The 57,354-nt window shown below is 70.5% G+C and carries 53 protein-coding genes and 1 pseudogene (1 of these 54 only partly in view); 39 read left to right on the top strand and 15 right to left on the bottom strand.

The window, feature by feature from the left end; genetic code table 11:
* From rho to E1292_RS13680, 20 genes are all read left to right on the top strand, one after another.
* Window positions 1-734 carry the 3' portion of a transcription termination factor Rho gene (rho, locus tag E1292_RS13775; RefSeq protein WP_132595531.1) on the top strand. Its footprint begins 1,294 nt before the window's first position, so the window shows 734 of its 2,028 coding nt (coding positions 1,295-2,028); its start codon lies off the left edge, out of view; the stop codon is at window positions 732-734.
* Window positions 735-1,028: 294 nt separating this feature from the next.
* A complete protein-coding gene (gene rpmE / locus E1292_RS13770; protein ID WP_132518486.1) occupies window positions 1,029-1,247 on the top strand; it encodes a 50S ribosomal protein L31 in 219 nt (72 codons plus the stop codon).
* Window positions 1,248-1,334: 87 nt separating this feature from the next.
* A complete protein-coding gene (prfA, locus tag E1292_RS13765) occupies window positions 1,335-2,387 on the top strand; it encodes a peptide chain release factor 1 (protein ID WP_132595530.1) in 1,053 nt (350 codons plus the stop codon).
* Window positions 2,384-3,238 (top strand): peptide chain release factor N(5)-glutamine methyltransferase, encoded by an 855-nt coding sequence (gene prmC / locus E1292_RS13760; protein ID WP_132595529.1) that lies wholly within the window; start codon window positions 2,384-2,386, stop codon window positions 3,236-3,238. The genes prfA and prmC overlap by 4 nt, the downstream gene beginning before the upstream one ends.
* A 122-nt stretch (window positions 3,239-3,360) precedes the next feature.
* On the top strand, window positions 3,361-4,008 hold the full coding sequence (locus E1292_RS13755) for an L-threonylcarbamoyladenylate synthase (RefSeq protein WP_132595528.1): 648 nt from the start codon (window positions 3,361-3,363) through the stop codon (window positions 4,006-4,008).
* A 174-nt stretch (window positions 4,009-4,182) separates the two neighbouring features.
* Complete coding sequence (locus E1292_RS51035; protein WP_165974520.1) at window positions 4,183-6,792, top strand: hypothetical protein; 2,610 nt, start codon at window positions 4,183-4,185, stop codon at window positions 6,790-6,792.
* The gene (locus E1292_RS13745) at window positions 6,792-7,166 is read left to right on the top strand and encodes a hypothetical protein (RefSeq protein WP_132595527.1); all 375 of its coding nucleotides are present in this window, start codon (window positions 6,792-6,794) and stop codon (window positions 7,164-7,166) included. The genes E1292_RS51035 and E1292_RS13745 overlap by 1 nt, the downstream gene beginning before the upstream one ends.
* Before the next feature lie 316 nt (window positions 7,167-7,482).
* Window positions 7,483-8,748: a serine hydroxymethyltransferase gene (gene glyA / locus E1292_RS13740; protein WP_132595526.1), complete on the top strand. Its 1,266-nt coding sequence runs from the start codon at window positions 7,483-7,485 to the stop codon at window positions 8,746-8,748.
* A 57-nt stretch (window positions 8,749-8,805) separates the two neighbouring features.
* Complete coding sequence (locus tag E1292_RS13735) at window positions 8,806-10,092, top strand: glycosyltransferase family 4 protein (RefSeq protein WP_181958229.1); 1,287 nt, start codon at window positions 8,806-8,808, stop codon at window positions 10,090-10,092.
* 130 nt (window positions 10,093-10,222) lie between these two features.
* Window positions 10,223-10,645, top strand: coding sequence for a Cg1360 family ATP-synthase-associated protein (locus E1292_RS13730; RefSeq protein WP_132595525.1), 423 nt, complete (start codon window positions 10,223-10,225; stop codon window positions 10,643-10,645).
* A 65-nt stretch (window positions 10,646-10,710) separates the two neighbouring features.
* Entirely contained in the window at window positions 10,711-10,926 is a 216-nt protein-coding gene (locus tag E1292_RS13725) for an AtpZ/AtpI family protein (protein ID WP_246090098.1), read from the top strand.
* A gap of 67 nt (window positions 10,927-10,993) precedes the next feature.
* Window positions 10,994-11,791 carry a F0F1 ATP synthase subunit A gene (atpB, locus tag E1292_RS13720; protein ID WP_132595524.1) on the top strand — a complete coding sequence of 266 codons (798 nt, stop codon included), beginning with the start codon at window positions 10,994-10,996 and terminating at the stop codon, window positions 11,789-11,791.
* A 71-nt stretch (window positions 11,792-11,862) separates the two neighbouring features.
* Window positions 11,863-12,093, top strand: a complete 231-nt coding sequence (gene atpE / locus E1292_RS13715; protein WP_132595523.1) for an ATP synthase F0 subunit C — start codon at window positions 11,863-11,865, stop codon at window positions 12,091-12,093.
* 29 nt (window positions 12,094-12,122) lie between these two features.
* Entirely contained in the window at window positions 12,123-12,674 is a 552-nt protein-coding gene (locus tag E1292_RS13710) for a F0F1 ATP synthase subunit B (RefSeq protein ID WP_132331965.1), read from the top strand.
* A complete protein-coding gene (locus tag E1292_RS13705; RefSeq protein ID WP_132595522.1) occupies window positions 12,674-13,483 on the top strand; it encodes a F0F1 ATP synthase subunit delta in 810 nt (269 codons plus the stop codon). Before E1292_RS13710 ends, E1292_RS13705 begins: the two co-directional genes overlap by 1 nt.
* Window positions 13,484-13,507: 24 nt before the next feature.
* Window positions 13,508-15,154: a F0F1 ATP synthase subunit alpha gene (atpA, locus tag E1292_RS13700; RefSeq protein WP_132595521.1), complete on the top strand. Its 1,647-nt coding sequence runs from the start codon at window positions 13,508-13,510 to the stop codon at window positions 15,152-15,154.
* A 3-nt stretch (window positions 15,155-15,157) separates the two neighbouring features.
* A complete protein-coding gene (locus E1292_RS13695; protein WP_132595520.1) occupies window positions 15,158-16,060 on the top strand; it encodes a F0F1 ATP synthase subunit gamma in 903 nt (300 codons plus the stop codon).
* A 1-nt stretch (window position 16,061) separates the two neighbouring features.
* Entirely contained in the window at window positions 16,062-17,510 is a 1,449-nt protein-coding gene (gene atpD, locus E1292_RS13690; protein ID WP_132331958.1) for a F0F1 ATP synthase subunit beta, read from the top strand.
* Window positions 17,511-17,641: 131 nt separating this feature from the next.
* Window positions 17,642-18,043, top strand: coding sequence for a F0F1 ATP synthase subunit epsilon (locus tag E1292_RS13685; RefSeq protein WP_132331956.1), 402 nt, complete (start codon window positions 17,642-17,644; stop codon window positions 18,041-18,043).
* Between the two features lie 27 nt (window positions 18,044-18,070).
* A complete protein-coding gene (locus E1292_RS13680; protein WP_132595519.1) occupies window positions 18,071-18,451 on the top strand; it encodes a DUF2550 domain-containing protein in 381 nt (126 codons plus the stop codon).
* A 70-nt stretch (window positions 18,452-18,521) separates the two neighbouring features.
* On the opposite strand, the gene E1292_RS13675 is transcribed toward E1292_RS13680, so the two are convergent.
* Window positions 18,522-19,112: a cob(I)yrinic acid a,c-diamide adenosyltransferase gene (locus E1292_RS13675; RefSeq protein ID WP_132595518.1), complete on the bottom strand. Its 591-nt coding sequence runs from the start codon at window positions 19,110-19,112 to the stop codon at window positions 18,522-18,524.
* A gap of 130 nt (window positions 19,113-19,242) precedes the next feature.
* Here E1292_RS13675 and E1292_RS13670 point away from each other — a divergent pair, with 130 nt between their 5' ends.
* From E1292_RS13670 to E1292_RS13655, 4 genes are all read left to right on the top strand, one after another.
* Window positions 19,243-20,139, top strand: a complete 897-nt coding sequence (locus tag E1292_RS13670) for an ABC transporter ATP-binding protein (protein ID WP_132595517.1) — start codon at window positions 19,243-19,245, stop codon at window positions 20,137-20,139.
* Window positions 20,136-21,245, top strand: a complete 1,110-nt coding sequence (locus tag E1292_RS13665) for an ABC transporter permease (RefSeq protein ID WP_132595516.1) — start codon at window positions 20,136-20,138, stop codon at window positions 21,243-21,245. The genes E1292_RS13670 and E1292_RS13665 overlap by 4 nt, the downstream gene beginning before the upstream one ends.
* Window positions 21,246-22,394, top strand: coding sequence for a sensor histidine kinase (locus tag E1292_RS13660; protein ID WP_132595515.1), 1,149 nt, complete (start codon window positions 21,246-21,248; stop codon window positions 22,392-22,394). It abuts the gene before it with no gap.
* A gap of 80 nt (window positions 22,395-22,474) precedes the next feature.
* Window positions 22,475-22,792 carry an STAS domain-containing protein gene (locus E1292_RS13655; protein ID WP_132595514.1) on the top strand — a complete coding sequence of 106 codons (318 nt, stop codon included), beginning with the start codon at window positions 22,475-22,477 and terminating at the stop codon, window positions 22,790-22,792.
* A gap of 125 nt (window positions 22,793-22,917) precedes the next feature.
* Here E1292_RS13655 and E1292_RS13650 read toward each other — a convergent pair whose 3' ends face one another.
* The 3 genes from E1292_RS13650 to nucS form a co-directional block, all read right to left on the bottom strand.
* Window positions 22,918-23,460 (bottom strand): TetR/AcrR family transcriptional regulator, encoded by a 543-nt coding sequence (locus E1292_RS13650; protein ID WP_246090097.1) that lies wholly within the window; start codon window positions 23,458-23,460, stop codon window positions 22,918-22,920.
* Between the two features lie 144 nt (window positions 23,461-23,604).
* Window positions 23,605-25,077, bottom strand: coding sequence for an aldehyde dehydrogenase family protein (locus E1292_RS13645; protein WP_132595513.1), 1,473 nt, complete (start codon window positions 25,075-25,077; stop codon window positions 23,605-23,607).
* A 219-nt stretch (window positions 25,078-25,296) separates the two neighbouring features.
* A complete protein-coding gene (nucS, locus tag E1292_RS13640; RefSeq protein WP_132595512.1) occupies window positions 25,297-25,959 on the bottom strand; it encodes an endonuclease NucS in 663 nt (220 codons plus the stop codon).
* Window positions 25,960-26,084: 125 nt separating this feature from the next.
* On the opposite strand from nucS, the gene E1292_RS13635 reads away from it, so the two are divergent.
* From E1292_RS13635 to E1292_RS13610, 6 genes are all read left to right on the top strand, one after another.
* Window positions 26,085-26,375 carry an Rv1322 family protein gene (locus tag E1292_RS13635; protein ID WP_132595511.1) on the top strand — a complete coding sequence of 97 codons (291 nt, stop codon included), beginning with the start codon at window positions 26,085-26,087 and terminating at the stop codon, window positions 26,373-26,375.
* 11 nt (window positions 26,376-26,386) lie between these two features.
* A complete protein-coding gene (locus tag E1292_RS13630) occupies window positions 26,387-27,091 on the top strand; it encodes an alpha/beta hydrolase (RefSeq protein WP_132595510.1) in 705 nt (234 codons plus the stop codon).
* Window positions 27,092-27,366: 275 nt separating this feature from the next.
* Window positions 27,367-30,537 carry a LamG-like jellyroll fold domain-containing protein gene (locus E1292_RS13625; protein WP_246090096.1) on the top strand — a complete coding sequence of 1,057 codons (3,171 nt, stop codon included), beginning with the start codon at window positions 27,367-27,369 and terminating at the stop codon, window positions 30,535-30,537.
* Window positions 30,538-30,601: 64 nt separating this feature from the next.
* On the top strand, window positions 30,602-36,865 hold the full coding sequence (locus E1292_RS13620) for an RHS repeat-associated core domain-containing protein (RefSeq protein WP_132595508.1): 6,264 nt from the start codon (window positions 30,602-30,604) through the stop codon (window positions 36,863-36,865).
* Window positions 36,866-36,997: 132 nt separating this feature from the next.
* Complete coding sequence (locus E1292_RS13615) at window positions 36,998-37,762, top strand: SDR family NAD(P)-dependent oxidoreductase (protein ID WP_132595507.1); 765 nt, start codon at window positions 36,998-37,000, stop codon at window positions 37,760-37,762.
* Window positions 37,763-37,899: 137 nt separating this feature from the next.
* Window positions 37,900-38,682, top strand: coding sequence for an alpha/beta fold hydrolase (locus E1292_RS13610; protein ID WP_132595506.1), 783 nt, complete (start codon window positions 37,900-37,902; stop codon window positions 38,680-38,682).
* 123 nt (window positions 38,683-38,805) lie between these two features.
* Here the strand turns inward: E1292_RS13610 and E1292_RS13605 are convergent, their stop codons facing one another.
* The 3 genes from E1292_RS13605 to mce form a co-directional block, all read right to left on the bottom strand.
* On the bottom strand, window positions 38,806-40,026 hold the full coding sequence (locus E1292_RS13605) for an AI-2E family transporter (protein WP_132595505.1): 1,221 nt from the start codon (window positions 40,024-40,026) through the stop codon (window positions 38,806-38,808).
* 138 nt (window positions 40,027-40,164) lie between these two features.
* Window positions 40,165-41,457, bottom strand: a complete 1,293-nt coding sequence (locus E1292_RS13600) for a DivIVA domain-containing protein (protein WP_132595504.1) — start codon at window positions 41,455-41,457, stop codon at window positions 40,165-40,167.
* Between the two features lie 194 nt (window positions 41,458-41,651).
* Window positions 41,652-42,074: a methylmalonyl-CoA epimerase gene (gene mce / locus E1292_RS13595; RefSeq protein WP_132595503.1), complete on the bottom strand. Its 423-nt coding sequence runs from the start codon at window positions 42,072-42,074 to the stop codon at window positions 41,652-41,654.
* A gap of 86 nt (window positions 42,075-42,160) precedes the next feature.
* Between mce and E1292_RS13590 the strand changes: the two genes are divergently transcribed.
* The 4 genes from E1292_RS13590 to E1292_RS13580 all read left to right on the top strand — a co-directional run bounded on the left by E1292_RS13590 (window position 42,161) and on the right by E1292_RS13580 (window position 44,858).
* Window positions 42,161-43,342, top strand: coding sequence for an acetyl-CoA C-acetyltransferase (locus E1292_RS13590; protein WP_132595502.1), 1,182 nt, complete (start codon window positions 42,161-42,163; stop codon window positions 43,340-43,342).
* Between the two features lie 168 nt (window positions 43,343-43,510).
* Entirely contained in the window at window positions 43,511-43,726 is a 216-nt protein-coding gene (locus tag E1292_RS13585; RefSeq protein WP_132595501.1) for a hypothetical protein, read from the top strand.
* Window positions 43,711-43,881 carry a hypothetical protein gene (locus E1292_RS51030; protein WP_165974519.1) on the top strand — a complete coding sequence of 57 codons (171 nt, stop codon included), beginning with the start codon at window positions 43,711-43,713 and terminating at the stop codon, window positions 43,879-43,881. The genes E1292_RS13585 and E1292_RS51030 overlap by 16 nt, the downstream gene beginning before the upstream one ends.
* Window positions 43,878-44,858: a DUF2332 domain-containing protein gene (locus tag E1292_RS13580; protein ID WP_132595500.1), complete on the top strand. Its 981-nt coding sequence runs from the start codon at window positions 43,878-43,880 to the stop codon at window positions 44,856-44,858. The genes E1292_RS51030 and E1292_RS13580 overlap by 4 nt, the downstream gene beginning before the upstream one ends.
* A 164-nt stretch (window positions 44,859-45,022) precedes the next feature.
* Here the strand turns inward: E1292_RS13580 and E1292_RS51025 are convergent, their stop codons facing one another.
* The 3 genes from E1292_RS51025 to E1292_RS13570 all read right to left on the bottom strand — a co-directional run bounded on the left by E1292_RS51025 (window position 45,023) and on the right by E1292_RS13570 (window position 47,504).
* Entirely contained in the window at window positions 45,023-45,175 is a 153-nt protein-coding gene (locus E1292_RS51025) for a hypothetical protein (RefSeq protein WP_165974518.1), read from the bottom strand.
* A 141-nt stretch (window positions 45,176-45,316) separates the two neighbouring features.
* On the bottom strand, window positions 45,317-45,988 hold the full coding sequence (locus tag E1292_RS13575; protein ID WP_132595499.1) for a DUF4230 domain-containing protein: 672 nt from the start codon (window positions 45,986-45,988) through the stop codon (window positions 45,317-45,319).
* A gap of 28 nt (window positions 45,989-46,016) precedes the next feature.
* The gene (locus E1292_RS13570; protein ID WP_181958228.1) at window positions 46,017-47,504 is read right to left on the bottom strand and encodes a hypothetical protein; all 1,488 of its coding nucleotides are present in this window, start codon (window positions 47,502-47,504) and stop codon (window positions 46,017-46,019) included.
* A 228-nt stretch (window positions 47,505-47,732) separates the two neighbouring features.
* Here E1292_RS13570 and E1292_RS13565 point away from each other — a divergent pair, with 228 nt between their 5' ends.
* From E1292_RS13565 to E1292_RS13550, 4 genes are read left to right on the top strand one after another with little or no spacing between them, the layout of a single operon-like run.
* A complete protein-coding gene (locus E1292_RS13565) occupies window positions 47,733-48,284 on the top strand; it encodes a MarR family winged helix-turn-helix transcriptional regulator (RefSeq protein ID WP_132595498.1) in 552 nt (183 codons plus the stop codon).
* Window positions 48,268-49,209 carry a tetratricopeptide repeat protein gene (locus E1292_RS13560; RefSeq protein WP_132595497.1) on the top strand — a complete coding sequence of 314 codons (942 nt, stop codon included), beginning with the start codon at window positions 48,268-48,270 and terminating at the stop codon, window positions 49,207-49,209. Before E1292_RS13565 ends, E1292_RS13560 begins: the two co-directional genes overlap by 17 nt.
* A gap of 9 nt (window positions 49,210-49,218) precedes the next feature.
* Window positions 49,219-49,848 carry a cytidylate kinase-like family protein gene (locus E1292_RS13555; RefSeq protein WP_132595496.1) on the top strand — a complete coding sequence of 210 codons (630 nt, stop codon included), beginning with the start codon at window positions 49,219-49,221 and terminating at the stop codon, window positions 49,846-49,848.
* 55 nt (window positions 49,849-49,903) lie between these two features.
* Window positions 49,904-51,313, top strand: a complete 1,410-nt coding sequence (locus E1292_RS13550) for an NAD-dependent malic enzyme (RefSeq protein WP_132595495.1) — start codon at window positions 49,904-49,906, stop codon at window positions 51,311-51,313.
* Between the two features lie 121 nt (window positions 51,314-51,434).
* Here E1292_RS13550 and E1292_RS13545 read toward each other — a convergent pair whose 3' ends face one another.
* The 4 genes from E1292_RS13545 to E1292_RS13530 form a co-directional block, all read right to left on the bottom strand.
* The gene (locus tag E1292_RS13545) at window positions 51,435-51,971 is read right to left on the bottom strand and encodes a hypothetical protein (protein WP_132595494.1); all 537 of its coding nucleotides are present in this window, start codon (window positions 51,969-51,971) and stop codon (window positions 51,435-51,437) included.
* A 271-nt stretch (window positions 51,972-52,242) separates the two neighbouring features.
* Window positions 52,243-53,793, bottom strand: coding sequence for a glycerol-3-phosphate dehydrogenase/oxidase (locus E1292_RS13540; protein WP_132595493.1), 1,551 nt, complete (start codon window positions 53,791-53,793; stop codon window positions 52,243-52,245).
* Complete coding sequence (gene glpK / locus E1292_RS13535; RefSeq protein WP_132595492.1) at window positions 53,790-55,283, bottom strand: glycerol kinase GlpK; 1,494 nt, start codon at window positions 55,281-55,283, stop codon at window positions 53,790-53,792. The genes E1292_RS13540 and glpK overlap by 4 nt, the downstream gene beginning before the upstream one ends.
* Before the next feature lie 80 nt (window positions 55,284-55,363).
* Window positions 55,364-56,113: an IclR family transcriptional regulator gene (locus E1292_RS13530; RefSeq protein ID WP_132595491.1), complete on the bottom strand. Its 750-nt coding sequence runs from the start codon at window positions 56,111-56,113 to the stop codon at window positions 55,364-55,366.
* Between the two features lie 500 nt (window positions 56,114-56,613).
* On the opposite strand from E1292_RS13530, the gene E1292_RS13525 reads away from it, so the two are divergent.
* Window positions 56,614-57,231, top strand: a complete 618-nt coding sequence (locus E1292_RS13525) for a TetR/AcrR family transcriptional regulator (protein ID WP_132595490.1) — start codon at window positions 56,614-56,616, stop codon at window positions 57,229-57,231.
* 20 nt (window positions 57,232-57,251) lie between these two features.
* Here the strand turns inward: E1292_RS13525 and E1292_RS56095 are convergent.
* Window positions 57,252-57,354: pseudogene (locus tag E1292_RS56095) on the bottom strand (IS982 family transposase); the annotation flags it as partial.

Raw genomic sequence — 57,354 nt, 5'->3', positions numbered from 1 at the left:
GTAAGACGATGGTGCTGCAGGCGATCGCCAACGCGATCACCCGCAACAATCCCGAGTGCCACCTGATGGTGGTGCTCGTGGACGAGCGGCCAGAAGAGGTCACCGACATGCAGCGGTCGGTCAAGGGCGAGGTCATCCACTCCACCTTCGACCGTCCCGCGGAAGACCACACCACGGTCGCCGAGCTCGCCATCGAGCGGGCCAAGCGCCTGGTGGAGCTGGGCCACGACGTGGTCGTCCTGCTCGACTCGATCACCCGCCTCGGCCGCGCCTACAACCTGGCGGCCCCGGCCTCCGGTCGCATCCTGTCGGGCGGTGTCGACTCCACCGCCCTCTACCCGCCCAAGCGCTTCTTCGGCGCCGCCCGCAACATCGAGAACGGCGGCTCGCTGACGATCCTCGCCACGGCCCTGGTCGAGACCGGGTCCAAGATGGACGAGGTCATCTTCGAGGAGTTCAAGGGCACCGGCAACGCCGAGCTCAAGCTCAACCGCTCGCTGGCCGACAAGCGCATCTTCCCCGCGGTCGACGTCGACGCGTCCGGCACCCGTAAGGAAGAGATCCTCATGGGCAAGGACGAGCTCCAGATCGTCTGGAAGCTGCGCCGGGTGCTCCACGCGCTCGACATGCAGCAGGCGCTCGAGCTGCTCCTGGAGAAGATGAAGGAGACCAAGTCCAACGCGGAGTTCCTCCTGCAGGTCCAGAAGACCACGGTGAGCAACGACCGCGACTGACGGCCTCCTGGCAGCGGTGCGTCACGAGAGGCGGCCGGGGTATCCCGCCGCCTCTCTTGGCGTTCCGCGGAGCCTACGATGGCCTTGCGAGAGGGCCGTACGACGGCGTTCCGAGGGCATGAGCGCGAGGGCCCCGGCTGACGGTCACCTGCCGCGCCCGCCGAGCCTGATCGGGAATGCCCGATGGCCTGGGATGGTTGCACGATCTGGCACACTGGTAGCTGACCATTTTGCGGTTCCGGTTCACGCCATGCGATCAGGGCGACCCGGCGGCCGCAGCCCGAAAGGACAGCGATGAAGCGCGACATCCACCCCGAATACCACGTGACGCAGGTGACCTGTTCCTGCGGTAACACGTTCACCACGCGGAGCACCGCGAAGAACGGCGTGATCCACGCCGACGTGTGCTCGGCCTGCCACCCGTTCTACACGGGCAAGCAGAAGATCCTCGACACCGGCGGCCGAGTGGCTCGCTTCGAGAAGCGCTTCGGCAAGAAGCCCGCGGGCAAATAGCTCCACCGACGCCGGCCCGGACGCACCCCGGTGCGCCGGGTCGGCGTTGTCGGTTGCGACGCCCCACCCCACGACGAAGGACGCACGGTGAATCTCGACGAGTTGCTCAAGGAGTATTCCGAGCTGGAGCTGCAGCTCGGAGATCCCGCCGTGCACGCCGACCAGCACAGGGCCCGCACCCTCGGCAGGCGCTACGCCCAGCTCACGCCGATCGTCGGCACCTATCGCGAGCTCGAGTCGGTCCGCGAGGACCTGACGGCCGCCAAAGAGCTGGCCGGCGAGGACGAAGCGTTCGCCTCCGAGGCGGCCGAGCTCGAAGGGCGCGTCCCCCAGCTGGAGGAGCGGCTCAGGCACCTGCTCATCCCGCGCGATCCCAACGATGACAAGGACATCATCATGGAGATCAAGGCGGGCGAGGGCGGCGAGGAGTCCGCGCTGTTCGCGGGCGACCTGCTGCGCATGTATCTGCGCTACGCCGAGCGGCTCGGCTGGAAGACCGAGATCATCGACAGCCAGCCCTCCGACCTGGGGGGCTACAAAGACGTCACGGTCGGCATCAGGGCCAAGGGCGACGAGGGCGTGTGGTCCAGGCTCAAATACGAGGGCGGCGTGCACCGCGTGCAGCGGGTGCCCGTCACCGAGTCCCAGGGCCGCATCCACACCAGCGCCGCGGGCGTGCTCGTCTACCCCGAGGCGGAGGAGGTCGACGTCCAGATCGACCCCAACGACCTGCGCGTCGACGTCTATCGCTCCAGCGGCCCTGGCGGCCAGAGCGTCAACACCACCGACTCCGCGGTCCGCATCACCCACCTGCCCACCGGCGTCGTCGTCTCGTGCCAGAACGAGAAGAGCCAGCTCCAGAACAAGGAGTCGGCTCTGCGCATCCTGCGCGCGCGGCTGCTGGCCATCGCGCAGGAGGAGGCCGACGCCGCCGCTCAGGCCGAGCGCAAGTCGCAGGTCCGCACCGTCGACCGCTCCGAGCGCGTACGCACCTACAACTTTCCGGAAAACCGCATCTCCGACCACCGGGTCGGCTTCAAGGCGTATAACCTCGACCAGGTTCTCGACGGCGAGCTCACCGCCGTCACCCAGGCCCTCATCGACGCCGAAATGGCGGAGAAGCTCGCACAACACTCATGACATTCCTGCTGGACGAAATCGCCCTGGCCACTGCCCGGCTGGCCGAGGCAGGTGTCCCCTCACCGCGCACCGACGCTGAGGAGATCGCGGCGTTCGTCCACGGCGTGCGCAGAAGCGAGCTCCACACGGTCAGGGACGCCGACTTCGACGCGCTGTTCTGGGAGGGCGTCGCGAGACGCGAGGCCCGCGAGCCGCTGCAGCACATCACCGGCCACGCCTACTTCCGCTACCTCGAGCTGGCGGTCGGGCCCGGCGTGTTCGTGCCGCGGCCGGAGACCGAGGTGATGGCCGGCTGGGCCATCGAGACGCTGCGCGCGATGGACGTCACCGCCCCCCTGGTCGTCGACCTCGGCACCGGCTCGGGCGCGATCGCGCTCTCCATCGCCCAGGAGGTGGCGCTGGCCGAGGTCCACGCCGTCGAGGTCGACCCCGGGGCGTACACGTGGGCCAAGCGCAACATCTCCGAGCACGGCCAGGGCCGCACCCACCTGCACCCGGAAGACCTCGCGGAGGCGCTGCCCGAGCTCAACGGCAAGGTCGACCTGGTCATCTCCAACCCTCCCTACATCCCGCCCGGCGCGATCCCGCGCGACCCCGAGGTGCGCGACTACGACCCCACCCGGGCCCTCTTCGGCTCCGGCGACGACGGTCTCGGCGAGGTGCGCGCGGTGGAGCGTACGGCCCGCCGCCTGCTGCGCCCCGGTGGCTGGGTGGCCGTCGAGCACGCCGACGAACAGGGCAGGGCCGTCTACCTGACGTTCCCCGAGGACAACGGCTGGCGTGACGTACGCCTGCGCCAGGATCTCACCAGACGAGACCGCTTCGTCACGGCCCGCCTGGGCCAGGATTAAGTTGCACGCCAGCGGCCCGGCCTTCTCCCGTACGACGAGAGAGAGCGAAGCCACCGAACGAGTTGAGGGGAGGAGGCCTCGAGAGCGCCGCTCGTAGCCGAGCGGAGCGAGGCAACAGAACCGTGGGAAGACGCTTTGACTGCTCCGACCTCGAGCAGCGGACCGAAGGACTGACGGAGGCGGCGGCCGCCGTACGCCGCGGTGAGCTCGTGGTGCTGCCGACCGACACCGTCTACGGCCTCGGCGCCGACGCATTCACCCCGTCGGCGGTCACCGAGCTGCTCGACGCCAAGGGGAGGGGCCGTGACATGCCACCGCCGGTGCTCGTGGGCACCGTCAGGGCCGCCACAGCGCTCATAGACGACCTGGGGCCCTATGGGCAGGACCTGATAGACGCCTTCTGGCCGGGGCCGCTCACGCTCGTCTGCAAGGCCAACAGGGCCCTTTCCTGGGACCTGGGCGACACCAAGGGCACGGTGGCCGTCCGCATGCCACTCCACCCGGTCGCCCTCGACCTGCTCAAGGAGACCGGGCCGATGGCCGTCTCCAGCGCCAACCGCTCCGGCGCGCCCGCCGCCACCACGGCCGAGGAGGCGGAGGAGCAGCTCGGAGAGTCGGTCGCCGTCTATCTCGACGCCGGCAAGACCACCGACCACACGCCCTCCACCATCCTCGACCTCACCACGGCCGTGCCCAGGATGTTGCGGCGAGGGGCGATCCCCGTGGAGAAGCTGCGCGGCATCATCGGCTACGTCGCCACCGACGACTGACGTATACCGGCTGCTTATTCCGGCTGCGGTCGCGCTCGCGCCAAATTACGGTGAGGCGCGGAGCGGCTGCCATCGAGAAACCTGCTCACCAGACTGCCGCCCCGCTGTCGTTCCTGGCCACCGCCGTGGCGGCAGTCCACGTGGCGGGTTTCTCATCGGACGTCGGGAGTGGCCATGGGCAAGTTCGACGGCATGGATCCCAAGCTGGTGCGCGACCTGCTGGCCGAGGCGAAACACGCGGCCGCGGAGATGCGCAAGGTCGAGGACCAGGTCCGGCTCACCATGAACCGAGCCGGGCTCCCCACCCAGACCACCCACCGTCCCGCCCAGATCGCCGACGCGGTCGACACCATGATCAAAGACGTCAACGTCCGGCTCGGGGTGCTGGAGAAGCGGGCCGATCCGCCCGGGATGGGGGCGGGCGCCTCCGACGATCCCAAGGGGGTTCGCGGGGATCGGGAGCGGTACGAGAATCCGCGCGCCGGCGACAAGACCGACGAGGTCCCCCCGAAGACGGCCGACGATCCACCGAAAACCGGTGACGCTCCCCCGAAGACCGGTGACACTCCTCCGAAGTCTTCGGATGACCCGCCGAAGACCGGTGATGCTCCTCCGAAGTCCGCGGACGATCCGCCGAAGAGGGGCGACGCCCCTCCCAAGACGGGCGACGAGCCGAAGACGGGTGATGCCCCGAAGACCGACCATGACACGGGCGCCGGCAAGGGTGACACCGACGTTCCGAAGGGCGAGGAAGCCCCGAAGAGCGACGACGTTCCCCAGGGCGATGACGGGAGGACCTGCGAGGAGCCCCGCGCCGGCGACCAGCCCAGGACAGGCGACAGCGCGAGAACCGGTGATGACCCCCGGACGGGTGACCAGCCGAGGACCGGTGACGACTCCCGGACGGGTGACCAGCCCAGGGCGGATGACCGGTCCGGTACCGATCCCGGCGGGAACGCCTGCGACGACGACAGGGGCACCGGCACCGGCACGGGCCAGGACACCGGCACGGGCCAGGACACCGGCACGGGCCAGGACACCGGCACGGGCCAGGACACCGGTACGGGCCAGGACACCGGTACGGGCCAGGACACCGGTACAGGTCAGGACACCGGTACAGGTCAGGACACCGGGACCGATCAGGATGCCCGGACCGATGATCAGCCTGTCGGCATGCCCAAGGACGACGACCTGGACAGCAGGCGCGACCGCGGTGCCGAGGCCGATACCGGCACGAGGGACGACCCGTCCGACACCCCGGCCCAGGACGGGCGGGACGTGAACCAACCGCAGGTCGTGGTGGTGGACGGGGTCAAGGTGTTGCAGGTGCCGCTCGACCCGCCCACCGCCGAGCAACTCGAAGACCTGCTGGAGAACACCGACCAGGTGGCCCCGGCCGAGATGCCCCAACTGCCGGCCGACAACATCACCACCGCCTCCGACGTCAGCGCCTGGGCGAACGACGGCAGCGACGTGGTCTCCGCCGGCACGGCCCCACCCGGCCAGGACGCCCTGAAGACCGTGGTGGAGCACCACCGCGACATCCGGCCGCTGGACATGCCGGGGGTAGAGGTTCCGGCGGGCGAATACGGCAAGGGCGAGTGGACTGAACGCGACATCCGCCCTGACGGCCCCGCGGGCTCCATCGACCCCAGCCGTCCGAGCACCGGCGAAGCGACGACTCCCCCGGCGACCGAGGCCGCGGGGACGATCCCGCCGGCAGTCGGGGACGCGGGGGCCGCTCAGCCGGTGACCAGGGATGCGGGGACGATCCCGCCGGCCGCCGGCGATGCCACCCCGCCGTCGAGCGACTCCATAGGGGGCAAGGACGGCACCTGCACCCCCGGCACCGACGAGCAGCCGGGCGGCACGGGCAGGACACCAGGCGACACAACCCCTGGCGACGGTGGGGCGACGCCCAGCAGACCGGCGGGGGACGAACCAGGCCAAGGTACGCGTGACGGTCAGGACACGGATGATCGTGCAACCGGAAACCAGGGTGACCGAGGCGCCGGTGATCGTGAGGCCGGTGATCGAGGAACTGGTGATCGTGAGGCCGGTGATCGGGGAACTGGTGATCGTGAGGCCGGCGACCGTGAGGCCAGTGACCGTAGGGTCGGCGACCGTGAGGCCGGTGACCGAGGAACAGGTGACCAGGAGACGGGAGGCCAAGGAACTGGCAGGAGGGGTGAGCAGGGCGAACCCGTCAGGATCCCGCCGACGAATCCCTCGGTCGACCTGCCCGATGGCAACTCCACCGGCACCCCGGCCACGACGGCCGTCGCCGACTCCGACTCCGGCCGCGCAACGGGACGGGGTGACGGGACGGCGACCGTGTACGGCGCGGAACCACGTCAAGCGGGTGGTACGGGCCCGGCGTACACGGTGCAGATCGCCTACGGCACCGAGCCTGCCTACGGCACCGAGCCTTCCCGACCCGATCCTGCATACGGCACCGAGCCTTCCCGGGCGGAGCCTGCCTATGGCAGTGAGGCATCCCGGACCGATCCGGCCGACGGATTCGCGCCCGGGCAGCGGGACGAGGTTGACGGCAGCGCGGGGGCGGGCGACGGCGGCGATGTGGTCTCCGTCAATGTCACCCCGCCCGACCTGGACGCCCTCAGGACGGTCATCGAGCACCACAGGGACATCCAGCCCGTCGACATGCCCTCCGTCGAGGTTCCGCCGGGCGAGTACGGCGAGGGCCGATGGGCGCCCGAGGACATCAGGCCGGACGGCCCGAGCGGGTCGGTCGATCCCGGTACGCCGGAGAGGAGCGCGTGATGTACGTGGACCCGCCCGCCCCCAAGGCCAGGCAGCGCGACGAGACCCCGCCCATCAGCTCCACGGGCCCCTTGGACAACCCGCAGCGGGCCTGGGAGTTCAATCCCGACTACCAGCGCCTGGTCGTCGCATGGAACACCGTCCTGCCCCAGCTGGAGGCGCTCAGAACGGTCCTGGACAAGGCGTACGCCCTGGCCAAGAGCCCGCAGACGTGGGACGCCCCGGTGGGCGAGCGCTACGTCAAGGACATCCGCGAGTGGCGTACCAGGCTGTCGGTCTACCGGCATGCCGTGCTGACCGCGATCAGCGACGAGGCCGCCGACACGCCGAGGTGGATCCAGACGACGGCCAACGCGCCGCACGCGTTCCAGTGACGGGGTGCACTCGCAGTCAGCCGCCCGTCTGTCACGACATGCGGCCAACGCGAGGAAGGGCGCGGTTCGTGCAGGCCTACCTGCCCCGAACCGGGCGCCCGCAGCCCGGACCGGATGGGGGGCTTACGCCCGGACCGGACGGGCCGCCCGGACCGGACGGGGGCTTTCGCCCTGGCCGGACGGGGACCTCTGCCCGGACCGGACGAGGCTTCCGACCGGACCGGGCGCATCACTGAGTAGCCCTGAAACGTGGTGAACGGATTCCGGGCATCACCTCTCTATGGGAGAACCGGACACCAGGTCGTACAGTGGGGAAATGGGTGCGGAACCCTACTACGGTCCCGACTTCGGGCTGCTGCGCCGGCAGGATCCCGAGCTCGCGCAGGTCCTGCTCGACGAGCTCGAACGCGTGCGCGGCGGGATCCAGCTGATCGCGAGCGAGAACTTCACCTCGCCCGCCGTCCTGGCCGCGCTGGGCTCCACGCTGACGAACAAGTACGCCGAGGGCTACCCGGGCAGGCGTTACTACGGCGGTTGCGAGGTCGTCGACCGGGCCGAGCGGCTGGCGATCGAGCGGGCGTGCCGGTTGTTCGGGGCGGAGCACGCCAATGTCCAGCCCCACTCGGGCGCCTCGGCGAATCTGGCCGCCTACGCGGCGCTCCTCCAGCCGGGCGACACCATGCTGGCCATGGCCCTGCCGCACGGCGGCCATCTCACGCATGGCTCCAAGGTGAACTTCTCGGGAAGATGGTTCGACGTCGTGCCGTACGGGGTGCGTCGTGACAGTGAACTCATCGACTACGACGAGGTGCGGGATCTGGCGCTGCGGCACCAGCCGAAGCTCATCGTGTGCGGCGCCACGGCGTACCCGAGGCTGATCGACTTCGCGGCTTTCCGCGGCATCGCGGACGATGTGGGGGCGTGGTTGCTGGCGGACGTGGCGCACCCGATCGGGCTGATGGCGGGCGGTGCGATCCCGTCGGCGGTGCCGTACGCGGACGTCGTGACCTTCACCACGCACAAGGCGCTGCGCGGGCCGCGCGGCGGCGCCATCCTGTGCACGCGGGAGCTGGCCGCCAGGATCGACCGGGCGGTGTTCCCGTTCGTCCAGGGCGGGCCGCTCATGCACGTGGTGGCGGCGAAGGCGGTGGCGTTCGGGGAGGCGATGCGGCCGGAGTTCGCGGGCTACACCAGGAAGGTGATCGCGAACGCGCAGGCGCTGGCGGAGGCGCTGGACGCGGAGGGCATGCGGGCCGTCAGCGGGGGCACCGACACGCACCTGGCGCTGATCGACCTGCGCGGGGTGGGGGTGCCGGGTGTCGAGGCGGAGCGGAGGTGCGCGGCCGCGGGCATCACGCTCAACCGCAACGTGATCCCGTACGATCCCGAGCCGGCGGCCGTGACCTCGGGGATCCGGGTCGGTACGCCGTGCGTGACGACGCAGGGCATGGGGCCCGAGGATCTGAAGGAGCTCGGGTCCCTGGTCGCCAGGGCCGTGCGCGATCCGGGCGGCGCGGAGGAGGTCAGGGCAAGGGTGACGGCCCTTCTCGCCATCCATCAGCCATATCTCAGCGAATTTTGAGCCGGTCTGTGTCGGTTTCCGGTCACAGCGGGCCGGAGCATCCGGGAAACTAGGTTCGTGCGCGAATACCTCTTCATGGCGCTCATCTCGGCAGCGGTGACCTACCTGCTGGTGCCTCTGGTGCGCCGCTTCGCCATCAGCATCGGCGCCATGCCCGAGGTTCGCGAGCGCGACGTGCACACCACGCCGACGCCCAGGCTGGGCGGCCTGGCGATGTACGGCGGCCTGGTCGTCGGACTGCTGGTGGCCAGCAGGCTCACCCACACGGGCGCGGCCCTGGCGGAGTCCGACGGCGACGCCGTCATCGCGCTGATCGTCGCCGGCGGGCTCATCACGGTCACCGGGTTCCTCGACGACTGGTGGGGCATGGACGCCTTCGTCAAGCTCGCCGGGCAGATCGCGGCGGCCGGCGTGCTGGTCTTCTTCGACCTGCGGCTCCTCTACATCCCGCTGCCGGAGGCCTGGGGCGGCTCCACCAGCCTCGACTACACGCTCAGCACGGTCATCACGATCATGGTTGTGGTCGTGACCATCAACGCGGTCAACTTCGTCGACGGGCTCGACGGCCTGGCGGCGGGGGTCGTGTGCATCGCGGGCATGGCCACCTGGGCCTATTCGATCTTCCTGGCCGAGGAGATCAGCGGGGGCCGCATCACGACGACGGCCGCCATCGCCGCCGTGCTCATCGGCGCGTGCCTGGGCTTCCTGCCGCACAACTTCCATCCGGCGAAGATCTTCATGGGCGACACGGGGGCCATGCTCATCGGGCTCGTGCTCGCCTCGTCGATCGTCACCGTGACGCCGCTCGACCCGGCGATCATCGAGGGCATAAACCGGTTCGGCGTGCTGCTGCCGCTGCTCGTCCCGGCGGGGGTGCTGGTGTTGCCGCTGGTCGACCTGGTCACCGCGGTGGTGCGGCGCACCTCGCGCGGCCTGTCGCCGTTCGCGCCCGACCGCGGCCACCTGCACCACCGGCTGATGGACATCGGCCACTCCCACCGCAGGTCCGTGCTGATCATGTACGCGTGGGCGTTCCTGTTCGCCTTCGGCATCGTGGGCATGTCCACGATCGGCGTGCCGGTCCTGCTGTTCCCCGTGGTCATCGTGCTCGCGCTGGCCGTGCTGGTGCTGATGGCCCTGCCGCGCTGGCGGGGCAGGGGCGGGGCGCACACGGCGTCGCGCGACGACCCCGACGACGACGGGCCGCCCACGGGCCCGATGCCGCCCATCCCGCCGGAGCCTGAGGTCAGACGGCGGATGCCGCCTCGGGGAGACGTCTCGCCGCAGGACCGCTCGACCGCCGAGGGCAATCCGGTCATTCCTGCCCATCCGGGGCGTTCTTGATCGCGAACTAGAAACGGCAGGTAAAAGCGGTCTTCCGTGAGCTTGTGATATCTTTCACGAGCAGGGACTCCAGACGCACTGGTTCTGGAGGTAGCAAACGCTCGCTTGACAACAGGCTGATGGAGCACCGATGCAGGCCAATGACGTGCGCGTACTCAAAAGCGCCGCGATTCCGACCTCTGCGGTTGGGGTGGTCACCGTCCTGGTCGCTTTCCTGGCGGCGGGAGGCAAGGGTGCGCTCGGCGCGGCCATGGGTGCCCTGCTCGTCGGGATCTTCTTCAGCATCAGCGTCGCGGTGGTGTCCTACGCCGCCAGGGTCTCCCCGCAGATGATGGCGATCGCCGCGATGGTCAGCTATCTCGTCAAGGTCCTGGCCATCATGGCCGTGCTGTCCGCCTTCCGTGACACCACGGCCTGGAACACGCAAGCTTTCGCCTGGTCTGTCGTGGTCTGCACCCTCGTGTGGACGGGCTTCGAGGTCCGTGCCTTCGTGAAGACCAAGATGCTTTACGTCGACCCCGACGCCGGAGTTCCGGGAAAGGGCGACGCATGACGCGCTCGCCCGGACGGGGTCCGATATGACTAGTCCTCTGTTCGCCTGCTATCGTCGGCCCCGCGATGAGCGCACAGGAACGCCGACCCGAAGAAGACGGTCGCGACTTCGCCGACGCCATGTGGTCAGTCCCCAGCTATCTACTCGCCGGGATGGCTATCTACGGCGGCCTCGGATGGTTGCTGGACCGGTGGTTGGACATGTCCGCGTTCTTCCCCATAGGCGTTGTCCTGGGGGTTGTGCTCGGCGGCTACCTGGTCTACCGGAAGTTCGGTCGCTAGCCCGGAGCAGCAACCGCTTCGCTGAGGAAACTCTTGTGATCCACTACGACGTTGAAGGGAACGCCGCGTGAATGCGCTGACGGTCCTCGCTCCCCCTGGCGACCAATTCGGGGCGCCTACGCCAGACGAGCTGTTCAACCTGCCCCCCATCATCCCCGGGGTCGACTGGTTCACCAAGCCGGTGCTGCTGGCCGTTCTCAGCGCCGTTCTCGTGATCGGGGTGTGCTGGGCGGCCTTCGCCAAGCCCAAGCTCGTGCCGAGGGGCGCCCAGAACGCCGTCGAGCTCGGCTACATGTTCGTCCGCGACCAGGTCGCGCGGCCCTTCCTGGGCAAGGACGCCGACCGGTGGATGGGCCTGCTGGTCAGCGTGTTCTTCCTGGTGCTGGTCTGGAACCTCATGGGCGTCGTCCCGGTGCTCCAGTTCCCCGTCGCCTCGCACATCGCCTTCCCGGCCGTGCTCGCGCTCCTGATCTACGGCCTCAAGGTCTACCTGGGCATCAAGCACCAGGGCGGCATCGGTTACTTCAAGAACATGATGTTCCCCCCGGGGCTGCCGAAGCCGATCTACTTGCTGCTGGCCCCGATCGAGTTCCTCTCGAACATGATCATCGCGCCCTTCACGCACGCGGTGCGACTGTTCGCGAACATGTTCGCCGGCCACATGCTGCTGGCCTTCTTCAGCATGGTGGGCTTCTGGTTCCTGTTCGGGAATCTGACCCCGCTCGGCGCGCCCGTCGGCGTCGTGGGTGTGGTGATGACCATTCTGCTCACGGGCCTGGAGATCTTCATCCAGTATCTGCAGGCGTTCCTCTTCGCGATGCTGGCCGCGATGTACATCGGCGGCTCGTTGCACCCGGATCACTGAGAAGCACAGACCGGCACAAGCCAGACCGGTGAGACTCCGCTTCACCGGCCGTCCAGTAAAGGAAAACAGTAATGAGCGTTCTCGCTGAGGTCTCCGGCAACGTCACCGCCATCGGTTACGGTCTCGCCGCCATCGGCCCCGGCATCGGCGTCGGCATCATCTTCGGTCAGGGCGTGCAGGCCATCGCGCGTCAGCCCGAGGCCTACGGCCTGATCCGCCAGAACATGCTCCTCGGGTTCGTCCTCACCGAGGCCCTCGCCCTGATCGGTCTGGTCGCCCCGTTCATCTTCCAGGCCATCTGACGGTCCCCACCTGACGAAAGGCTGCATCCATGACTATGGCAGCTACGCTCCTCGCGCAGGAGGAGGGCGCCAACCCCCTCATCCCGCACACGTACGAGCTCGTCGTCGGCATCTTCTCCTTCCTCGTCGTCCTCTTCGTCGTCGGCAGAATCCTCGTCCCGCGCATCCAGAAGACGCTGGCCGAGCGTACGGACGCGATCGAGGGCGGCATCAAGAGGGCGGAAGAAGCGCAGGCCCAGGCGCAGGTCCTGCAGCAGGAATACCGCGACCAGCTGGCCGAGGCCAGGCAGGAGGCGGCCAGGCTGCGCGAGGAGGCTCGCGAGCAGGCCGCGCAGATCAAGGCGGAGCTCCGCGAGGAGGCCCAGGCCGAGGCCCGGCGTCTCGTCGAGGCCGCGCACGCGCAGATCGAGGCGGACCGCCAGGCGGCCTTCGCCCAGCTCCGCGCGGAGATCGGCCGCCTGTCGACCGACCTGGCCGGCCGCATCGTCGGCGAGTCCCTCGAGGACGAAGCGCGGCAGAGCCGCATCGTCGACCGGTTCCTCGACGAGCTGGAAAGCTCCAACGCGCAGGCGGTGCGTTAATGAGGGGCCTGAGCAGGGCGTCGCTGGCCGAGGTCGAGGAGCGGTTCAACGCGGTCGCCGGCAGTGCCGACCTCGGCACGCTCTCCGACGAGCTGTTCGCGGTCGCGGACCTGCTCGACCGCGAGCACGGCCTGCGCCGTGCCCTGTCCGACCCGTCCAGGCCGGGCGAGCAGAAGGCGGGCACGATCCGCTCGCTGCTCGACGGCAAGGTCAGCGAAGCGGCGCTGGCCACTGCCGAGACCGCGGTCTCGGCGCGGTGGTCGCGCGCCGGTGACCTGGCCGACGTGCTCGAACGGCTCGGCGTCGCCGCCGCGGCCGCGGAGGCGGAGGGCCAGTCGCGGCTCGACGAGGTGGAGGACGAGCTCTTCCGCTTCGGCCGCATCGTCGCGGCCAACCCGGAGCTGCGCCGGGCCCTCACCGACGCGGGAGCGCCGGAGGCCGGCAAGCAGGAGCTGCTGAGCCGGCTGCTCGACGGCAAGGTCGCCCCCACGAGCCTGCGCCTGATCAGCCAGCTGGTGCTGCACCCGCGGGGGCGTAGCCTGGAGTCGGGCCTCGAAGGGGTCGGGCACCTCGTGGCAGAGCAGCGCCGGCGCCTCGTGGCGGTGGTGCGCACGGCGGTCGAGCTGACCGACGCGCAGCGCGAGCGCTTGATGGCGTGGCTGCGCACCTCCTACGGCCGTGACGTGCACCTGAACGTCGAGGTGGACAAGCGAGTGCTCGGTGGGTTCTCGGTCCGCATCGGCGACGAGATCATCGACACCACCATTGTGGGACGAATCGAAGAAGTCCGCCGCCGGTTGGCCGGCTAAGGCGAATAGGGAGACAGAGTAGAGATGGCGGAGCTTACGATCCGGCCGGACGAGATCCGGGACGCGCTTGAGCGCTTCGTCCAGGCGTACGAACCGGAAGGCGCCGCGCGCGAGGAGATCGGGACCGTCGTCGACGCCGGCGACGGCATTGCCCATGTCTCCGGCCTTCCCTCGGCGATGGCGAACGAACTGCTCGAGTTCGAGGGCGGCACGCGCGGTCTGGCACTTAACCTCGACACCCGCGAGATCGGTGCCGTTATTCTGGGCGACTTCAGCGGCATCGAGGAGGGCCAGACGGTCCGCAGGACGGGCGAGGTCCTGTCCGTGCCCGTCGGTGACGACTTCCTCGGTCGCGTGGTCGACCCCCTGGGCAACCCGCTCGACGGCAAGGGCGCCATCCAGGCCGAGCGCACCCGTGCCCTCGAACTGCAGGCCCCCTCGGTCGTCCAGCGGCAGCCGGTGAAGCAGCCGCTGCAGACCGGCATCAAGGCGATCGACGCCATGACGCCCATCGGCCGCGGCCAGCGCCAGCTGATCATCGGCGACCGCGGCACCGGCAAGACGGCGATCGCGGTCGACACGATCCTCAACCAGCGCGAGGCCTGGGCGTCGGGCGACCCCGAGAAGCAGGTCCGCTGCGTCTACGTCGCGGTCGGCCAGAAGGGCTCGACGATCGCGCAGGTCAAGGCCCGCCTGGAGGAGGCCGGCGCGCTCGAATACACCACGATCGTGGCCGCCCCCGCCTCCGACCCGGCCGGCTACAAATACCTTGCCCCCTACACCGGCTCGGCCATCGGCCAGCACTGGATGTACCAGGGCAAGCACGTTCTGATCGTCTTCGACGACCTGACCAAGCAGGCCGACGCCTACCGCGCCGTGTCCCTGCTGCTGCGTCGCCCTCCGGGCCGCGAGGCCTTCCCCGGCGACGTCTTCTACCTCCACTCGAGGCTCCTGGAGCGCTGCGCCAAGCTCTCCGACGACATGGGCGGCGGCTCGATGACGGGCCTGCCGGTCATCGAGACCAAGGGCAACGACGTGTCGGCGTTCATCCCGACCAACGTCATCTCCATCACCGACGGTCAGTGCTTCCTCGAGACCGACCTGTTCAACGCGGGTGTGCGCCCGGCCATCAACGTCGGCATCTCGGTGTCCCGAGTCGGTGGTTCCGCGCAGGTCAAGGCCATGCGTAAGGTCGCGGGCACGCTGAAGCTGTCGCTGTCGCAGTATCGCGACCTGGAGGCCTTCGCGGCGTTCGCGTCCGACCTCGACGCGGCCTCCAAGGCCCAGCTCGAACGCGGTCAGCGCCTGGTGGAGCTGCTCAAGCAGCCCCAGTACGAACCGTTCCCCGTGGAGCGGCAGGTCGTGTCGGTGTGGGCCGGCACCACCGGCGAGCTCGACGAGGTGCCGGTCGACGACGTGCGGCGTTTCGAGACGGAGTTCCTCGACTTCCTGCAGTCCTCGCACAAGGGCATCCTCGACACCATCCGCGAGACCAACGAGCTCACCGACGACACGGTGACCGCGCTGAAGGACGCCATCACGGAGTTCAAGAAGGGCTTCACCACCTCCACGGGCGAGCTGCTGGTCAAGGACGAGCCGGTGGCGCCGCTGGAGGCCGAAGAGGTCGGCCAGGAAAAGATCAAGAAGGTCGTCCGTCGGGCGGAGAAGTAGGTCATGGGTGCCCAGCTAAGGCTGCTGCGGCGGCGGATCAACTCGGTCAAGTCGACCGCGAAGATCACGCGTGCCCAGGAGCTCATCGCCTCTTCACGGATCGTGAAGGCGCAGCAGCGGATGCAGGCGGCGCTGCCGTACGAGCGTGAGATCACTCGCGCCGTCACCGGCGTCGTCAGCAACGCGGCCAGCGTCGATCATCCGCTGACCGTGGCGAAGGACAACCCCGTGAAGGCGGGTGTCCTCATCGTCACCAGCGACAGCGGGTTCTGCGGCGGCTTCAACGCCAACGTCCTGCGCGAGGCCGAGGCCCTGCGCGGGTTGCTGGAGGGCCGCGGCTTGGAGGTCGTGCCGTTCGTCACCGGACGCAAGGGTGTCACGTGGCACACCTTCCGCCAGCGCGAGATGGGCGGCCAGTGGGTCGGCTTCTCCAGGAAGCCGGCCTACGCCGACGCCAAGGAGATCGCGCAGACGCTGATCGACTCGTTCAAGGACGACAACGGGATCGACGAGATCCACATCGTCTCGACCGAGTTCGTCTCCATGCTGACCCAGAACGTCGTGGTCAAGCGGATCCTGCCGCTCGAGGTCGAGGAGACGGAGGCGACGGAGTCCACCGCGATCCCGCCCTACTTCGAGTTCGAGCCGACCGCGGGCGACGTTCTGGAGTCGCTGCTGCCGCGTTACGTCGAGTCCCGGATCTTCACGGCGCTGCTGCAGTCGGCGGCCTCCGAGGAGGCCGCGCGGCGGCGCGCGATGAAGTCCGCGACCGACAACGCCAACGAGCTGATGCGGCTGCTCACCCAGGAGATGAACCAGGCTCGCCAGGCGGAGATCACCCAGGAAATCAGCGAGATCGTCGGTGGGGCCAACGCGCTCGCTGACGCCGCAGCGGGGAAAGAGTGAAATGACTGCAGAGGCTGTTGAAACTGTGGAAGCCGCGGCGGCCGGCACAGGCCGCGTGGCACGTGTCACCGGCGCGGTCGTCGACGTGGAGTTCCCCGTCGACGCGATGCCCGAGATCTACAACGCGCTCAAGGTCGAGGTCACCCTCGGTGGCGAGACCAGGACCCTGACCCTCGAGGTGGCCCAGCACCTGGGCGACAACCTCGTGCGCGCCATCTCCATGCAGCCCACCGACGGCATGGTCCGCGGCCAGGCGGTGCAGGACACCGGCGGCCCGATCTCGGTGCCGGTCGGCGACGTCGTCAAGGGCCACGTGTGGAACGCGCTGGGCGAGACGCTCGACGTGCCCACCGCGTCGCTCAAGATCGAGGAGCGGTGGGGCATCCACCGTCCCTCCCCGGCGTTCGACCAGCTCGAGTCCCGCACCGAGCTGCTCGTCACCGGCATCAAGGTCATCGACCTGCTCACTCCCTACGTGCAGGGCGGGAAGATCGGCCTGTTCGGCGGCGCCGGCGTGGGCAAGACGGTGCTCATCCAGGAGATGATCCGCCGCGTCGCCCGTAACTTCGGCGGCACCTCCTGCTTCGCCGGTGTGGGCGAGCGCACCCGTGAGGGCAACGACCTCTGGCTGGAGATGGAGGAGGCGGACGTCCTCAAGGACACCGCGCTCGTCTTCGGCCAGATGGACGAGCCGCCGGGCACCCGTCTGCGCGTGGCGCTGTCGGCGCTGACCATGGCCGAATACTTCCGCGACGTGCAGAAGCAGGACGTGTTGCTCTTCATCGACAACATCTTCCGCTTCACGCAGGCCGGTTCGGAGGTCTCGACCCTGCTCGGCCGTATGCCGTCCGCCGTGGGTTACCAGCCCACGCTGGCCGACGAGATGGGCGTGCTCCAGGAGCGCATCACCTCGACGCGCGGTCACTCGATCACCTCCATGCAGGCGATCTACGTGCCCGCCGACGACATCACCGACCCCGCCCCGCACAACGCGTTCGCGCACCTCGACGCGCAGACCGTGCTCTCCCGGCCGATCTCGGAGAAGGGCATCTACCCCGCGGTGGACCCGCTCGACTCCTCCTCCCGGATCCTCGACCCGCAGATCCTGGGCGAGGAGCACTACCGGGTCGCCCAGGAGACCAAGCGGATCCTGCAGAAGTACCGCGAGCTCCAGGACATCATCGCGATCCTCGGTATCGACGAGCTGTCCGAGGAGGACAAGGTCACCGTGCAGCGGGCCCGCCGCATCGAGCGGTTCCTGTCGCACCCGATGTACGCCGCCGAGGCGTTCACCGGCCAGCCGGGCGAGACCGTCCCGCTGGACGAGACCATCGCCTCCTTCAAGGGCCTGTGCGCGGGCGAGTACGACCACCTCCCCGAGCAGGCGTTCTTCATGGTCGGTGGCATCGAGCAGGCCGTGGCCAAGGCCAAGGAACTCGAGCGCCGCTAAATCGCCCCCAGTCGAAGGGCGAGCTCTGCGAGCCCGGACCTACCTAGAGGGCGAGTTCTGCGAGCCCGGACCTACGGTGGTGGTACGGCCGCCCGCCGTGCCACCACCTGATCGGAAAGGAACCTACACAAGTGGCGAAGCTACGCGTAGGGGTTGTCTCACCCGAGCGTGAGATCTGGTCGGGCGAGGCCGACATGGTGATTGCCAAGACCGTGGACGGCGAGATCGGTATTATGCCGCAACACGCACCTGTGCTCGGCGTCCTCGTCGAGGGCGGCGTGCTGCGCATCAAGCGGGAAGGCGAGGGCGATCTCGCGGCGGCCGTGCACGGGGGCTTCATCTCCGTGGCCGACGACGAGGTGTCGGTGCTCGCCGAGGTGGCCGAGCTCGGTTCCGAGGTCGACGTCGCGGCGGCCCGTGACGCTCTCGACCGGGCCCAGGCCTCGATCGAGGCCAACCAGGAAGACGCCGACGCGGCGATCGAGGCCAAGCGCGCCAGGGCTCGGCTCCGCGCGGCGGGCGAAGAGGTTTAATATTCCAAACGGGGCGCAGGGGGCGGCATGATGGCGACGGTTGTGATTGTCCTGGTGCTGTTCGCCGCCCTCGTGGTCCTGCGCTGGGTCACGCTGACCCGCTCGCGTGGCAGCGTGCCCTGTCGACTGCGGGTGGGGGAGCGGGCCTGGCAGAGCGGCGTAGCCCGCTACGCCGACGGGGAGCTCCACTGGATCCCGCTTCTGGGTGTCCGACTGAGGCCGCGCCACGCTATCGCGAGGCGCGGCCTTGTTGTTTCTCCCCGCCGCGAGATCGAGGGCGGGATGTTCGCGGTGGATCTCAGCGGGAGCACGCACGGCGTGTCCATCGCGATGAGCGCCGACGCGCTGACGGGCTTTCTCGCCTGGTTGGAGTCGGCGCCGCCGAGCGCCTATCTGGACGTCGCCTGACCGCAGCGCCTGAGCGTCCAAGCACTCCAGCGCCTCAGCACTCCTGCGCCTCACGGCCTGACGGCTGCGTTCAGCGGGTGCCGCCCGGCTTCCAGAGGATCTCGTTGCCCCCGTGGGCGACCCGGCAGGCGATGAAGAGCAGGTCGGACAGCCGGTTGAGGTATTTCGCCGTCAACACGTTCATGTCGTCGTGCGCCTGGAGCGCGGCCCAGGCCGTACGCTCGGCTCTGCGCACCGTGACCCTGGCGACGTGCAGCGCCGCAGTGGCGGGGTCGCCGCCGGGCAGGATGAAGCTGCGCAGCGGCTTGAGGCCGGCGTTGTAGCGGTCGCACTGCGTCTCCAGCCAGTCGATGTACGACTGCTCCACCCGCAGCGGCGGGAAGTCGGGGTTCGCCACGACCGGCGTGGCCAGGTCGGCTCCCAGGTCGAAGAGCTCGTTCTGGACGCGTACGAGCACCTCCACCAGGTCGGCGGGCAGGGTGCCGTGCGAGAGCGCGACCCCCAGGTGGGCGTTGGCCTCTTCCACGTCGGCGTAGGCCGCGAGCCGGAGATCGGTCTTCGGGGCGGGGCTCATGTCGCTCAGCGTGGTGGTGCCGTCGTCGCCCGTGCGGGTGTAGATGCGGGAGAGGACGACCGGCTTGTCCTTGTCGGCGCGCGTCATGGCCTCAGCGTACTCGTGACAAATGTCATCGACATCGGACGCGGGATCCATATCGCACCTGTGATTCCGGCGACTGGCTCGAAGAAACGGGTGAAAGCCATGATTGACCCATGATGAAGGAGATGACCTGATGCTCGAGATCAACGAGCTGCGCAAGCGTTTCGCGGGCGGCCCCGGCGCCCCAGCCGCCAAGATCGCCTTGGACGGGATCAGCTTCGCCGTACGGCCGGGCGAGATGTTCGGGTTCGTCGGCGCGAACGGCGCGGGCAAGACCACGACGATGCGCATCGTGATGGGCGTGCTCCAGGCGGACTCCGGCTCGGTGACCCTGCGGGGCGCGCCGCTCTCGCCAGACGACCGCCGGCGCTTCGGCTACATGCCGGAGGAGCGCGGTCTGTACCAGAAGATGCGGGTCGCCGAGCAGATCGAGTACTTCGGCCGCCTGCACGGGATGAGCGCGACGGCCGTCACGAAGGCCACCGACGACCTGCTCGAGCAGCTCGGGCTGACCGAGCGCAAGAACGACGCCGTGCAGGCCCTCTCGCTGGGCAACCAGCAGCGGGTGCAGCTCGCCGTGGCCCTGGTGCACGACCCCGAGCTGCTCATCCTGGACGAGCCGTTCTCCGGGCTCGACCCGATCGCGGTCGACGCGCTGGCCACGGTGCTGCAGGAGCGGTGCAGGGGCGGCGTGCCGGTGATCTTCTCCAGCCACCAGCTGGAGCTGGTGGAGCGGCTGTGCGACTCCGTGGGCATCGTCTCGGCCGGGCGGATGGTCGCCGAGGGCGCGGTGGCCGACCTGCGGGCGGCCGAGCGGAACGAGCTGCGCGTGGTCGTCAGGAACCCCGCGCCGGGCTGGGCGGACGGCCTGCCGGGCACGGTCACCGTCGATGGCGACCGGCACACCCTGCGCGCCACCGGCGGTGACGACCAGGAGATCCTGCGTCGCGCCGTGAAGGCGGGGCGGGTCGAACACTTCGGGGCCGAGCAGCCGAGCCTCACCGAGATCTTCAAGGAGGCCGTGGCGTGAACGGACTGATGCTGGTCGCCCGCAGGGAGATCACGACGCAGGTGCGGACGAAGGGGTTCGTCATCGGCCTGCTCATCACGGCGCTCTTGGTGGCGGCGGTCTCGTTCGCCCCCAAGGTGCTGGGCGGCGACGACTCCTACACGCTGGGCACCGTCAACTCCCAGCAGCTGCCGCTGCAGGCCGCCGCGCCGGACACGACGTTCGAGTGGCGGGCGTTCCCCGACGAGGGCGCGGCGACGCAGGCGGTGCTCGACGGCGACGTGGACGCGGTGCTGGTCAACGGCTCCAAGGTGCTGACGGACGGGAAGATCGACGATGAGCTCGGCGTGCTGCTGCAGAGCGTGAACCGAGAGGTCAAGCTCGGCGCCGCCGGGGTGTCCATCCCGCCACTGCAGATGCAGTCCGTGGGCGCCGACACGCGGTACGAGTCCGCGCGCGCCGGCATCGCCGTGGTGCTCGTCCTCGTGCTTTTCATGCTCATCATGGGCCAGGTCATGATGGTGGCCATGGGCGTGGTGGAGGAGAAGGGCAGCAGGATCGTGGAGATCCTGCTCTCCACCGTGCGGCCGTGGCAGCTGCTCGGCGGCAAGATCCTGGGGTTGGGCACGCTCGGCCTGATCAACCTGGTCACGATCCTCGTCGTCGGGCTCGGCTCGGCGATGGCCTCGGGCATCGCCACCGACTTCCCGCCCGGCATCCCCGGCCTGGTGGCCGCGGTGCTGGTCTGGTTCGTGCTCGGCTACGCCTTCTTCGCGGCGCTGGCGGCGGCCTTCGGGTCGCTGGTCTCGCGGCAGGAGGAGGTGGGCTCGGTGCTGACGCCGCTGACCATGCTCGTCATGATCACGTACTTCGTCGCCTTCTACGCCACCAACGACGCGACGGGCACGCTGGCCACGGTCGTGTCGTACATCCCGCCGTTCTCGTCCATGGTCATGCCGGTGCGGATGGCGGCGACCGAGGTGCCGCTGTGGCAGGTGGGCGCGTCCATGGCGGCGATGGTCCTGGCCGTGCTCGCGGTGCTGGCCTTCGGGGCCAAGATCTACGAGCGCGCGGTGCTGCGGACGGGAGCCCGACTCAAACTCGGCGACGTGCTGCGCACGAAGTAGATGGATCCGATCAAACGGGCGCGGCGCCTCACCTGGGCGATGATCGCCTCGGGCCTGCTGACGATGTGGTTGCTCATCGCCGTCTCGTCCGTGACCGCCCAGGTGGAGGGTACGTTCTCGTGGTGGCGGGCCGCGCCGGCGCTGATCGCCGCCGGCGCGTTCACCTGGCTCTACCCGCGTATGGCCGACGCGATCCTGGACCGCCGTTACCCCACCAGGCAGGTGGTGGTGGCGGCGGTTCTCGCGTTGGTCGCGGCGGGCGCCGGCGGGGCGGACCCGACCGGATGGGGCTTCGTGCTCATGGCCTGGCTGGGGGTCGCCATGCTCGGCGTCTCCATCCGCACGCTGGTCCTGCAGATGATCGGGACGTGGGCGGCCGGCGTCACGCTGGGGCTGGCGCCGGGCGCCGTGGCTCTCGTGCCCACCGATCGGGGGTTCGCCTATTACGCCCTGCTCTACGGCCTCTGGTGCGTCGTCCTGCCGCCGTCCGGCCGGGTCTGGCTGCTGATCTGGAGGCTGGCCGTGGAGGCCCACGAGGGCCGCGACGCGCACACGCGGCTGGCGCTGGCCGAGGAGCGGCTGCGATTCTCCAGGGATCTGCACGACCTCGTGGGGCACCAGCTGTCCGCCATCGCGGTCAAGACGGAGCTGGCCGTACGGCTGTCGGACAAGGACGCCGGCGCGGCGAGGGCCGAGATGGCGGAGGTCAACACGCTGACCAGGAAGGCGCTCAAGGAGCTGCGCCAGGCGGTGCGCGGCTACCGCGAGCTTGACTTGGCCGCCGAGCTGAATAGCGTTGAAGGCGTACTCGAAGCGGCGGGGGTCCGCTGCGAGAAGCGTCTGCCCTACCGCGAGCTGCCGGACGGGGTGGCGCCGGTGTTCGCCTACGCGGTCCGCGAGGCGGTGACCAACGTGCTCAAGCACAGCGTCGCGACGTTCTGCCGCATCACGATCCGCTTCACCGATGATGAGGCGGAGCTGGAGGTGCGTAACGACGGGGCGGTCGCGCGCCAGAGCGTGGACCTGGGGAGCGGCCTGGCGGGCCTGAGGGAGCGGCTGGCCGCCGCGGGCGGGACGGTGAGCGCCCAGCCGGCAGGTGATGGCGAGTTCGTGCTGAACGCAGTCGTGTCACTTCCGATACGTGGGTAGGAGAGCTGTGCGGGGGGTTTCACCGGGCGCGGTTTCGCGCTGGCCGGTGACCTGCCCGCAGGCGTGACTGAGGAGGTGACATGCGCGTCCGGGGGAATCCGAGAGCCCAGGTGGTGCGGATAGGGGTCCGGCTTGACGCCGGGACGTCGGCCGGGGTGCGTGAGCGCCTGCACAAGGCTCTCGACACCGGTGAAGGCGACCTGATCCTCGATCTCTCCAAGCTGGAGATGATCGACGCGACCGGTCTCGGGGTGCTCGTGGGAGCGCATCGGCGCGCGCTGAGCGTGCAACGTCGCCTCGTTCTTCGGGGGGTGCCCCCGCGGATCATGCGGATACTCGCGGTGACCCGGCTGAATCGGGTGCTGCACGTGGAGGTTCCCGCTGCCGCGGTGGCCTGAGGTGACATATCGGAGCGGGCAACGATCAGCCGTCGCCCGCTCTTTCCTGGCTTAGACAAAAAGCAGATTACGGGTGTCCGTGATACCGCTTCGAATCCTCGCGCAAAAGACATAGTTATGCGGAGTCAGCCAGGGCCGAGGCTGCGGTTGAAGATGTGCACGGCGACGGCGACGAGTTCGTCGATCCCCGGTTGACCCTCGGAGAGCAGCCATTCGATGAGCAACTCCTGTAGCGCGCCAATGACACCCAGCGCGACCAAGCGCCGATTGAGCGGGGCGGGCTGCGGGAAATCGGCGGAAGCCTCCTCCACGAGCCGGGCGAACGAGTCCACCGCGCGCTGGCGCGACATGGCCAGCACATCCCCCGACCTGCGCACCTCCACGTGCATGATGCGGGCCCGGCGCCAGTCGGCCGTGGCGAACTCGACATACGCGCGAATCCCCGCCTCCACCCGGCCCTCCAGCGTGTCGGACGCCTCCTGTAACGCCTTGGCCACGAAGGAGAGGCTTTCCTCCACGCAGCGTTCGTGCAACGCCTGGAGGAGCTCCTCTCGGCCGCCGAAACATTCGTAGAAGGCCCGGTTGGAGATCCTCGCCTCCGAGCACAACCTTTCGATGGTCGTCGCCGCGAAACCCGGTTTCGCGTATAGCGTGTACGCGGCCGTCATCAGCCGCTCTCGTCTGTCCGCCAGCCTTTGCTCAGCCGACATTCCCCGGTAAGACCGGTTCACATTCCACCCGTCCAACATGATCGTGGCCCCCAGAGCACACAATTATGGACGGATGATCGGATTTGGGAAAGAGCGCGGCGATTATCTCTTACGTCGCCCGTGCAAGAACGTGACAAGCCTGATCAGCCGCTCAAGTTCGGCGGGCCCCCGAGAGAACGACGTCAGGTTCATCCCGGGCATCGCGAAGCGCTGCCGGGAGATCGCTTTGGGCCTGGCGAACTCGCGCAGACCGTCGGCTCCGTGGATCCGGCCGAACCCCGAATCGCCCATCCCGCCGAACGGCAGCGCCGGCACCCCGGCGAACGAGATCACCGAGTTGATGGCGGTCATCCCCGTGCGCATCCTCCGTGCCAGGTCGGTCGCCCGCCGCGCGTTCCCGGAGAACACCGTGCCGCCCAGCCCGTAGGCCGAGGCGTTGGCCAGCTCCAGCGCCTCGTGCGCGTCACGGGTGCGCCGCACGGTGATGGTCGGCCCGAACGTCTCCTCCCGCACCGCGGGGGAGTCCTCCGGCACGTCCTCCACGATCACCGGGTCGACGTACGGTGCCCGCACCGCGTCGGCGCCGCCGGCCACCACGCGTCCCGCCTTGGCGGCGTCGTCGATGTGCCGCTTGATGATGTCCACCTGACCAGGCATCGTGATCGGGCCGTAGTGCTCGCCCGCCCGCACACCGGCCACCCGCTCGGACAGCTCGCGCATGAAGCCGTCATAGACGGCGTCGACGACGTAGACACGTTCGACGCCCACGCACGTCTGGCCCGCGTTGGACATCGCGCCCCACAGGCAGGCGTCCGCCGCCGCCCGGAGGTCGGCGTCGGCGTCCACGATGAACGCGTCCTTGCCGCCGCACTCGGCCACGATCGGCGTGAGGTTCTCGGCGCAGGCCGCCATGACGCGCTTCGCCGTGGCGGTCGAGCCGGTGAACGCCACCTTCTTCACCCTCGGGTCCGCGGCCAGCGCCGCCCCCGTCTCCCCCAGCCCTGTCACGGTCTGCAACACCGGGTGCTCCGGGACGGACTCCTCGAACAGCTCCGCCAGCCGCACGCCGATGCCGGGAGTGAGCTCGCTCGGCTTGAAGACGACCGCGTTGCCGGCGGCGAGCGCGTAGGCGATGGAGCCCATCGGGGTGAAGACCGGGTAGTTCCACGGGCCGATCACGCCGACCACGCCCAGCGGCAGGTATTCGAGGGTGGCGGTCAGGTTGAGGCCGATCATGCCGGTGGCGACCCGGCGGCGGCCCAGCACCTTCGCCGCGTTGCGGGCGGCCCAGTCGAGGTGCGTGATCGCCAGGACGATCTCCAGCGTGGCGTCGCCGACCGGTTTGCCCGTCTCCTCGTGGACCAGCTTGGCGAGGGCCCTGAGCTCCCGGGTGACGACCGCCTTGTGGTCGAGCAGCCGTCGCCTCCGCTCGGCCGCCCCGATCGCGGCCCACCACCGGGCGGCCTCCTCCGCCCGCCCCACCGCCTGGTGCACGGCCTCGGGGGCCTGGTTGGGGTGACTGCCGACGATCTCGCCGGTCGCCGGATTGAGTGAGTCGAACGTCACGGTCGCCATGGCGTCACCATAAACCGCTCACCCCCCGCTTACCACAGCCCCCACCCGCGCCTGAAAGCTCCTGAGGGGAGGCAGGGGGCGCCGGCGAGGTCACCACTTACCGGGCCCACAGGGCGCGCCGTAGCGGCGGGTCACCGCTGAAGGGTCAGAGGCCGTTTCCTGGAGGGCCGTCAGCCACCTGCGGCGGGTGGCTGGGCTCCGCGCAGCCGTAGAGGATGATCAGAAAAGAGTGGGATTCTCGGGCTGGATGCCGCGCAGGGCGTCGTAATCCAGGGTGACGCAGGCGATGCCGCGGTCGGAGGCGAGGACGCGGGCCTGGGGTTTGATCTCCTGGGCGGCGAAGACGCCGCGCACGGGTGACAGCAGCGGGTCGCGGTTGAGCAGCTCGAGGTAGCGGGTGAGCTGCTCGACGCCGTCGATCTCGCCCCGGCGCTTGATCTCGACGGCCACTGTCGCTCCGTGCCCGTCGCGGCACAGGATGTCGACGGGGCCGATCGCCGTCATGTATTCGCGCCGGATCAGCGAATAGCCGTCGCCCAGCGTGGTGATGTGCTCGGCGAGCAGCTCCTGCAGGTGGGCTTCCACGCCGTCCTTGATCAGCCCGGGGTCGACGCCCAGCTCGTGGCTGGAGTCGTGGAGGATCTCCGCCATGGTGAGGACGAGCTTCTCGCCGGTCTTGCCGTGCGTGACCGTCCAGGTCTCGCCGTCCTCTTTGAGCTTGCACGGCGGATTCATCCAGTTGAGCGGCTTGAACGCGCGGTCGTCGGCGTGGATGCTCACGCTGCCGTCCGCCTTGATCAGCACGAGCCTCGGCGCCATCGGCAGGTGCGCCGTGAGCCGTCCGACATAATCCACGCTGCACCGCGCGATGACCAACCGCATGACGCCCCACCTTAGCGGCTCTGGAAAACTGGTCGCATGGCGTTTGAACGGGTGGAAGCGGCCAGGCTCGGCAAGGTGGGCACGGCGCGGACGGCGGATATGGGTGTGACGGGTTTCCCCCGCGGATGAGCCCGCGTCGCGCCCGCCGCCGGGAGTCCTCCCGCCCTTTCGGCTTCCCGACCGGCCTGGACAAGGTGGAGGAGTGGCCGGACGGCTCGTGGAAAGTACGCATGCTGACCGGTTCGTCCTCCACGAAGAACTACCGGTGCCCGGGCTGCGACCAGGAGATCCGCGCCGGGCTGCCGCACGTCGTGGCCTGGCCCGCCTGGCCGGGCGGCGACGAGGAGCGCCGCCACTGGCACCAGGCCTGCTGGCGTAAGAGACTCGACCGCGGCCCAGGCCGCAGCCGTTACTGAGAGGACCCAAGGTGGAGATTCGCGCGGCCACGGTGCTGCCCGCCCGGCGAGAGCCCGTCGAGTTGCACACCGGCGACGGCCTGACCCTGGTCGGCGAGCTGGCCCTGCCCTTAGACCGGCCTCCCGTGGCCACGCTGGTCACGCTGCACCCGCTGCCCACCCACGGCGGCTTCATGGACAGCCACGTCCTCAAGAAGGCCGCCAACCGCCTGCCCGCCCTGGCCGACCTGGCCGTGCTGCGTTTCAACACGCGCGGCACCTCGTCGGAACGCGGCACCTCGGAGGGCACGTTCGACGGGGGCCAGGGTGAGCGGTTCGACGTGGCCGCGGCCCTCGAATACGCCGAGTTCCACGATCTGCCCCGCGTGTGGGTGGTCGGCTGGTCGTTCGGCACCGAGCTGACGCTGAAATGGGCGCACGATCCGCTCGTGGAGGGCGCGATCCTGCTCTCGCCCCCGCTCCACCGGGCCACCGACGACGACCTGGACGCCTGGGCGCGGTTCGGGCGGCCGCTGGTCGCCCTGGTGCCCGAGTTCGACGACTATCTGCGGCCCGCGGAGGCCTGCGAGCGGTTCGCCAGGGTGCCGCAGGCCGAGGTCGTCGGGGTCGACGGCGCCAAGCACCTCTGGGTGGGGGAGCCGTACGTGCGTGTCGCGCTGGACGAGATCGTCAAGCGGGTGAATCCGGGGGCCTGGCCCCTCCCGACAGAGGTCTGAGACCGCCTTGGCGGATACTTCCATGTGCTCAAGATCACTGAAGATTTTTTTGAGCAGAATGAGCAGAACTCTGGACCAAGCGAATTAACCGGGGTGAGAATCCGATCGTCAACCGAAGATCGTGGAGACGCCGGGTGCTTGAGTCCCGCGCGTAACCCCTGCTCAGCGTGGGCGAGGAACGTATGCGGGTGATGCGTGGAGTGGCTGCGGCGGCGTTATCGGCGACGATCTTAGTGGTTCCGCAGGCGGTGTCCGCACAGGAGCGAGCACCGCGGGTGGCCGGGCCGCCGGCGAACGTCCCGGCGGAGACCGAAAGGGCGGCGCTGGCGACGGCCCGGCGCGCGGGCAGGCCGGTCGAGGTCGAGTCGATGCGCAGCGAGACCCGCCAGGTGTTCGCCCAGCCCGACGGCAGGCTCACCATGGAGCTGCACGTGCGGCCCGTACGCGTGCGCAAAGGGGATCGCTGGGTCCCCGTCGACACCACGCTGCGCCTGCGCCCCGACGGTGCGGTCGAGCCGGTCGCCACGGCGGTCGGCCTGACGTTCTCCGGCGGCGGCAGCGGCCCGCTGGCCGGCATGTCGCGCGGGGGCAAGTCGATGCGGCTGGGGTGGCCGGGCACTCTGCCCAAGCCGGCACTGAACGGCGACACCGCCACCTACCCCGAGGTCATGCCGGGCGTGGACCTCCAGGTCACCGCAGACGTGGACGGCTTCTCGCACCTCCTGGTGGTCAAGTCGCGGGCCGCCGCGGCCGGGCTGACCGAGCTGACGTTCCCGCTCTCCGTCTCCGGCCTGTCGCTGAAGGCGGACGACGCGGGCAACATCGAGGCCGTCGACGGCGACGACGGCACGATCTTCGTCGCGCCCACCCCGAAGATGTGGGACTCCGAGGGCATCACGAGCCCGCAGGCGCTCAAGGAGGGACGCTCGCCGGAGGCCAGGGAGGCCACGATGGGCGTGCGGCTGGCGGGCGGCCGGCTGCGGCTCAGGCCCGACCGGAAGATGCTGACGGACCCGGGGACCCGCTTCCCCGTCTACCTCGACCCGTACTTCTCGGCCGCCCGCAACGCCTGGACGGCCGTCTGGAGCAACTGGCCCAACTCCAACTACCTCAACTCCAGCGACGTCGCCAGGGTGGGCCACGTCAACTCGCAGAAGAACCGCTCGTTCTTCCAGATGAACACCGGCTCGGCCATCCACGGCAAGCAGATCGTCAAGGCCACGCTGCGCACGTACGAGACGTGGTCGTACTCGTGCAGCGCCCGCAAGGTGGAGGCCTGGGCGACCAACACGATCAGCAAGAGCACCACCTGGAACAAGCAGCCCCAGTGGGTCACCAAGCTGGCCACGGTGAACGTCGCCAAGGGCTGGGGGCCGAAGTGCCTGCCGGGCGGGGTCGAGTTCGACGTCACCCCGCAGGTGGTCAACGCCGCCGCCAACAAGTGGCCCAACGTCACCATCGGCCTCCGCGCGACCAGCGAAACCGACCAGTACGCCTGGAAGAAGTTCAGGAACAACCCGAGCCTGGTCATCGAGTACAACTCGGTGCCCGCCGACCCCGTGGCCGCGGACCTGTGGTCGGATCCGGGCGGCGCCTGCGTCTCCGGCGACGGCAGGCCGGTCATCGGCACCGACACGCCCAAGCTGTGGGCCAAGCTGACGGACGCCGACAACTCGGTCAAGGGCCGGTTCGAGTGGTACGACGCCGGCGGGGTCAAGTCGGGCGAGTACGTCACCCCGCTGGGTTCGTCGGGCGGCGCCTTCTCCGCGACCATCCCGAACAGCCTGTACGCCGACGGCGCGATGATCCGCTGGCGGGTGCGCGCCGAGGACGGCACGGCCACCGGCGCGTGGAGCCCCTGGTGCGAGGCCACCGTGGACGCGACGGCCCCCGGCAGGGAGCCGCAGGTCTCCTCGCCCGACTACACGGAGAACGGCTGGAGCGACGGCGTCGGCCTGCCCGGCACGTTCGCGTTCGCCCCGAACGGCGTCCCCGACGTCGCCGCCTACGTCTGGGGCCTCGACACGATCCCCAAGGCGGAGTCCCAGCCCGCCGCGGACGGCACGGCCACGATCGCGCTCACCCCGCGCCACAGCGGCCCCAACGTGCTGGCGGTGCGCAGCAGGGACCGCGCCGGCCACCTCGGCCCGATCCGCACCTACGTCTTCAACGTCAACAGCGGCAAGCCGCCGAGCGGGCACTGGACGATGGACGAGGGGCAGGGCACCGTGGCCGCCGACGCCACCGGCGCCCACCCCGCGACGCTGCACGGTGCCACCTGGACGGCCGGCAGGACCGGGTCCGCGCTGGGGCTGGCCGGCGCGTACGCCCAGACGTCGGGCCCCGTCGTCGACACGGGCCGCAACTTCAGCGTCAGCGCCTGGGTCCGCCTCACCAGCACGGCCGCCTCCGCGACGGCCGTCACCCAGGAGGGCGGCAGGACGGGCGCGTTCGCGCTGCAGTACGCCAAGGCCGACGACCGCTGGGCGCTGAGCCTGCCGGGCGCGGACGCGGACGGCGCGGCGGTGACCCGAGCCCTGTCGCAGGCCGCGCCCCGGCTCGGCGAATGGACCCACCTGACCGGCGTCTACGACTCGGCGGCCGGCCAGATCTCGCTCTACGTGAACGGCCGGCTGGAGTCCACGGTCGCCGTCTCACCACCATGGAACGCCACAGGCTCCCTGACGATCGGCCGCGGAAGGGTCGGCGGGGCGGCTTCGGACCACTGGCAAGGGGACGTCGACGAGGTGCGGGTGTACGCCCGCGCCATGTTCGCCGACGAGGTCGCCGATCTGGTCAACAGCGCTGCCACGCTGGTCGGCCACTGGAGGCTGGACGAGGAGTCCGGCTCGTCGGCCGCCGATTCCTCGGGCCGCGCGACCGCCGCGTCGTTGTCCGGAGCCGCCTCGTGGACGGGCGGCTGGCTGGACGGCGCGCTCGCGCTGGACGGCGTCGGCGGGCACGCCCAGACGAGCGCGCCGGCCGTCAACACCAGGAGGGGCTTCACCGTCGCCGCCTGGACCCAGCTCGACCACCTTCCCACCCGCGACGCCGCGGCCGTGGCCCAGACCGGCAGCCGCGCCGCCGGTTTCCAGCTCGGCGTGGACCAGGGGCGGTGGGCCCTGGGCATGGCCGCCGCCGACACCGACGACGCCGCCCTCGTACGCACCCGGTCCGACGCCGTCCCCGTCCCCCTGGAGTGGACGCACGTGGCCGGCGTGTACGACCCCCTGGCCGGAGAGCTGCGCATCTACGTCAACGGCCGCCTGTCCACCACCACCGTGACCGACCACATCAGTGCCTGGAACGCCACCGGCCCCCTGCAGCTGGGCCGGACCAGGACCGCGGGAGTCCTCACCGGCTACTGGCCGGGTGTCCTTGACGACGTCCGCACGTACGACGGTGTGCTCAACGCCGAGCAGATCGCTCAACTGGCCGCCCAATAAATGCCGCAGTAAGTCCCGACTAACCCAGTAATTCCCCCTAGCAGCACCTCACTGGGAGAGATCCATGGACCCGCAGAGCGAGTTAGACCTGCCCGAATCCCGCTGGAATCGTTTTCAGCAACCCCGGGAACCGGGCAACCCAGACATCCCAGACCCCTCATGGAACCGGCTCATCGAGCCGAAGCCGGAGTCCCGCTGGCCGCGCCGGCTGGCCACAGTCCTCTCCATCGTCCTCGTCCTGCCCATGGCGTACGCCATGCCCGCCCACGCCGCGCCCCGCCAGGCCCCGCCCGTGCAGAAGGAGACGCCGGTCAAGGGCGAGAAGGTCCCCGTGGTCCCCCCGATGGCCGACCCCGTGCGGAAACAGGCATGGCAGGCGCCACCGGGCGTCTCCTGGCCCAAGCCGCAGAAGGCCGAGCTCGGAGGCGCGGGCGCGAAGACCCAGGCGGCCGGATTCCCGGTACGGCTGGCCGCGCGGAAAGGCGTGACCGCGGCGGCCCCGGTGCAGGTCGAGATCCTCGACGCCGAGGCGACCGGCCGGCTGGGCCTGGCCCTGCGCGTCACCCCCGGCGGAGGCGCCACGGCGAAGGCGGCCGAGGCCAGGACCCGCCTCGAGATCGACTACTCCGGCTTCCGCCACGCGTACGGCGGCGACTACGGCGCCCGGCTCCATGTCGTCGAGCTGGAGGAGTGCGCCCTCGACGCCAAGGCCACCGGCTGCGCCCAGCCGCAGCCGGTCAAGAGCGTGAACGACACCGAGGCCGGCACGCTGACCGCCGACGTGGCGACGACCGGCCTGTACGCCGTGACCGCCGCCGCCTCAGGCCAGTCAGGCGACCACTCCGCCACCGGCCTGGCCCCCTCCGCCAACTGGAGCGTGGGCACCCAGTCCGGCGACTTCAGCTGGACGTACGAGCTGCGCACGCCTCCCGCGCTGGGCGGCGAGGAGCCGGACCTGTCGCTCGTCTACTCCTCCCAGAGCGTGGACGGCCGCACCGCCTCCACCAACAACCAGCCGTCCTGGGCCGGTGAGGGCTTCGAACTGAACCCCGGCGGCTACGTCGAGCGCCGTTTCAAGTCCTGCATGGTCGACGGCAAGAAGACCGGCGACCTGTGCTGGGACCAGGACAACGCCACCCTGTCGCTCGGCAACTCCTCCATGGAGCTGGTCAAGGACGCCACGACCAAGCAGTGGCGGCCCAAGCGCGACGACGGCACCAGGATCGAGCAGCTCAAGGGCGCCACCAACGGCGACAACGACGGCGAGTACTGGCGCGTCACCACCGCCGACGGCACGCAGTACACGTTCGGGCTGAACCGCCTGCCCGGATGGGTCTCCGGCAAGCCGGAGACCAAGTCGGTGCAGACGGTGCCGGTGTTCGGCAACAACAGCGGCGAGCCCTGCTACTCCAGCACCCCGGCCAACGCCTGGTGCCGGCAGGCGTACCGGTGGAACCTGGACTCCGCGGTGGACCCCCACGGCAACGCCACCACGTACTGGTACGCCCAGGAGACCAACTACTACGGCCGCCACATGAAGCCCGAGCTGGGCACCCAGTACGTGCGCGGCGCCTACCTGACCCGCATCGACTACGGCTACCTGAAGGGCGAGCTGTTCACCAAGGCGCCCGCCGCCCGCGTGGTCTTCGACGTGGCCGAGCGCTGCCTGCCCAGCGGCACGGTCACCTGCACCCCCGACCAGCTCAAGAAGGACACCGCCAAACACTGGCCGGACGTGCCGTTCGACCAGATCTGCGACTCGGGGCAGAAGTGCACCGACCGCCTGGCGCCGACGTTCTTCAGCCGCAAGCGGCTGGCCAAGGTCACCACGCAGATCCTCAACGGCTCGGGACAGTACTCGGCGGTGGACTCCTGGGCGCTGGACCACCAGTTCCCCGCCACCGGCGACGGCATGAGCCCGTCGTTGTGGCTGGCCTCGATCCAGCAGACCGGCCACGTGGGCGGCACGATCACGCTGCCCAAGACCACGTTCACCGGCGTTCAGCTGCCCAACCGCGTCGACTCCGACGAGGGCCGCGCCCCGCTGGTCAAGTGGCGCGTGCAGGCCGTCAACAACGAGTCCGGCGGCGAGCTGCGCGTCCACTACTCGGCCGCCGAGTGCGAGCCCGGCGCGCTGCCCGCCGCCGACAGGAACGACAAGCGCTGCTACCCGCAGCGCTGGGCCCCGCCGGACGAGGCCCAGATCACCGACTGGTTCCACAAGTACGTGGTGACGCAGACGGTCGAGGTGGACCGCGTCGCGGGCTCCCCGAGCGTGGTCACCGACTACGAGTACCTGGGCGGCGCCGGCTGGCGCTACGCCGACAACATCCTCGTCAAGCCCGAGCACCGCACGTGGGCGGACTACCGGGGGTACGGCCGGGTGCGCGTCCGCCAGGGCGACGGCCAGGACACCGAGCGCACGCTCACGGAGTTCCGCTACTTCCGCGGGCTGCACGGCGACCGGCAGGCCGACGGCTCCAAGCGCAGCGCGCAGGTCGAGGACACCGAGGGCGTCAAACTCGACGACCTCGACCAGCTGGCCGGGTTCGAGCGGGAGGAGATCCTGTACGACGGCGCCGGCGGGCCCATCCTGACCTCGACCGTCGAGGAGCCGTGGTCGCTCAGGACCGCGGAGTCCACGCACGACGGCGTCACCAAGGCCGCGTACGTGGTCGAGCCGGAGTCCATGGTGACCCGTACCGCCCTGGGCGGCGGCAAGTGGCGGCGGACCGGCGAGGAGCGCACGTACGACGCCAAGGGCCTGCTCACGCAGGTGGAGGAGAAGGGCGACCTGGCCGCCGCGGACGACGACCAGTGCACCCGCTACACCTACGCCCGCAACGACTCGGCCTGGATGCTCGACTACACCAGCAGGATCCAGAAGGTCGCGGCGAGCTGCGGCACCGCCGTGTCCACGCTCTCCGCCGGAGAGGTGATCTCCGACGAGCGGGTGCAGTACGACGGCAAGGCCTTCGGCCAGGCCCCGAGCAAGGGCGACGTGACCCAGGTCCAGCAGCTCGTGTCCGGGGACGGCGCGACGATCACCGACCGCGTCCACACCTACGACGCCTACGGCCGCGAGACCAGCGAGACCGACGCGGCCGGCACGAAGTCCGTCACCACCTACGTCCCGGCCGCGGGCGCCCCCGCGACCGAGGTCAGGCAGACGAACCAGCTCGGCCACGTCGAGCGCACCCTGCTCGAACCGGCGTGGGGCGAGCCGGTCGCCGAGATCGACGCCAACAACCGCCGTGTCGACATGGAGCACGACGCGCTCGGCCGCCTGATCAAGGTCTGGCAGCCCGACCGCAGCAAGGCCGCCGGGCAGTCGCCCAGCACGGAGTACGCGTACCTGATGCGCAACGACGGCCCCAGCGTCGTCACCACGAAGACGCTGCGCGCCGACGGCGGCTACACCACCAGCCACGAGCTGTACGACGGCCTGCTAAGGGAGCGGCAGACGCAGGAGCCCGCGCCCCGCGACGACCAGGCGGACGACCCCGCGCTGCGCGAGGGGCGCACGATCACCGACACCTTCCACAACTCGCTCGGCGAGCAGTACAAGTCGAACACCGGCTACTTCGCCACCGGGACGCCCGCCACCGAGCTGCTGGCGGTGGCGGACGCCGACGTGCCGACGCAGATCGTGTCGTCCTTCGACGGCTCGGGCGACGTGACCGCCCAGGTGCTCAAGGCGAAGGGTGTGGAGAAGTACCGGGTGAGCGCCGAGCAGGAGGGTGACAGGATCCACATGACGCCGCCGCCGGGCGGCACGGCGACCACCCGCATCGGCGACGCCGAGGACCGCCTGATCGAGCTGCGCCAGTACAAGGGCGCGACCCCGACGGGCGACTACGAGTCCACCAAGTACACCTATGACCACGCGGGCCGGCTGGCCACGGTGACCGATCCCGCGGGCAACGTGTGGCGCCACCACTACGACATGCGCGGACGGGAGATCAAGACCGAGGACCCCGACAAGGGCGTCACCACGATGACGTACAACGACGCCGACGAGGTCGTCAGCACCACCGACGCCCGCGGCAGGACGCTCTGGTACGTCTACGACGAGCTGGGCCGCAAGAAGGAGCTGCGCGACGGCTCGGCGAGCGGCCCGCTGCTGGCCGAGTGGAAGTACGACGGCCTGGCCAAGGGCCACATGAACGCCACCATCCGCTACGTGGGCGGGCAGGCGTACAAGGCGGAGATCAACGCCATCGACTCCGACTACCGCACGCTGCGCCAGACGGTCACCATCCCCGAGCGTGAGGGCAAGCTGGCCGGCGCGTACGTCCTCAACACCCGCTACACGCTCGACGACCAGGTGCAGTCGATCAGCTTCCCGGCCGCCGGCGGCCTGGCGCAGGAGTCGGTCGTCTACAGCTACGACGAGCTCGGCCAGCCGGTCAGGCTCGCGGGCCTGTCGACGTACGTGAACACGACCCGCTACTCCAAGCTGGGCGAGACCCTGCAGTACGAGCTGGGCTCGGGGAGCAAGAAGACCTGGCTCACCTACACCCACGACGAGTCCACCCGCAGGCTGACGAGCATGCGGCTGGACAGGGAAGGCGCCGCCGACACCGATCTCGACCTCCACTACTCCTACGACGCCGTCGGCAACATCACCAAGATCGCCGAGCGGGCGGGCGGTCAGGACACGCAGTGCTTCACCTACGACCACCTGCGCCGCATGACGTCGGCGTGGACGGCCACCGACGACTGCGCCTCCGGCTCCCCGCAGTCCGGCACGATCGGCGGCGTGGCCCCGTACGCGGTCAGCTACGCCTACGACGTGACGGGCAACCGGATCAAGGAGACCAGGCACGCCTGGGGCGGCGCGCCCGAGACCGTGCGCACCTCCACCTACCCGAAGCCGGGCGAGCAGCGGCCGCACGCGCTGCTGAGCGCCGGATCGGACCTCTTCGAGTACGACGCGACCGGCAACACCACCAGGCGCAAGGTCGGCGCCTCCGACCAGACCCTCGTCTGGGACGCCGAGGGCAACCTGGAGTCGGTGACGGAGGCGGGCAAGACGACGTCCTTCGTCTACGACGCCGACGGCGAGCGGTTGATCCGCAGGACGCCGGCCGACGCCACGCTCTACGTCGACGACATGGAGCTGCGCCTCGACTTCGCCGAGGACACCGTCGAGCAGACCCGCTACTACACCATCAACGACCAGCCCATCGCGGTGCGCACGCCGGACGACCAGGTCTCCTTCCTGGCCAACGACCATCAGGGCACCGCGCAGGCCGCGGTGAACGCCGGCAACGGTGAGCTGGCGATCCGCAGGCAGACGCCGTTCGGCGAGGACCGGGGCTCGCCACCGCCATGGTGGCCGGGCCAGCGCGCCTTCGTCGGCGGCACCAAGGATCCGACGACCGGGCTCATCCACCTCGGAGCCCGCGAGTACGACGCGCGCAACGGCCGTTTCCTGTCGGTCGACCCGGTCATCGACGATCTCGACCCGCAGCAGCTCAACGCCTACGCCTACGCCAACAACAGCCCTGTCACCATGAGCGACCCCGACGGCCAGCTGTTCTGGTTCGCGGCCGGCATCGCGGCCCGTCTCGCGATCCGGTGGGCGGCCAGGAGGGCGGCCCAGGCGGCCGCCAGGCGGGCGGCGCTGGCCGCGGCCAGGCGGGCCGCGGCCAGACGCGCGGCGATCGCGGCGGCCCGGCGCCGTGCCGCGGCGCTGGCCAGGAAGAAGGCCGCCGCGGCGGCCAGGAGGAGAGCGGCGGCCGCGGCGCGCAAGCGGGCACTGGCGGCGGCCAGGAAACGAGCGGCAGCCAAGGCCAGGAAGGCGCGGGAGGCGGCGGCGCGGCGCAGGGCCGCGGCGGCGGCACGGAGGAAGGCGAGGAAGGAGGCTCGCGAGGCGGCGGCCAGGAGGCGCGCCGCGGCGGCGGCCAGGGCCCGGAACAGGCGGGCCGGCCGGGTGCCGCGCGGCATCCAGCGGGCGCGGTCGCGTCCGGCGAGCCGGCCGACCAGCCACAGGTCGACGCAGCGGCAGTCGCCGCCGAAGGTGAACCGGCAGCCGGCCCGGCCACGGCCGAGCCACATCTGGCGCAACGACGGCACGCAGCAGCCGACCCAGTCCTACACCGTCTACGGCAACGGCCGGATGTACCCCCAGGGCCGGCCGCCGTCGAACCTGGGCCGGGGCAGCGGCAGCGGCCAGGGTGAGAAGCAACTGTTCAAGCCGGAGCGGATCGAGCCGGAGAGCACGCGGGCCGGCACCATCGCCGAGACCGGCGGCCGGTTCACCCGCTGGATCGACAAGGGCGGCCTGGGAGACGCCCTGGACATTCTGTTCGGCGGCTTCTGACCCGTGATCCGGTGCGAGGGCCGGCCCTGCTTCGGGGACGCCCTCGCACCGGCATGCTCCGCGGCGGGTCCTCGCTTTGGCCGCCCCGAAACCCTAGAATGCTGTTCGGTTTCTTAGACGGAGGAGGGCGGCGTGGGCGCGTTCGATCTCAGCGGGAAGCGGGCCCTGGTCACCGGAGCGTCCAAGGGGATCGGCCGGGCCATCGCGCTCGCGTACGCCGAGGCCGGGGCCGACGTGGCGCTCGTGTCCCGCTCGGCCGATCTGCTGGCCGAGACCGGCAAGGAGATCGAGGCGCTGGGCAGGCGCGCGCTCGTCGTCCCCGCCGACCTCACCGACCGCGACGCCGCCGCGGCGGCCGTGGCCGCTGCGATCGACGGCCTCGGCCATCTCGACGTCATCGTCAACAACGCCGGCGGCTCCAACTTCATGGTCGAGTTCAAGGACCTGCGGCTGCGCGGCTGGGACAAGATCATGCGGCTCAACCTCGACTCCGCCATGGCCGTCTGCCACGCCGCCGCGCCGCACCTGCTGGCACGGGGTGGCGGCTCGGTCGTCAACGTGGCGTCGATGGCGGCGCTCGGCGCGCCCTTCCTGGCCCCGTACGCGGCGGCCAAGGCCGGGCTGGTGGCGCTGACGAAGACGCTGGCCGTGGAGTGGGCGTCGGCCGGGGTGCGGGTCAACGCCCTGTGTCCGGGGTGGACCGCGACCGACCTCAACCGCAACCTCTGGGCAGACGAGGCCGCCAACGCCGCCACGGTGTCCGGCGTGCCCATGCGGCGGTGGGGGACGGCGGAGGAGATGGCGCAGCCGGCTGTCTTCCTGGCGAGCGCGGCGTCGGCGTACATGACGGGGCAGGTGCTGTTCGTCGACGGGGGAGCCACCGCCGTCGCGGGGTAGCGGCGTACGCGCTATGCCAGATATATGTCCGTATGGCCATTTATGGGGTTATTGGGGGAGAAGCGGTCGCGGTCAACGGGGATATCGTCCTACGACATTGAGTGATTGTCGCCGTGAACCGGGTTACCGTGGGGCCCGTGCAGCTCTATAAGAGATCGGCCGGGACGGGGATCCCGGTTGTGCTGCTCCACGCGTTCCCCCTGTCGTCGGCCATGTGGCTGGCGCAGCGGGAAGGGCTGGCCACAGTCTGCCGGGTCATCACGCCTGACCTGCGCGGCTTCGGCGGTTCGCGGCTGGGGGACGACGAGCCGTCACTCGACCTGATGGCCGACGACGTCGCCAGGCTGCTCGACGATGAGGGCATCGACAGGGCGGTGATCGGCGGGTTGTCCATGGGCGGCTACGTCACCATGGCTCTCTGCCGCCGGCATCCCGACCGGGTGCTCGGCGTGATCCTGGCCGACACCAAGGCGGGCGAGGACCCGCCCGCGGCCAAGGACAACAGGGAGCGCATCGCCAGGGCCGTGCTGTCGGAAGGCAGCGAGGTGCTGGTCAGCGAGGTGCTTCCGGCGCTCATCGGGCCGACCACCAAGGAGCGGCGGGCCATGGTGTTCGGGCGGGTCAAAGGGCTGGTGCAGTCGGCTCCGCCGGGCGCCGTCGCCTGGGCGCAGCGGGCGATGGCCGCGCGGCCCGGCTCGTTCGAGACGCTGCGGGCGCTGAAGGTGCCGCTGCTCGTCGTGGTGGGGGAGGAGGACGAGCTGTCACCGCCCTCCGACGCCGAGGAGATGGTACGCACCGTGCCCGAAGGGAGGCTGGAGATCATCCCGAAGGCCGGCCACCTGAGCGCCGTCGAGCAGCCTGAGGCGTTCAACGCCGCGGTGACCGAGTTCCTCAGAGCAGAGCTCGGCGGGGCGCGCTGAGGTCCACTCAGAGCAGAGCCGGCCGGGGAGCGCTGAGTCCCTCCAGGACAGGGCCCGGCGGGGAGCGGTGAGGTCGCTCAGGCCGCGCTCCACGGGGGTTTCAGCAGGGTCCGAGCCCAGGGCTCAGGCCCGGGCCTGGCGGGGCAGTACGACCTCGCGGATGATCAGCGAGATCGCCGCCGCGACCGGGATGGCCAGCAGCGCGCCGACGATGCCGAGCAGCGCGCCCCCGAACAACGCGGCGATCACCGTCACGGCCGGTGTCACGTCCACCGAGCGTTTCATCACCCGCGGATAGATGAAGTAGTTCTCGACCTGCTGGTAGAGCACGAAGAAGATCGCGCAGGCGATCCCCGCGGGCACCGACTGCAGCAGCGCGACAGCGCTCACGAACACCGCGCCGATCGTGGCGCCCACCAGCGGAACCAGGTCCAGCAACGCCACGACCAGAGCGAGCGCCAGCGCGTACCGCACATCCGCGATCGACAGGAAGATCCAGGCCACCACGCCCGCGATGACCGAGATCAGCACGTTGCCCGCCACGTAACCGCCGATGCCGGTGAGGATCTGCTCGCTGATCGCGCGCGTACGCTCCCTGCGCGAGGCGGGCACCAGCTTGAGCAGGTAGTCCTTGATCGTGTGCAGCGAGCCGAGGAAATAGAGCATGAGCACCAGCAGCGTCACCGTGGTGAACACGCCGTTCAGCACCACCAGGCCCGCACCCATGATCCCGGTGGCCAGCGACGGCCCCAGCGTGCTCGTCACGAACGTGCGCAGCTGCGGCAGGATCTGATAGTCGGCGTCGAGCTGGCGCAGCGTCGGATGGGTGCTCAGCTCCGTGATGTAGCCCGGCACCGCCTCGATGAACTCCGACAGCTGCTTGCTCACCGGCGGCACCACGGCCAGGCCGAACAGCACGAACGCCACGATCACCCCGGTGAAGACGATGGAGATCGCGGCGCGTCTGGCCAGCCCCCAGCGCTGCAGGGCCTCCACTGCCGGGTTGAGCCCGACCGCCAGGAACATCGCCACCACGACCAGGATGATCGTGCTCAGCGAGTTGACGACCATCTGGGCGATCGCGATCGCCGTCAGCACCCCCAGCCCGCCGACCAGCCCGAACAGGAACGGCCCCCGGGCCAGCGGCTTGCCGGGCAGCCCGTACGGCTGGGCGCCCGCCTCACCCCCACCCTCAGGTCGTTCCCCGGTCGGGGCCTGGAGTCCGTCGCCCTCAGGTCGTTCCCCGGTCGGGGCCTGGAGTTCGCCGCCCTCAGGCCGTTCCTCGGGCGCGGCCACGAGCCCGGCGGCGGGCTCGGCCTTGGCGGGCTCGGCATCTGTGGACATGGGAACTCCATGGGGGTCGTCGACGTGCCATGCCGAGCCCGCGCGGGGGCATGTCGGCCCGGCAACAAAGAGAGAGCCTAGCGACGATCAGGTCGCCAGGCTCTCTCAGCCGTCACTCAGCCCCCGTGCGAACTTCGGCTATTCCTGCCACCACTCCGCGTCGTCCTCCGCCTTGGCCTTGGCGGCGGGCGCCTGCACCGGCTCCGCGGGAGAGGCCTCGACCACGGGCGCGGCGATCGCCGGCTTGGCCGGGGCAGCCACGACCGCGGGCTCCGGCGACTCCTGGCCCGGCAGAGCGGCGCCGCCGAGCAGCTGGCGCAGCTGGGCCAGGTGGCTGGTGATGCTGTCACGCTGGCGGGTCAGCTCGTCGACCTGGCGCTGCATCGCCGTGCGGGTGCGCTCGGCTTCGTTCTTCGCCTCGGTGACGATCGTCTCGGCGCTCGACTTGGCGTCGGACACGATGGTCTCGGCGCTCTTGCGGGCGTTGGCGACGAGCTGCTTGGCGTGCAGGTCGGCCTCGCGGCGGGTCTGGTCGGCCTGCTGGGTCGCCTTCGTGGCCCTCGACTCGGCCGTGGCGGCGCGCTGCTCGGCCTCGGCGACCAGCTTCTGCGTGGCGGCCTGGGCGGAGGCGTGGCGCTCGGCCTCCTGGCGCTCGGCGTCCTCGCGGCGGGCGGCGAGCTGGATCTCGAACTCGGCTTCGTCCTGCGCCCTCTTGGCCTCCGACTCCTCCAGCACCCGCTGAGCCTGCGCGCGCATCTCGTCGGCCTGCCGCTTGGCGGTGGTCAGCACCTCGTCGCGCTCGCGCTTGGTCGAGGCCCGCAGCTGGGCGACCTCGCGCTCGGTGGTGGTGCGGAGCTTGGCGATCTCCCGCTCGGCGTCGGCCCGCTTCTCCGCCACCTCGTGGTCGGCCGTGGCGCGCAGCTTGGCGGCCTCGCGCTCGGTGGTGTTGGTCAGCTCGTCGGCCTCGCGGCGGGCCGTCGAGCGGATCTCCTCGGCATCCCGCTCAGCGGAGGTGCGCATCTCGTCGGTCTCGCGCGTGGCCTGGGCGCGCTTCTCGGCTGCCTCGGCCTCCGCGGCGGCCCGCAGGTCGGCGGCCTCGACCTTGGCGGCGGCCTTGATCTCGTTGGCCTCGGACCTGGCGGCCTGCACGAGCTCGGTGGCCTGCTCCTCGGCCAGACGGAGCAACTGCTCGATGCGGGCGCCGAGACCGGAGTAGGTGGGGCGCTCCTGCTCCTGCAACTGGCGTTGGGAGTCGGACAGATCGCGCTGCAGGCCGGCAACCTGCTCACGCGCCTGGCGTAGCTCTCCGTCGAGCTGCTTCAAGTGATCATGGACCTGATGCCGGTCGTAACCACGGAGCACCACGTCGAACTCGCGCGCTGGGGCGTCCTCGAAAAAGTTGTTGAGCTGGGCGTCGATGTCGGACTGCATGGAGGCTCGATCCTGGGTTGTCGAGACGGCTACACGGGCCGGACGGGGGGTTCGGGGCATCCGATCCAGGAGCCTGTGCCTCGCGGCAGGCTCCATGTCCGGTGGAAGGTCAAGCGTACTCCGCTGGTGCCACCTGCGAAGCCCCGTCCGACTTTCTGCGTGACTAGTTACATATGCGCGTTATATGGCTTTTTCTAGCGTCTGGCCGCCTGGACCAACTCGGTCAGCATTCCCCCCACGTCTTTGGGATGCAGGAACGCGATCCGTGAGTCCATCGACCCGTGCCTGGGACGCTCGTCCAGGAGCCTCACTCCTCTCTCGCTGATCTTACCCATGGCGTCCGCCACGTCTCGTACGCCGAATGCCACGTGATGGACGCCCTCGCCACGCTTGGCGAGGAATTTTCCCACAGGGGAGTCCTCGGAGAGAGGCTCCAGGAGCTGAATGTAGGAGCCCCCACCTTCGCCGTCGGAGATGTGCAACATGGCCTCCTTGACACCTTGCTCCTCGTTGACCTCGCGGGCAACTACGGTCAGGTCGAACGTGTCAGAAAAGAGACGAATCTTCTCTTCGAGGTCCCGGCACGCGACCCCGATGTGGTCGATCCGCAGGAACATATGTGGCCCACCTCCATAGCGAACGGACACCTACTCGTGGGTATGGTGTCAAAGAACCAGATGGCGAGCACAGGAGGCCCGTGTCCATGTCCAGTTCCGTCATCGTCGCCGGAGCTCGCACCCCGATCGGCAAGCTGCTCGGCGCCCTGTCCGGACTGACCGCCGTCGACCTGGGGGGCATCGCCATCAAGGCGGCGCTCGAGCGGGCCGGCGTGGCACCCGAATCCGTCGAATACGTCATCATGGGCCAGGTCCTCCAGGCCGGCGCGGGCCAGATCCCCTCCCGCCAGGCCGCCGTCAAGGCCGGCATCCCGATGACCGTCCCCTCGATCACCGTCAACAAGGTCTGCCTGTCCGGCCTCGACGCCATCGCCCTGGCCGACCAGCTCATCCGGGCGGGCGAGTTCGACATCGTGGTGGCCGGCGGCATGGAGTCGATGACCAACGCCCCCCACCTGCTGCCCGGCCTGCGCAAGGGCGTCAAGTACGGCGGCGCCGACGTGGTCGACTCGATGGCGCACGACGGCCTGTTCTGCGCGTTCGACCAGTGCGCGATGGGCGAGTCCACCGAGCGCCACAACACCAGGCTGGGCATCGGCCGCGAGGAGCAGGACGCCCTGTCGGCCCGCTCCCACCAGCTGGCCGCCGCCGCCCTCAAGAACGGCGTCTTCGAGGAAGAGATCGTCCCGGTCCAGATCCCGCAGCGGCGCGGCGAGCCGGTCGTCGTCAAGGAGGACGAGGGCGTACGCGGCGACACGACGGTGGAGACGCTGGCCAGGCTGCGCCCGGCCTTCGCCGCCGACGGCACCATCACCGCCGGTTCCGCCTCGCAGATCTCCGACGGCGCCTGCGCCGTGGTGGTCATGTCGAAGTCCAAGGCCGAGGAGCTGGGCCTGCCGTGGCTGGCCGAGATCGGCAGGCACGGCAACGTGGCGGGCCCCGACGCCTCGCTCCAGTCCCAGCCCGCGAACGCCATCATGCAGGCCATGGCCAAGCAGGGCGTGTCGGCGGGTGACCTGGACCTGGTGGAGATCAACGAGGCCTTCGCCAGCGTGGTCCTCCAGTCCGCGCAGGAGCTGGGCGTCCCGCTGGACAAGGTGAACGTCAACGGTGGCGGCATCGCCCTGGGCCATCCGATCGGGGCGTCGGGCGCCCGGATCGTGCTCACGCTGGCGTACGAGCTGAAGCGGCGGGGCGGCGGCCTGGGAGCGGCGGGCCTGTGCGGCGGCGGCGGCCAGGGCGACGCGCTGCTCATCCGCGTCCCGTAAGCACGCATGCGCGCGGGCACCGGACCGTCGACACCGGCACGGACGAGTGGAGCCGGTGGGTGCGGCTGCCCGACGGGTCGCTCGACCGGGTGCGGCGCGAGGCGGTCGCCGGGCCCGGCGAGAGCGTGTCCGACCTCGCCGCCGCCATCGGCCACCCGCTCACGGGTCATGACGAGGGTGCCCCTGTTCGCGGCCGGCTGCCGCGGCGACCAGGGCCGGTTCTCCCCGGACTCCGGTCACGAACGCCCCGGGCACGGGTCCGATCGGGGCCGGTTCGACCACGTCGTGCTGCTGAGCGCGCCCGCCGAGGTGATGTTCGCCCGGATCCAGGCGCGGACCGGCAATCCCTACGGCAAGCGCCCTGAGGAGTGGGCGGCGTCCTGAACGACCTGGAGACCGTCGAGCCGCTGCTCAGGGCGACCGCGACCGTCGAGATCGACGCCATCGCACCGCTCGGCCAGGTCGTACGGCGGCTGGGGCAGCTCAGCACACCCATAGGCGGGGCCGGCGCACGCACCCGGGTTGGTCTCCGCTCATGACAGCCGAGGAGTACCGGCGTTTCGCGGCCATGGAGGCCCGCGGGCGGTCGCCGCTCTACGAGCAGCTCGCCGGCGGGGTGGCCGACGATCGCGAACTGCTGGACCTGCTGGCGGGCCTGCCGCCGGCCAAACGCCAGCCCAACCTGCTCTTCGCCGCCACCCGGCACGTCGCGGGCACGCCGTCCGGCTACGCGGAGTTCCGGCGGTCCGTCCTGGACCACCGGGAGGCGGTCGTCGCCACGATGCTCGCCCGCCGCACGCAGACCAACGAGCCCGCCCGGTGCGCGGCGCTGTATCCCCTGCTCGCCTCGCTCCCGCAGCCGCTGGCGTTGCTGGAGGTCGGCGCGTCGGCGGGGTTGTGCCTGCTGCCGGACCGGTACGGCTACGACTACGACGGGAGCCTGGCCGGAGACGTCGGCAGCCCGGTGCGGCTGCGCTGCCGCGTCGAGGGGGAGCCGCTCGGCGAGTGGCCGGGGCCGGGCGCGGTGACCGTCGCGTGGCGGGCAGGCATCGACCTCAACCCGCTCGACGTGACCGACCCCGATGACGTCAGGTGGCTGCGCACGCTGGTCTGGCCAGAACACCGTCACCGGCTCGACCGCCTGGACGCCGCGATCGCCGTGGCCCGCGAGGATCCGCCCCGCATCGTGCGGGGAGACCTCAACGCCCGTCTCGGTGAGGTGGCCGCCCAGGCGCCACCGCACGCCACCCTCGTGGTCGTCCACACCGCGGTGCTCTACTACGTGCCCGAGGACGACAGGAGGGCGTTCGTGGCACAGGTCGAAGGGCTCGGCTGCCACTGGATCTCCCAGGAGGCGCCGGACGTCCTCCCCGGGATCGCGGCCCGCCTCGGCCGGCGGCCCCCGGAGCAGACCACGGTTTACGTCGTCGCGCTCGACGGGCGTCCCGCCGCGTTCAGCGCACTGCACGGCGGGTGGCTGCGCAGGCCCGCCATAGATCCCGCCACGGACGCCTGACGGGCCCCGGACAGCGCGATGCCCCGGTCCGACCAGGAATGGACCGGGGCCCCGTAACGCACTGCCCAGGCCCTCACCAGGAATTCAGGGCCCGAGCGCGCCCCCTCAAGGGGGCTTTTCAGCCCGGCCGCGAGGGAGGTTGCGGCCGGGCTGCTTGTGGGCGGTCATGAGGCCAGGAACCTGGCGACGACCGAGCGGTGGCGGCGCTCGCCCCGCTGACCCCTGCGGGCCTCCATGACCTGCCGCTGCTCGGCGGCCGCGCGGCGCAGCTCCGACGCGCGGTGCTGCATCACGGTGTATTCGAGTTCGGCGTTCATCCGAGTGCTCCTCTGCTCTGTTGCCTGCACTCTCAAGACTCGTCCTAAGGCCCTCCCCGCCACATCGGGCGGATGCCTTATCTCTGGACTCAGGCAGGTACTTAAGCGGGCGCACAGGCGGCTAAGGCCCCCGAGACGCGGCTAGGGCTCGCCGGTGAACTCGACCGTCACCTTCTTGAACCCGAGAGACTTGAGCATGCCCGACAACATCGCCTTGGTGTTGGCGTCGGCCCTGGCGCGCAGGTCACTGGCCACCGCCGCTTCCGTGATCTTCTTCTCGGCCAGCAGGTACAGCTCCCGCTGGTCACCCGGCGAGCCCGACAGGAAGTCCTGCACCCGGTCGAACAGGCCCCGCTGGTGCGCGAACACGTACGAGCGGCTGTTGTCCAGGTTGGGCTTCTCGAGCTGGGCGTGCGGCAGGCGGATGGTCGCCTCCGTGCGGTCCGGCGAGACGGTGACCGCGTTGGTGCCCATGGCGGAGAAGTCGACGTACGCGTCCACGCCGCCCGCCCCGACGAACAACGTCCGGGTGCCCTTGACGGCGTCGGGCAGGAAGTTGGCGTCCTTCTCCAGGTCGACGACCACCTGGAAGGTGCCGGTCGCCGCCTCGAAGCGGCTCATGTCCTTGATCGACTGCAGCAGCGCCGGCTGGCTCCGGTCGATGGTCTGCCCGCCGAACGGGTCGAGCCAGGACCAGGCCAGGCGGCCGCCCACCACGAGCAGGACCGCCGGGACCAGGAACGCCGCGAGATATCGCCACCTGCGGCGCCGCCCCGGAGTCACCTCGGGCGGCGTCGTACGGGAAGTCGTCATGGGAGCATGACTACCCTCCCGGCGATCATCATCGCCAGCCGATCGGTGACATCTCCGGTCCCTTCGCGGCAGTGGACCTGCCCCCGGCCGCGACCGCCGGCGCCGCCCTGGCCCCACCGACCGGCGAGGACGTCCCCGGCCCCCGCCCGAACGGCGGCGGGCTCGCTCCGGGCGTGCCGGGGGCCGAGGTCGCCGCCGGGGTGCCGCCGGCGTCGGGGTAGACGGGGTAGACGTGGCTCGACGAGGGCGTGGGGCGCACGGGTGAGGGCGCCACCTGGGCGTGGGCGGGCCCGCCGCCGAAGTGCGTGCCGGCCAGCCGGCAGCTCTGGAAGTCGCTGTAGAACATGCGCAGCCACTCCCTGCGCTGGTGCTCGGTCAGCCCGGAGAACCACGACGCGGCGTACTGGTGCTCCGGCAGCGGCCCTCCGGGCAGCGGCTCGCCGCGCAGCCAGGCCATCACGATCTCCCGGTAGCCGTCCGCGACCGTGCCGGGGCACCGGGCGGCCAGCGACTCGATGTACTCGTACGCCGCCTCCTCCGCGAACCCGGCGGAGAGGTCGGGCACGTGGATCGGCGCGAGCCCGCTGGACGGTTTCAGCGCGTCGTCGAGCGGCCGCTGCTCCACCCGCGTGAAGGCGGCCGGCGTGCCCGCCAGCCTGGAGGCGATCTGCGTGAACGACGCCCCCAGCTCGGTCAGCCCCGCCCGCATGCCCGGATGCACGCACACCGTGATCGGCCACTCCTGGCAGCTGTAGGCGATCTCCTCGGCGGCGGCCGGCTTGGAGTGGGTCAGGACGCGGGACACGCCCATCCCCGCGGTCAGCACGGCCAGCAGCGCGCACGCCAGCACCAGCGCCTGCCTGGTCACCAGCGCCGCCCAGCCGAGCAGCAGCGCCGCCGTCAGGCCGAGCAGCCAGATCGTCTGGTCGAAGAACGCCGCCCCGCTCAACCCCTGGAACAGGTCGTACGGCTCACCGGTGCCCGGCGCCAGCTTGTCGGCCCAGCCGCGGTCGTCGGCCAGCCACGAGAACACCCCATAGCAGGCCAGCCCGGCGACCGGCGGCGTGAACGCGTGCGGCAGCACCCAGCCGGCCACCCACCCGATCACCGAGTAGAGGGCCAGGCCCGCCATGCCCATGCCCAGGCCCGCCAGGCTCAGCCGGCCCGCCTGGTCGGTGAGCACCGTCTTGACGGCCAGGACCAGCACCGTCGCCCCGAACGACCCCAGCACCACCACCACGATCGCCAGCGGTGCCTTGAGCGCCCGCCACGTCGTGAGCGAGCGCCCGCGCAGCGCCTTGCGCTTGCGCAGCGCCACCCACGCGGCGAAGGCCGCGGCGACCGGCCCGGTCAACCGCAGTGACCCGATGACCGCGGCCACGATGTTCTCCCAGGCGTCGACGCCGGGTATCAGGACGTTCCACGCCGCGACCAGGCCGACAGCGAGCAGCACGGCCACAGTGACGGCCGCGCTCTGCTTCAGCTCCTCCCGTGAAACGCCCCCGTGCTCACGCACCCGTTTTCCCGTTGAAGTTCATCAAGCACCCCCCGTGCCCCTCGGCAAGGCGGAAACGATCAGTCCGGCCGGTCCCCACAGGCTGATGGACTTGGCGTCCGCGTCACCATTCGTAGGAGAACCATAACTGAGCGTGATGATTGATGTCCGGACTCTTGGCCAAGCGGAGAGGCCTGTCGCTGTGAGTAGCCAGACGAACCGGGACGACCAGCGCGCTACCGTATCGCTGTGACGCAGCCCAAGCCGCTCAACCTGCCGTTCGACCCGATTGACCGTGCCGCGGAGAGCTGGCGCGCGCACTTCGGTCCGTCCGCGGCCATGGCCGCGGTGACGTCGATCATGCGAGCGCACCAGATCCTGCTGTCGCAGCTCGACGCGCTGCTCAAGCCCTACGGACTCACCTTCGCGCGCTATGAGGCGCTGGTGCTGCTGACGTTCAGCAGGGCGGGGGCGCTGCCCCTGTCAAAGATCGGGGAAAGGTTGATGGTCCACCCCACCAGCGTCACGAACACGGTGGACAGGCTGGAGAAGTCCGGGTTCGTCCGGCGGTTGCCCAATCCGCGCGACGGGCGCGGCGTGCTGGCCGAGATCACGGAGTCCGGGCGCGACGTCGTACGCCGTGCCACCGGTGACCTGATGGCCGCCGAGTTCGGCCTGTCGATGTACGCCGAGGACGAACTCCAGGCGATGTTCGACCAGTTGCGCACCCTCCGGGTGGCGGCTGGTGACTTCGCCGGGTCATCGATGCGGCAAGATGAGGAGCATGGCGGACTTCTCTAAACCCGGGTCGCTCTACGGAGCTGTGGACCTGGGCGCGCGCAAGCAGGCACTGGAGGCGCAGGCCCGGCGGGAGGCCGCAGGTCCCCAGGCGGCCGCGGCCTCGGTCGTCGACGTGACCGAGGAGACGTTCACGAGCGACGTCATCGACAAGTCCATGACGGTGCCCGTCGTGCTCGACCTCTGGTCGCCGAGGGCGCCGGGCAGCGCCCAGCTCAGCCCGGTGCTGGAGAAGGTGGTCGGCGACCTCGGCGGCAAGGCCGTGCTGGCCAAGGTCAACGTCGACGCCAGCCCGCAGATCGCGCAGGCGCTGCGCGTCCAGGCCGTGCCGACCGTGCTGGCGATCTTCCAGGGCCAGGCGGTGACCGGGTTCCAGCAGGTGCTGCCCGAGCAGGAGGTGCGCCGCTGGCTCGACGAGCTGATGGGCGCGGTCGAGCAGTTCTACCAGGCCAACCCGGGCGCCAGGCCCGCGGAGGCCGGCGAGCCCGGCGAGCAGGAGGCGCCGTCGGGGCCGCCCGCCGACCCCGACATGGTGGCGGCCGAGCAGGCGATCGACCGCGGCGACTTCGACGCGGCCATGCAGGCCTACCAGCGCCTGCTGGCCCGCGAGCCGGGCAACGAGGACGCGAAGATGGGGCTGGCCGGGGTCGGCCTGCTCAAGCGCACGTCCGAGGCCGACCCCGCCGACGTCCAGCGGCGCGCGCAGGACCCCGCCGACCTGGACGCGCAGCTGCTCGCGGCCGACCTCGAGATGATGTCGGGCGCGGTCGACCAGGCGTTCGAGCGCATCATCGCCGTGGTCAAGCGCACCTCGGGCGACGAGCGCGACAAAGCCAGGCGGCACCTGCTCGGTTTGTTCGAGGCTTTGCCCGCCGAAGACCCATCCTTGGCCAAAGCCCGTAGAGCGTTGGCGAGCGCACTGTTCTAACCTGAATTCATGCGGGTCGTCACCATATCGGCGACATACGGCACGGCCGGCAGCCAGATCGGCCCGGCCGTGGCCGAGCGCCTCGGCGTGCCCTTCGTCGACCGCGCGATCCCCAGTGCCGTCGCCGAGGAGCTGGGCTGCACGCTGGAGGAGGCGCTGGCCCACGACGACCGGGCCGAGCACGGCATCGGCCGGCTCTTCTCCGGGGCGATGCGGCTGCCCACGGTGACGTTCGGCGGCGTCGACATGTACGTTCCCGGCGCGATGCCGCTCGCGCCCGAGGAGTTCGTCAGCCGCACCGAGCGCGTGCTGAAAGACACCGCGCGCCTGCGGGGCGGGGTGTTCCTGGGCAGGGCGGGGGCGCTGGTGCTGGTCGATCACCCCGGCGCGCTGCACGTCCGGCTCGACGCCCCCGTCACCCGCAGGGTGCGGCAGACCGCCACACTGGGGCAGCTGAGCGAGCGCGAGGCCCGGCAGATCATCGAGGACAACGACCGGGCGCGCAGCGCCTACGTGCGCCACTTCTACCGCACCGACCCGGCCGACGCCTGCCTCTATCACCTGGTGATCGACAGCACCACGATCCCCGTGGCCACCTGTGCCGAACTGATCGTCATGGCCGCCGAGGCGCGGGATTGACCGAATGACCTCTAACATGGATGCATTCTTGGTCAGTCCCGAAGGAGCGATTGACGTGGCGACCGTCCCCAGTGTGTCGTACTCCATCACCGTGCGCCTCGAGGTGCCCGCAGGCGGCAAGGCCGTGAGCCTGCTCACGCACGCCGTAGAGTCGGCTGGGGGTGTCGTGACCGCCCTCGACGTCACCAACGCCGGCCACGAGAAGCTGCGCATCGACGTGACCTGCGCCGCCCGCGACACCGACCACGCCCAGGCCATCGTCGACCAGCTCGAGGCGATCGAGGGCGTCGTCATCCACAAGGTGTCCGACCGCACCTTCCTCATGCACCTCGGCGGCAAGATCGAGATGGTGTCGAAGGTGCCGCTGCGCAACCGCGACGAGCTGTCCATGGCCTACACGCCGGGTGTGGCGCGCGTGTCCATGGCGATCGCGCGCAACAAGGAGGACGCGCGGCGCCTGACCATCAAGCGCAACACCGTGGCGGTCGTCACCGACGGCTCCGCAGTGCTGGGGCTGGGCAACATCGGGCCCGAGGCGGCGCTGCCCGTCATGGAGGGCAAGGCGGCGCTGTTCAAACGGTTCGCGGGCATCGACGCCTGGCCGATCTGCCTCGACACGCAGGACGTCGACGAGATCGTCCGCACGGTGCAGGTGATCGCGCCCGGGTTCGGCGGCATCAACCTGGAGGACATCGGCGCGCCGCGCTGCTTCGAGGTGGAGCGGCGGCTGCGCGAGCTCCTCGACATCCCGGTCTTCCACGACGACCAGCACGGCACGGCGATCTGCGTGCTGGCGGCGCTCACCAACGCCCTGCGGGTGGTCGACAAGAACATCGAGGACGTCAAGATCACCATGGCGGGCGCGGGGGCGGCGGGCTACGCCGTGCTGCGGCTGCTGCTGGCGGCGGGCGCCCGCAACGTGATCGTGTGCGACTACCTCGGGGCCGTCCACAAGGGGCGTGAAGACCTCGACGACTCGCTGCGCTGGATGGCCGACAACACCAACGCCGAGGGCTACGCGGGCGACCTGCGGGGCGCGGTCAAGGACGCCGACGTCTTCGTGGGCGTCTCCGCGCCCGGCATCCTGACCGGCGACGACATCGCCTCGATGGCCAAGGACCCGGTCGTGTTCGCGCTGGCCAACCCCGAGCCAGAGGTGTCGCCCGACGACGCCCGCGAGCACGCCGCCGTGGTGGCCACCGGACGCTCCGACTACCCCAACCAGATCAACAACGTGCTGGCCTTCCCGGGGGTCTTCCGCGGCCTGCTCGACGCTCAGGCGTCCGTCGTGACGGAGGAGATGCTGCTGGCCGCCGCGGGCGCGCTCGCCGCCGTCGTCACGCCCGAGGAGCTGGGCCCCAACTACATCATCCCGAGCGTCTTCCACCCCGACGTGGCCACCGCCGTCGCCGCCGCCGTCCGCGAGTCGGCCGGCGGGCGCGCGCGGGGCTTCACCGAAGCATAAGATCATCATCTGTTACGGCACGGCCGAGGTCACGCCAGTCGCCGCGCGCGGCTGAGGGCCTCCAGGGAGACGCGGGCTGACCCGCACGTGGCAGCCGCCGCCACGGCGCCCGGCGGGCCGGTTACGTGGTCTCCCGCGTGCCGTCGGGCAGGGCGATGCTCTCCTGGCCCGGCTCCTCCCGGGTGAGGGCGGGCATCAGGCGATAACTTTCCTGGAAAACCAGGTTGTGGGCGTCGCCGGCGGCGATCACCCGCAACGTGCCGAGCTGCCCCGCCGCGTCCGCCGGGTCGAAGACGTTCAGCGGCCAGTCGCCGACCGTGTTGCCCCGCAGGTGCGGATGGTGGAAGTCGCTGCCGTAGTGGGCGACCACCGCGATCGGCTGGGCGTGGCACGCGCGCTGCTCCCGCCACGTCAGCGACCACATCGCGTTGAGCCCGCCCTCGCGTGACCGGGTGACGCCGCTGGCGACCACCTCCCCGGTGCCGAGCAGCAGGTCGGCGTTGAGCTCGTCGAGGGCGGTGCGCGCCACCGGGTCCAGCAGCCCGACCGCCGTGATGAACACGTGCTCCTTGTCGTCCCGCGAGACGGCCTGCCCATGGATGCCGTCGCGCAGGTCACGGAAGTGCCTGAGCAGGGCTTCGTTGATGGGAGTTCGCATGCCCTCCCCCTGCCCAGCCGGGTCGCCAGGCCACCTCCGGCGGGCCCCTCACCACCCCGCCGCACTCCTGCGATCAGCACCCCGGACCCACCGCGCCGACAGCGCCGAACAGCGACCCCCGCGCCGAACCGCATCCCCTATCGGGCCGAACCCGTGGCCCCGCGCCGAACCGCATCTGTCGGGCCGGGCCGCGGACCCGCCGTGCCGAACCGCATCTGTCGGGCCGGGCCGCGGACCCCCCGCGCCGAACCGCGTACCAGGAACGGAACCGTCAGCCGAGCAGTTTCTCGATCCTGGCGCGCACGTCGGGCGTGTCGAGGCCGCGCACCGTGAGCGTCGTGCGGCGGCGTACGACGTCGTCCACCGTGGCCGCCCACTCGCGGTCGCGGGCGTAGACCGCCTGGGCCCAGATGTCCGGCCCGTCGGGGTGGATGCGCTCGCCGAGCGCCGGGTCCTCGCGGATGAGCCGCGCCAGGTCGAACGCGATCGACCCGTAGTGGGTGGCGAGGTGCCTGGCCACCAGCGGGTCCATGCGCGTGCCCGGGTCGCGGTCGGTCCACAGCCGCATGGCCACCGCGTCGGGGCTGGCCAGCCCCGGCAGCGGCACGGCCGGCAGGATGTCGGCCAGGTCGTCGCCCAGCGGCTGCCCCGGCAGGTGGGCGAGCGTGTCGAGCACGTGCCTGCCGATGTGCCGGTAGGTGGTCCACTTGCCGCCGGCGACGGAGAGCATGCCGCCCGAGCCGCTGGTCACCACGGTCTCCCGCTTGGCCGCCGCGACCTGACCGGGGCCGCCGGGCAGCACCCGCAGCCCGGCGAAGGCGTAGGTGATGTCCGCGCGCCTGAGCTGGGAGTCGCGTACGGAGTGGCCCGCCTCGTCGAGGATCTGCGCGATGTCGGCCTCGGTGGCCCGCACCGCGGCCGGGTCGCCGTCGTACGCCTCGTCCGTGGTGCCGAGGAGCAGGTGGTCCTCCCACGGGATGGCGAACGACACGCGGTACTTGTCGATGGGCGTGGTCAGCGCGGCCTTCCACGGCTCCTGCCTGCGTAGCACCAGGTGGGCGCCCTTGGACAGCCGGATGCTGGGGGCGGCGGAGGGGTCTTCCATGCGCCGCAGGTGGTCGACCCACGGCCCGGTGGCGTTCAGCACGAGCCTGGCCGACACGCCGAACTCCGTCCCGTCGAGCCGGTCGCGCAGGTCGGCGCCCGTCACGGTGCCGCCCGTCCTGCGCAGCCCGACGACTTCGGCGTGGTTGAGCACGACCGCGCCCGCGTCCACCGCGGCCCGCACGGTCATGACCGCGACCCGGCTGTCGTTCATCTGGTGGTCGCCGTAGACGGCGGCGGCCCGCAGGCCCTCGGAGCGCAGGGCGGGCACCTTGGCCAAGGCCTGCTGCGGCGTGATCACCCGGCCCATGCCGTCGCCGAACACCGACAGCGCGGAGTACAGGAACACTCCCGCGCCGAGCTTGGCGGCGCCGTGGGGGCCGCCCTTGTAGATCGGCACCACGAATGTCAGCGGCTTGACCAGGTGCGGTGCGATGTCGGAGGCCAGGGCGCGCCGCTCGCGGTGGTTCTCCGCGACCAGCCGCACGTTGCCCGTCTGCAGGTAGCGCAGGCCGCCGTGGACGAGCTTGGAGGAGGCGCTGGAGGTGGCGCCGGCGAAGTCGCCCGCGTCGACCATCGCCACCCTCAGCCCCGCCTGCGCGGCCATCCAGGTCACCGACGTGCCGAGGATGCCGCCGCCGATCACGAGCAGGTCGTATGCGGTGCCGGCCAGTTCGTGCCTGGTCTCCGCGCGGTCGGTGCCGGTCGCGAGCGTCATGCTCTGCTCTCCTCCTCCTGGTCCACCCAGCCGAGGGTGCGCGCCACGGCCTTCTTCCAGTTGCGGTATTCGCGCTCGCGTACGGCTTCGTCGATCGCGGGACGCCACTCGGCGGCCTTGTGCCAGTTGGCCCGCAGGCTCTCGACGTCGGGCCAGTAGCCGGTGGCCAGGCCCGCGGCGTAGGCGGCGCCCAGCGCGGTGGTCTCGGCCACCATCGGCCGGATGACCGGCACCGCCAGCACGTCGGCGAGCGTCTGCATGAGCAGGTTGTCGGCGGTCATGCCGCCGTCGGCGCGGAGCGTGGTCAGGTCGAGCCCCGAGTCGGCGTTCATCGCGTCGACCACCTCGCGGGTCTGCCACGCCGTGGCCTCCAGCACGGCCCGCGCGAGGTGGCCCTTGTTGACGAACCCGGTCAGTCCGGCGATCACCCCGCGCGCGTCGGAGCGCCAGTGGGGCGCGAACAGCCCGGAGAACGCCGGCACGAAATAGCAGCCGCCGTTGTCGTCGACCGTCTTGGCCAGTGTCTCGATCTCGGCCGCGCTGGAGATCAGGCCCAGGTTGTCGCGCAGCCACTGCACCAGGGAGCCGGTGACGGCGATGGCGCCCTCGAGCGCGTACGTGGCCGGGCCCGAGCCGATCTGGTAGCCGACGGTGGTCAGCAGGCCGTGCTTGGAGACGACCGGCTCGTGACCGGTGTTCATCAGCAGGAAGCTGCCCGAACCGTAGGTGCTCTTGGTCTCGCCGGGGGCGAAGCACGTCTGCCCGAACAGCGCGGCCTGCTGGTCGCCGAGCGCGGAGGCGACCGGGACGCCGCCCGCCGTGCGGCCGTAGACCTCGGCGGACGGGCGGATCTCCGGCAACATCGCGCGCGGCACGCCCATCGCGGCCAGTAGCTCGTCGTCCCAGCCCAGCGTGTGGATGTTCATCAGCATCGTACGGCTGGCGTTGGTCACGTCGGTGATGTGGCGGCCCGTGAGGTTCCACAACAACCAGCTGTCCATCGTGCCGAACAGCACCTCGCCGCGCTCCGCCCGCTCCCGCAGGCCGGGGATCTCGTCGAGCAGCCAGCGGATCTTCGGCCCGGAGAAGTAGGTGGCCAGCGGCAGCCCGGCCCGCTCCTTGAACAGGCTCTCGTGCTCGGCCAGGGCCCGGGTCAGCGCGTCGGTGCGGGTGTCCTGCCAGACGATCGCGTTGCAGACGGGCCGGCCGGTCTCGCGGTCCCACAGCACGGTGGTCTCGCGCTGGTTGGTGATGCCGAGCGCGGCGATCTGGGCGTCCTCGATGCCGGCGCCGCTCACGGCCTCTCCGAGCAGGGCGCGCACGGCCTGCCAGATCTCGCCCGCGTCGTGCTCCACCCAGCCGGGCCTGGGGAAGATCTGGCGGTGTTCGCGCTGGGCGACGGAGATGATGTTGCCGGCGTCGTCGAAGACGATGCACCGGCTGGACGTGGTGCCCTGGTCGATGGCTGCGACGTAGTGCGGTCGAGGCACGAGCTTCCTCGCTTGGATCAGGGTTCGACAATGTCGAACGACGTGGGAAATGTTATGCGGTCGTCATGGGGGTGGACAAGTCAGCGGGCGAGGGCGCGCGTGATCGCGCGGGCGGCGTCGCGCACGTACGAGACGTACTCCATGTGCAGGGCTCCGTCCGAGGCCAGCCGCTCGACCGCGCCCCGGATGCCGATGGCGCCGACCACGATGCCGCGCGCGTCCTTGATGGGCGCGGCGATGGCCACCTCGCCCTCCGTCAGCTCCTCCGTCTCGGCCGCCCAGCCACGCGTCCTGACCTGGTCGAGCTCGGCCTCCAGGGCTTTGGGGTCGGTGAGCGTGGCCTTCGTGTACGCGCGCAGCGGCGCGGCCGGCGCCTCGCCGTAGGGGTCGTAGGCGAGCAGGACCTTGCCGAGGGCGCTGGCGTGCGTCGGCAGGTACGTGCCGACCTGGAGGGTCTGCATGCTGTCGTCCGGCCTGAACACGTGGTGGATCACCAGCACGTGCCCCTCGTGCAGGGTGCCGATCCAGGCGCTCTCCCTGCTGCGCCCCGCCAGGGCGTCGGCCCAGTTGATCGAGCGGGTGCGCAGCTCGTTGACGTCGAGGTAGCTGCTGCCGAGGTGGAGCAGCGTGGCGCCGAGGCGGTACTTTCCCGTGGCCTGGTCCTGCTCGACGAACCCCACGCGGACCAGCGTGCGCAGGATGCCGTGCAGTGTCCCCTTGGGCAGGCCCAGCGCCTTGGCCAGCTCGGCCACGCCGAGCTGGCGCGGGCCCGAGGCGAGCAGCCGCAGGATCGCGGCCGCCCGCTCGACCGATTGAATCGTCTCTCCCACACCTCGCACCCTAGTGCAGAGGAGTTCGATATTGCCGAACGGTGATCGTGCGGCGGCCGACGGGAGCGCGGATCGCGGAAAAGTGCCGGTCCACCAGCAGCGCGGCGGATGGAGTCGGCCTAGAATGTCTCCAGCGGTGAACCCGGCAGATCACAACGCCCCGTTCAGCCCCGTGCCCGACCCCGGAACGCCCCCTCAGCAACGACATGGTCAGCAGGGAGAGCCCGGCGGGCGTGCGATGGCGGCGGCGAGTCCCCGGGTCACCTGCCACGAGCACAACCCCGGCGAGGTCGCCAGCCCTCCCGTGAATGAGGAGAGCCCGAGCACGCCATGCCGACAAGGAGATGCCTGCGCCGCCTGACCAGGCCGGCGGACCTGCCCACGAGCGGGGACACCTGGTCCGCCGCGGGCCGTGAAAGGCCGGGGCCGTAAGAACGTGCGCCACTAATGGGATATGAGTCCCGTTAGCCGGGCATGCCGGTATGCGGTGAGGAGTGTAGATGGAACAACCTTCCCGTCTGGCGGGAACCGTGCGGCCGGGGGGCCGCACCGCGCGGGTACGCGCCGCCGTACTCGAGGCCACCCAGGACATCCTGGTCGAGCACGGCTTCCACGGCCTGACCATGGACCAGGTGGCGGCCAGGGCCGGCGTCGGCAAGACCACGGTTTACCGGCGCTGGGGGAGCACCCCAGGCCTGGTGGCCGACCTCATGAAAGAGCTGGCCAACCAGTCGTCGCCGCACGCCGACACGGGCGACGTCGAGAGCGACCTGCTGGCCAACGCCGTGTCGGTCTGGGAGGCGGTCACCGACGGGCGGCTCGGCGCCACGCTGCAGGCGGTGATCGCCGCGGGGACCTGCGACGAGGAGGCCGCCGACGCGCTGCGGGCCTTCTTCACCCGCCGCATCGACGAGTGGGCCACCGTCGTGGACCTGGCCGTCAAGCGGGGAGAGCTGCCCGAAGGGACCGACGGCGGTGAGCTGGTCAGGGCGATCTCGGCCCCGCTCTACTACCGCCTGGTGGTCACGAGGGAGCCGGTGACGCGGCGGGACGCCGAGCGGTCGGTGTCGCGCGGGCTGGCCGCCGCGCGGGCCGGCGCGTTCGTATCGGACCCCTAGATCGCTGATGTGAATTTGGGTTAGTGGTCGTAGGCGGTCAGGGACCGTTTCACGGGTGCGTCGGTGTTCCAGTTGTGCCAGATTGCGGCGTTGAGGGCGAGGATGCGTTGGCTGATGCGTGCC

The organism is Nonomuraea deserti (genome assembly GCF_004348685.1).
In the GTDB taxonomy this organism is placed as follows: Bacteria; Actinomycetota; Actinomycetes; order Streptosporangiales; family Streptosporangiaceae; genus Nonomuraea; species Nonomuraea deserti.
The sequence above is the reverse complement of the archived record's forward strand: the minus strand, read 5'-3'. Positions and strand labels throughout refer to the sequence as shown.

Coding starts and splice junctions, on each gene's coding strand:
- rpmE (WP_132518486.1), top strand. CDS start 1,029: ATGAAGCGCGACATCCACCCCGAATACCACGTGACGCAGGTGACCTGT.
- prmC (WP_132595529.1), top strand. CDS start 2,384: ATGACATTCCTGCTGGACGAAATCGCCCTGGCCACTGCCCGGCTGGCC.
- E1292_RS51035 (WP_165974520.1), top strand. CDS start 4,183: ATGGGCAAGTTCGACGGCATGGATCCCAAGCTGGTGCGCGACCTGCTG.
- E1292_RS13745 (WP_132595527.1), top strand. CDS start 6,792: ATGTACGTGGACCCGCCCGCCCCCAAGGCCAGGCAGCGCGACGAGACC.
- glyA (WP_132595526.1), top strand. CDS start 7,483: ATGGGTGCGGAACCCTACTACGGTCCCGACTTCGGGCTGCTGCGCCGG.
- E1292_RS13730 (WP_132595525.1), top strand. CDS start 10,223: ATGCAGGCCAATGACGTGCGCGTACTCAAAAGCGCCGCGATTCCGACC.
- E1292_RS13725 (WP_246090098.1), top strand. CDS start 10,711: ATGAGCGCACAGGAACGCCGACCCGAAGAAGACGGTCGCGACTTCGCC.
- atpE (WP_132595523.1), top strand. CDS start 11,863: ATGAGCGTTCTCGCTGAGGTCTCCGGCAACGTCACCGCCATCGGTTAC.
- E1292_RS13710 (WP_132331965.1), top strand. CDS start 12,123: ATGACTATGGCAGCTACGCTCCTCGCGCAGGAGGAGGGCGCCAACCCC.
- E1292_RS13705 (WP_132595522.1), top strand. CDS start 12,674: ATGAGGGGCCTGAGCAGGGCGTCGCTGGCCGAGGTCGAGGAGCGGTTC.
- atpA (WP_132595521.1), top strand. CDS start 13,508: ATGGCGGAGCTTACGATCCGGCCGGACGAGATCCGGGACGCGCTTGAG.
- E1292_RS13695 (WP_132595520.1), top strand. CDS start 15,158: ATGGGTGCCCAGCTAAGGCTGCTGCGGCGGCGGATCAACTCGGTCAAG.
- atpD (WP_132331958.1), top strand. CDS start 16,062: ATGACTGCAGAGGCTGTTGAAACTGTGGAAGCCGCGGCGGCCGGCACA.
- E1292_RS13680 (WP_132595519.1), top strand. CDS start 18,071: ATGATGGCGACGGTTGTGATTGTCCTGGTGCTGTTCGCCGCCCTCGTG.
- E1292_RS13675 (WP_132595518.1), bottom strand. CDS start 19,112: ATGACGCGCGCCGACAAGGACAAGCCGGTCGTCCTCTCCCGCATCTAC.
- E1292_RS13670 (WP_132595517.1), top strand. CDS start 19,243: ATGCTCGAGATCAACGAGCTGCGCAAGCGTTTCGCGGGCGGCCCCGGC.
- E1292_RS13660 (WP_132595515.1), top strand. CDS start 21,246: ATGGATCCGATCAAACGGGCGCGGCGCCTCACCTGGGCGATGATCGCC.
- E1292_RS13655 (WP_132595514.1), top strand. CDS start 22,475: ATGCGCGTCCGGGGGAATCCGAGAGCCCAGGTGGTGCGGATAGGGGTC.
- E1292_RS13650 (WP_246090097.1), bottom strand. CDS start 23,460: ATGACGGCCGCGTACACGCTATACGCGAAACCGGGTTTCGCGGCGACG.
- E1292_RS13645 (WP_132595513.1), bottom strand. CDS start 25,077: ATGGCGACCGTGACGTTCGACTCACTCAATCCGGCGACCGGCGAGATC.
- nucS (WP_132595512.1), bottom strand. CDS start 25,959: ATGCGGTTGGTCATCGCGCGGTGCAGCGTGGATTATGTCGGACGGCTC.
- E1292_RS13635 (WP_132595511.1), top strand. CDS start 26,085: ATGAGCCCGCGTCGCGCCCGCCGCCGGGAGTCCTCCCGCCCTTTCGGC.
- E1292_RS13620 (WP_132595508.1), top strand. CDS start 30,602: ATGGACCCGCAGAGCGAGTTAGACCTGCCCGAATCCCGCTGGAATCGT.
- E1292_RS13605 (WP_132595505.1), bottom strand. CDS start 40,026: ATGTCCACAGATGCCGAGCCCGCCAAGGCCGAGCCCGCCGCCGGGCTC.
- E1292_RS13600 (WP_132595504.1), bottom strand. CDS start 41,457: ATGCAGTCCGACATCGACGCCCAGCTCAACAACTTTTTCGAGGACGCC.
- mce (WP_132595503.1), bottom strand. CDS start 42,074: ATGTTCCTGCGGATCGACCACATCGGGGTCGCGTGCCGGGACCTCGAA.
- E1292_RS13590 (WP_132595502.1), top strand. CDS start 42,161: ATGTCCAGTTCCGTCATCGTCGCCGGAGCTCGCACCCCGATCGGCAAG.
- E1292_RS13585 (WP_132595501.1), top strand. CDS start 43,511: ATGACGAGGGTGCCCCTGTTCGCGGCCGGCTGCCGCGGCGACCAGGGC.
- E1292_RS13580 (WP_132595500.1), top strand. CDS start 43,878: ATGACAGCCGAGGAGTACCGGCGTTTCGCGGCCATGGAGGCCCGCGGG.
- E1292_RS51025 (WP_165974518.1), bottom strand. CDS start 45,175: ATGAACGCCGAACTCGAATACACCGTGATGCAGCACCGCGCGTCGGAG.
- E1292_RS13575 (WP_132595499.1), bottom strand. CDS start 45,988: ATGACGACTTCCCGTACGACGCCGCCCGAGGTGACTCCGGGGCGGCGC.
- E1292_RS13560 (WP_132595497.1), top strand. CDS start 48,268: ATGGCGGACTTCTCTAAACCCGGGTCGCTCTACGGAGCTGTGGACCTG.
- E1292_RS13555 (WP_132595496.1), top strand. CDS start 49,219: ATGCGGGTCGTCACCATATCGGCGACATACGGCACGGCCGGCAGCCAG.
- E1292_RS13545 (WP_132595494.1), bottom strand. CDS start 51,971: ATGCGAACTCCCATCAACGAAGCCCTGCTCAGGCACTTCCGTGACCTG.
- E1292_RS13540 (WP_132595493.1), bottom strand. CDS start 53,793: ATGACGCTCGCGACCGGCACCGACCGCGCGGAGACCAGGCACGAACTG.
- E1292_RS13525 (WP_132595490.1), top strand. CDS start 56,614: ATGGAACAACCTTCCCGTCTGGCGGGAACCGTGCGGCCGGGGGGCCGC.